Source organism: Salinicola halophilus (assembly GCF_003206155.1).
Taxonomy (GTDB): domain Bacteria; phylum Pseudomonadota; class Gammaproteobacteria; order Pseudomonadales; family Halomonadaceae; genus Salinicola; species Salinicola halophilus.
On record NZ_PZJV01000005.1, the window covers coordinates 57,672 to 110,569 of the forward strand.

At 62.2% G+C, this 52,898-nt stretch carries 55 protein-coding genes and 4 tRNA genes (1 of these 59 only partly in view); 4 read left to right on the forward strand and 55 right to left on the reverse strand.

The window, feature by feature from the left end; all coding sequences use genetic code 11:
- Positions 1-1,250, reverse strand: the 5' portion of a protein-coding gene (locus DOM33_RS11610; protein WP_110669171.1) for a putative bifunctional diguanylate cyclase/phosphodiesterase. The gene continues 586 nt to the left of window position 1, outside the view; only the first 1,250 of its 1,836 coding nucleotides appear in the window; it begins with the start codon at positions 1,248-1,250; the stop codon falls past the left edge of the window.
- Positions 1,251-1,503: 253 nt separating this feature from the next.
- Between DOM33_RS11610 and fabA the strand changes: the two genes are divergently transcribed.
- Positions 1,504-2,019 (forward strand): 3-hydroxyacyl-[acyl-carrier-protein] dehydratase FabA, encoded by a 516-nt coding sequence (gene fabA / locus DOM33_RS11615; RefSeq protein ID WP_110669173.1) that lies wholly within the window; start codon positions 1,504-1,506, stop codon positions 2,017-2,019.
- A gap of 13 nt (positions 2,020-2,032) precedes the next feature.
- Complete coding sequence (gene fabB / locus DOM33_RS11620; RefSeq protein ID WP_110669175.1) at positions 2,033-3,250, forward strand: beta-ketoacyl-ACP synthase I; 1,218 nt, start codon at positions 2,033-2,035, stop codon at positions 3,248-3,250.
- Positions 3,251-3,403: 153 nt separating this feature from the next.
- On the opposite strand, the gene DOM33_RS11625 is transcribed toward fabB, so the two are convergent.
- Positions 3,404-4,162 carry a lysophospholipid acyltransferase family protein gene (locus tag DOM33_RS11625; protein ID WP_110669177.1) on the reverse strand — a complete coding sequence of 253 codons (759 nt, stop codon included), beginning with the start codon at positions 4,160-4,162 and terminating at the stop codon, positions 3,404-3,406.
- Positions 4,159-5,073: a sugar nucleotide-binding protein gene (locus DOM33_RS11630; RefSeq protein ID WP_110669178.1), complete on the reverse strand. Its 915-nt coding sequence runs from the start codon at positions 5,071-5,073 to the stop codon at positions 4,159-4,161. Before DOM33_RS11630 ends, DOM33_RS11625 begins: the two co-directional genes overlap by 4 nt.
- A gap of 213 nt (positions 5,074-5,286) precedes the next feature.
- Here DOM33_RS11630 and DOM33_RS11635 point away from each other — a divergent pair, with 213 nt between their 5' ends.
- Positions 5,287-6,198 (forward strand): SMP-30/gluconolactonase/LRE family protein, encoded by a 912-nt coding sequence (locus tag DOM33_RS11635; RefSeq protein ID WP_239495350.1) that lies wholly within the window; start codon positions 5,287-5,289, stop codon positions 6,196-6,198.
- 34 nt (positions 6,199-6,232) lie between these two features.
- On the opposite strand, the gene DOM33_RS11640 is transcribed toward DOM33_RS11635, so the two are convergent.
- The 7 genes from DOM33_RS11640 to DOM33_RS11670 form a co-directional block, all read right to left on the reverse strand.
- Complete coding sequence (locus tag DOM33_RS11640; RefSeq protein ID WP_110669181.1) at positions 6,233-8,311, reverse strand: OPT family oligopeptide transporter; 2,079 nt, start codon at positions 8,309-8,311, stop codon at positions 6,233-6,235.
- Positions 8,312-8,551: 240 nt separating this feature from the next.
- The gene (pgaD, locus tag DOM33_RS11645) at positions 8,552-9,037 is read right to left on the reverse strand and encodes a poly-beta-1,6-N-acetyl-D-glucosamine biosynthesis protein PgaD (RefSeq protein WP_110669183.1); all 486 of its coding nucleotides are present in this window, start codon (positions 9,035-9,037) and stop codon (positions 8,552-8,554) included.
- A gap of 81 nt (positions 9,038-9,118) precedes the next feature.
- Positions 9,119-10,405, reverse strand: coding sequence for a poly-beta-1,6-N-acetyl-D-glucosamine synthase (gene pgaC, locus DOM33_RS11650; protein WP_110669185.1), 1,287 nt, complete (start codon positions 10,403-10,405; stop codon positions 9,119-9,121).
- Positions 10,402-12,576 carry a poly-beta-1,6-N-acetyl-D-glucosamine N-deacetylase PgaB gene (gene pgaB / locus DOM33_RS11655; protein WP_110669186.1) on the reverse strand — a complete coding sequence of 725 codons (2,175 nt, stop codon included), beginning with the start codon at positions 12,574-12,576 and terminating at the stop codon, positions 10,402-10,404. The genes pgaC and pgaB overlap by 4 nt, the downstream gene beginning before the upstream one ends.
- The gene (pgaA, locus tag DOM33_RS11660) at positions 12,576-14,825 is read right to left on the reverse strand and encodes a poly-beta-1,6 N-acetyl-D-glucosamine export porin PgaA (RefSeq protein WP_110669188.1); all 2,250 of its coding nucleotides are present in this window, start codon (positions 14,823-14,825) and stop codon (positions 12,576-12,578) included. The genes pgaB and pgaA overlap by 1 nt, the downstream gene beginning before the upstream one ends.
- A 246-nt stretch (positions 14,826-15,071) precedes the next feature.
- Positions 15,072-15,665 carry a single-stranded DNA-binding protein gene (locus DOM33_RS11665; RefSeq protein ID WP_110669190.1) on the reverse strand — a complete coding sequence of 198 codons (594 nt, stop codon included), beginning with the start codon at positions 15,663-15,665 and terminating at the stop codon, positions 15,072-15,074.
- Positions 15,666-15,699: 34 nt separating this feature from the next.
- Entirely contained in the window at positions 15,700-17,082 is a 1,383-nt protein-coding gene (locus DOM33_RS11670) for an MFS transporter (protein ID WP_204352675.1), read from the reverse strand.
- A 315-nt stretch (positions 17,083-17,397) separates the two neighbouring features.
- Between DOM33_RS11670 and uvrA the strand changes: the two genes are divergently transcribed.
- Positions 17,398-20,283, forward strand: a complete 2,886-nt coding sequence (uvrA, locus tag DOM33_RS11675) for an excinuclease ABC subunit UvrA (protein ID WP_110669191.1) — start codon at positions 17,398-17,400, stop codon at positions 20,281-20,283.
- Between the two features lie 154 nt (positions 20,284-20,437).
- Here uvrA and rplQ read toward each other — a convergent pair whose 3' ends face one another.
- The 45 genes from rplQ to DOM33_RS11900 form a co-directional block, all read right to left on the reverse strand.
- A complete protein-coding gene (gene rplQ, locus DOM33_RS11680) occupies positions 20,438-20,824 on the reverse strand; it encodes a 50S ribosomal protein L17 (RefSeq protein ID WP_110669193.1) in 387 nt (128 codons plus the stop codon).
- 70 nt (positions 20,825-20,894) lie between these two features.
- The gene (locus DOM33_RS11685; protein WP_110669195.1) at positions 20,895-21,893 is read right to left on the reverse strand and encodes a DNA-directed RNA polymerase subunit alpha; all 999 of its coding nucleotides are present in this window, start codon (positions 21,891-21,893) and stop codon (positions 20,895-20,897) included.
- 79 nt (positions 21,894-21,972) lie between these two features.
- Positions 21,973-22,593, reverse strand: coding sequence for a 30S ribosomal protein S4 (gene rpsD, locus DOM33_RS11690; RefSeq protein ID WP_110669197.1), 621 nt, complete (start codon positions 22,591-22,593; stop codon positions 21,973-21,975).
- A gap of 12 nt (positions 22,594-22,605) precedes the next feature.
- Positions 22,606-22,992, reverse strand: coding sequence for a 30S ribosomal protein S11 (rpsK, locus tag DOM33_RS11695; RefSeq protein ID WP_009723883.1), 387 nt, complete (start codon positions 22,990-22,992; stop codon positions 22,606-22,608).
- A 36-nt stretch (positions 22,993-23,028) separates the two neighbouring features.
- Positions 23,029-23,385: a 30S ribosomal protein S13 gene (gene rpsM / locus DOM33_RS11700; protein WP_110669199.1), complete on the reverse strand. Its 357-nt coding sequence runs from the start codon at positions 23,383-23,385 to the stop codon at positions 23,029-23,031.
- 143 nt (positions 23,386-23,528) lie between these two features.
- Positions 23,529-23,642 (reverse strand): 50S ribosomal protein L36, encoded by a 114-nt coding sequence (rpmJ, locus tag DOM33_RS11705; RefSeq protein ID WP_031384759.1) that lies wholly within the window; start codon positions 23,640-23,642, stop codon positions 23,529-23,531.
- 30 nt (positions 23,643-23,672) lie between these two features.
- The gene (gene secY / locus DOM33_RS11710) at positions 23,673-25,007 is read right to left on the reverse strand and encodes a preprotein translocase subunit SecY (protein ID WP_110669201.1); all 1,335 of its coding nucleotides are present in this window, start codon (positions 25,005-25,007) and stop codon (positions 23,673-23,675) included.
- A complete protein-coding gene (gene rplO, locus DOM33_RS11715) occupies positions 25,008-25,442 on the reverse strand; it encodes a 50S ribosomal protein L15 (protein WP_110669203.1) in 435 nt (144 codons plus the stop codon).
- Positions 25,443-25,445: 3 nt separating this feature from the next.
- Positions 25,446-25,628 (reverse strand): 50S ribosomal protein L30, encoded by a 183-nt coding sequence (gene rpmD, locus DOM33_RS11720; RefSeq protein WP_110669205.1) that lies wholly within the window; start codon positions 25,626-25,628, stop codon positions 25,446-25,448.
- A gap of 6 nt (positions 25,629-25,634) precedes the next feature.
- Positions 25,635-26,135, reverse strand: coding sequence for a 30S ribosomal protein S5 (gene rpsE / locus DOM33_RS11725; RefSeq protein ID WP_110669207.1), 501 nt, complete (start codon positions 26,133-26,135; stop codon positions 25,635-25,637).
- Between the two features lie 11 nt (positions 26,136-26,146).
- Positions 26,147-26,497, reverse strand: coding sequence for a 50S ribosomal protein L18 (gene rplR / locus DOM33_RS11730; RefSeq protein WP_110669209.1), 351 nt, complete (start codon positions 26,495-26,497; stop codon positions 26,147-26,149).
- Between the two features lie 9 nt (positions 26,498-26,506).
- Positions 26,507-27,037, reverse strand: coding sequence for a 50S ribosomal protein L6 (rplF, locus tag DOM33_RS11735; RefSeq protein ID WP_110669210.1), 531 nt, complete (start codon positions 27,035-27,037; stop codon positions 26,507-26,509).
- 9 nt (positions 27,038-27,046) lie between these two features.
- Entirely contained in the window at positions 27,047-27,439 is a 393-nt protein-coding gene (gene rpsH, locus DOM33_RS11740) for a 30S ribosomal protein S8 (RefSeq protein ID WP_110669212.1), read from the reverse strand.
- A gap of 31 nt (positions 27,440-27,470) precedes the next feature.
- A complete protein-coding gene (gene rpsN, locus DOM33_RS11745) occupies positions 27,471-27,776 on the reverse strand; it encodes a 30S ribosomal protein S14 (protein WP_110669214.1) in 306 nt (101 codons plus the stop codon).
- 10 nt (positions 27,777-27,786) lie between these two features.
- Entirely contained in the window at positions 27,787-28,326 is a 540-nt protein-coding gene (gene rplE, locus DOM33_RS11750; protein WP_110669216.1) for a 50S ribosomal protein L5, read from the reverse strand.
- 18 nt (positions 28,327-28,344) lie between these two features.
- Positions 28,345-28,662 carry a 50S ribosomal protein L24 gene (rplX, locus tag DOM33_RS11755; RefSeq protein WP_110669218.1) on the reverse strand — a complete coding sequence of 106 codons (318 nt, stop codon included), beginning with the start codon at positions 28,660-28,662 and terminating at the stop codon, positions 28,345-28,347.
- Positions 28,663-28,676: 14 nt separating this feature from the next.
- Positions 28,677-29,048, reverse strand: coding sequence for a 50S ribosomal protein L14 (rplN, locus tag DOM33_RS11760; RefSeq protein ID WP_035470387.1), 372 nt, complete (start codon positions 29,046-29,048; stop codon positions 28,677-28,679).
- 52 nt (positions 29,049-29,100) lie between these two features.
- Positions 29,101-29,361: a 30S ribosomal protein S17 gene (gene rpsQ / locus DOM33_RS11765; protein ID WP_110669220.1), complete on the reverse strand. Its 261-nt coding sequence runs from the start codon at positions 29,359-29,361 to the stop codon at positions 29,101-29,103.
- Positions 29,361-29,555 (reverse strand): 50S ribosomal protein L29, encoded by a 195-nt coding sequence (rpmC, locus tag DOM33_RS11770; protein ID WP_110669221.1) that lies wholly within the window; start codon positions 29,553-29,555, stop codon positions 29,361-29,363. Before rpmC ends, rpsQ begins: the two co-directional genes overlap by 1 nt.
- Entirely contained in the window at positions 29,555-29,968 is a 414-nt protein-coding gene (rplP, locus tag DOM33_RS11775) for a 50S ribosomal protein L16 (RefSeq protein ID WP_110669223.1), read from the reverse strand. The genes rpmC and rplP overlap by 1 nt, the downstream gene beginning before the upstream one ends.
- Before the next feature lie 14 nt (positions 29,969-29,982).
- Positions 29,983-30,684, reverse strand: coding sequence for a 30S ribosomal protein S3 (rpsC, locus tag DOM33_RS11780; RefSeq protein ID WP_110669225.1), 702 nt, complete (start codon positions 30,682-30,684; stop codon positions 29,983-29,985).
- 11 nt (positions 30,685-30,695) lie between these two features.
- A complete protein-coding gene (gene rplV, locus DOM33_RS11785) occupies positions 30,696-31,028 on the reverse strand; it encodes a 50S ribosomal protein L22 (protein WP_035470378.1) in 333 nt (110 codons plus the stop codon).
- Between the two features lie 17 nt (positions 31,029-31,045).
- Positions 31,046-31,321, reverse strand: coding sequence for a 30S ribosomal protein S19 (gene rpsS, locus DOM33_RS11790; RefSeq protein WP_035470375.1), 276 nt, complete (start codon positions 31,319-31,321; stop codon positions 31,046-31,048).
- 22 nt (positions 31,322-31,343) lie between these two features.
- Positions 31,344-32,171: a 50S ribosomal protein L2 gene (gene rplB / locus DOM33_RS11795; RefSeq protein WP_110669227.1), complete on the reverse strand. Its 828-nt coding sequence runs from the start codon at positions 32,169-32,171 to the stop codon at positions 31,344-31,346.
- A gap of 16 nt (positions 32,172-32,187) precedes the next feature.
- Complete coding sequence (gene rplW, locus DOM33_RS11800; protein WP_110669229.1) at positions 32,188-32,484, reverse strand: 50S ribosomal protein L23; 297 nt, start codon at positions 32,482-32,484, stop codon at positions 32,188-32,190.
- Positions 32,481-33,086, reverse strand: coding sequence for a 50S ribosomal protein L4 (gene rplD, locus DOM33_RS11805; protein WP_110669231.1), 606 nt, complete (start codon positions 33,084-33,086; stop codon positions 32,481-32,483). Before rplD ends, rplW begins: the two co-directional genes overlap by 4 nt.
- A 14-nt stretch (positions 33,087-33,100) precedes the next feature.
- Positions 33,101-33,739: a 50S ribosomal protein L3 gene (gene rplC / locus DOM33_RS11810; protein WP_110669233.1), complete on the reverse strand. Its 639-nt coding sequence runs from the start codon at positions 33,737-33,739 to the stop codon at positions 33,101-33,103.
- Between the two features lie 137 nt (positions 33,740-33,876).
- On the reverse strand, positions 33,877-34,188 hold the full coding sequence (rpsJ, locus tag DOM33_RS11815) for a 30S ribosomal protein S10 (protein ID WP_035470365.1): 312 nt from the start codon (positions 34,186-34,188) through the stop codon (positions 33,877-33,879).
- Positions 34,189-34,352: 164 nt separating this feature from the next.
- Positions 34,353-35,546: an elongation factor Tu gene (gene tuf, locus DOM33_RS11820; protein ID WP_110669235.1), complete on the reverse strand. Its 1,194-nt coding sequence runs from the start codon at positions 35,544-35,546 to the stop codon at positions 34,353-34,355.
- 29 nt (positions 35,547-35,575) lie between these two features.
- Positions 35,576-37,699, reverse strand: coding sequence for an elongation factor G (gene fusA, locus DOM33_RS11825; protein WP_110669237.1), 2,124 nt, complete (start codon positions 37,697-37,699; stop codon positions 35,576-35,578).
- An 18-nt stretch (positions 37,700-37,717) separates the two neighbouring features.
- Complete coding sequence (rpsG, locus tag DOM33_RS11830) at positions 37,718-38,188, reverse strand: 30S ribosomal protein S7 (protein WP_110669238.1); 471 nt, start codon at positions 38,186-38,188, stop codon at positions 37,718-37,720.
- A gap of 122 nt (positions 38,189-38,310) precedes the next feature.
- Positions 38,311-38,685, reverse strand: coding sequence for a 30S ribosomal protein S12 (gene rpsL, locus DOM33_RS11835; RefSeq protein WP_110669240.1), 375 nt, complete (start codon positions 38,683-38,685; stop codon positions 38,311-38,313).
- Between the two features lie 158 nt (positions 38,686-38,843).
- On the reverse strand, positions 38,844-43,070 hold the full coding sequence (gene rpoC, locus DOM33_RS11840) for a DNA-directed RNA polymerase subunit beta' (protein WP_110669241.1): 4,227 nt from the start codon (positions 43,068-43,070) through the stop codon (positions 38,844-38,846).
- A gap of 90 nt (positions 43,071-43,160) precedes the next feature.
- The gene (rpoB, locus tag DOM33_RS11845; RefSeq protein ID WP_110669243.1) at positions 43,161-47,237 is read right to left on the reverse strand and encodes a DNA-directed RNA polymerase subunit beta; all 4,077 of its coding nucleotides are present in this window, start codon (positions 47,235-47,237) and stop codon (positions 43,161-43,163) included.
- A 260-nt stretch (positions 47,238-47,497) separates the two neighbouring features.
- Positions 47,498-47,869: a 50S ribosomal protein L7/L12 gene (gene rplL, locus DOM33_RS11850; protein ID WP_110669244.1), complete on the reverse strand. Its 372-nt coding sequence runs from the start codon at positions 47,867-47,869 to the stop codon at positions 47,498-47,500.
- Between the two features lie 94 nt (positions 47,870-47,963).
- Positions 47,964-48,467 carry a 50S ribosomal protein L10 gene (gene rplJ / locus DOM33_RS11855; protein ID WP_110669246.1) on the reverse strand — a complete coding sequence of 168 codons (504 nt, stop codon included), beginning with the start codon at positions 48,465-48,467 and terminating at the stop codon, positions 47,964-47,966.
- Positions 48,468-48,738: 271 nt separating this feature from the next.
- Entirely contained in the window at positions 48,739-49,431 is a 693-nt protein-coding gene (gene rplA / locus DOM33_RS11860) for a 50S ribosomal protein L1 (RefSeq protein WP_110669248.1), read from the reverse strand.
- Between the two features lie 2 nt (positions 49,432-49,433).
- Positions 49,434-49,865: a 50S ribosomal protein L11 gene (rplK, locus tag DOM33_RS11865; RefSeq protein ID WP_110669249.1), complete on the reverse strand. Its 432-nt coding sequence runs from the start codon at positions 49,863-49,865 to the stop codon at positions 49,434-49,436.
- 113 nt (positions 49,866-49,978) lie between these two features.
- Positions 49,979-50,512 carry a transcription termination/antitermination protein NusG gene (gene nusG / locus DOM33_RS11870; protein ID WP_110669251.1) on the reverse strand — a complete coding sequence of 178 codons (534 nt, stop codon included), beginning with the start codon at positions 50,510-50,512 and terminating at the stop codon, positions 49,979-49,981.
- Positions 50,513-50,520: 8 nt separating this feature from the next.
- Positions 50,521-50,889, reverse strand: a complete 369-nt coding sequence (gene secE / locus DOM33_RS11875) for a preprotein translocase subunit SecE (RefSeq protein WP_110669253.1) — start codon at positions 50,887-50,889, stop codon at positions 50,521-50,523.
- A 72-nt stretch (positions 50,890-50,961) separates the two neighbouring features.
- Positions 50,962-51,037: transfer RNA gene (locus DOM33_RS11880), tRNA-Trp, on the reverse strand.
- A gap of 141 nt (positions 51,038-51,178) precedes the next feature.
- Positions 51,179-51,253 (reverse strand) — tRNA-Thr (locus tag DOM33_RS11885).
- Between the two features lie 24 nt (positions 51,254-51,277).
- Positions 51,278-51,351: transfer RNA gene (locus tag DOM33_RS11890), tRNA-Gly, on the reverse strand.
- Positions 51,352-51,406: 55 nt separating this feature from the next.
- Positions 51,407-51,490: transfer RNA gene (locus DOM33_RS11895), tRNA-Tyr, on the reverse strand.
- Positions 51,491-51,647: 157 nt separating this feature from the next.
- Positions 51,648-52,637 carry a biotin--[acetyl-CoA-carboxylase] ligase gene (locus DOM33_RS11900; protein WP_110669255.1) on the reverse strand — a complete coding sequence of 330 codons (990 nt, stop codon included), beginning with the start codon at positions 52,635-52,637 and terminating at the stop codon, positions 51,648-51,650.
- Positions 52,638-52,898 lie beyond the last annotated feature (261 nt).

The window sequence follows — 52,898 nt, forward strand, 5'->3', positions numbered from 1 at the left end:
AGCGCTGGCATCAGACCGTGACGCTCTGCCAGTGCGATGAACTCGTTCGGCGGGACCTGACCGTAATCCGGATGCTGCCATCGCAGCAGCGCCTCCATGCCCACCAGCTCGCCGTCGTCGAGACGGTGCTGGGTCTGATAGTGAACCTCGAGCTGGGTATCGTTGACGATGGCTTGATGCAGCTCGTTGGACATCGTCAGCTGGCGGTCGTCGTCGACTTCCAGTGACGGCCGAAAGCGCCGGTCGTGATTGCGCCCGTGGCGCTTGGCGCTGTAGAGCGCCGACTCCAGACGCTGAAAGAGCACGCCGGCATCACTGCCGTCTTCAGGGGCGCGGCAGCTACCGATGGTGAGCCCCAGACGCAGCGCATTGCCCTCGATCTCGAACGGCTCGCTCAGATGCTGACGAAGACTCGCCACCCACTGCTCATGGTCTTCGAAGGTGGTGGTTCGAATGACCATGAACTCGTCGCCACCGAGCCGACCGACGATACCGCCGGCGACCTGCGCGGCGAGACGCTGACCGAACCGCGCCAACAGGCGATCGCCGCAGTCCACGCCCAGACCGTCGTTGATCGACTTGAAACCGTCGATGTCGATCAGCGCGAGATCGAGCCCCTCCCCGGCACGCAGGTGACGCAGCCGTGAGGCCAGCAGATCGTGCAGGCGCCGACGGTTGGGCAGCCCCGTCAGCGGGTCTTCGAAGCCGATACGTCGCAGATCCTGCTCTCGTGCCTTGTGCCGACTGATGTCGCTGAAAAGACCGATGTAGTGTGTGGCCCGCCCTCTCCGGTCATAGCACGCCCTGACGCGCAGCCACTCGGGATACTGATCGCCGTGCTTGCGCTGATTCCAGACCTCGCCCTCCCAGCGGCCGGTGGCCCTCAGCGTCTGCCAGTAGCGATCGTAGAAACTGCGATCGTGACGCCCCGAAGAGAGCGAGGCGGGATTGAGTCCCGCGACATCATCGAGCGTATAGCCGGTGATCTGGGTAAAGGCAGGATTGACGACATCGATGCGGTTGGCGGCGTTGGTGATCATGAGCCCGTCCTGCGAGAGCTCGAGCGCCTGCTCTGCCAGCCGTCGTCGACCGTGCTCGGCGCGGATATGACGCCACAGGTCGATCCAGGCGACAGCCACCACGGCCAGGGCCGCAAATCTCAGCGCCAGCAATGGCAGAATCACCGCTGCGATGAGCGCGGCGAGACCGAGCCACGCAAGCGGGCGGTTCAGCGAAAACGAAGGCCACATAGGGTGTTGGTCACCGTCTCTTGTATCGTCTATCGTCTGTTGCGAGATCGCGTGAGGCGGATGCTCGAACGAATCGACATCTGTTCCCTTATTCAGCGCATCATGCCCCGGGCCCATCGAGCGGGGCAAGTTCGGCGCGGGTGTCGAGCGGGCATCTCGCCACGGGGTGGCGTGCATTCACTGCGCTCAGCCAGTAGACTGGCCGCGCCTTGCAGACCACGGGCACACTCTCTTCGATTCTCGGAACGATCTAGTGACCAGACAGCACTCTTTCAGCCACGACGATCTGCTGAAATGCAGCCGGGGCGAACTGTTCGGCCCCGGTAACGCCCAATTGCCGGCACCCAACATGCTGATGCTCGATCGCATCACGCGGATCAACGAGGACGGGGGCAAGTACCAGAAAGGCGAAATCGTCGCCGAACTGGATATCCATCCCGACCTCTGGTTCTTCCAATGCCATTTCCCCGGCGATCCGGTGATGCCGGGCTGCCTCGGCCTCGATGCCATGTGGCAGCTGGTGGGCTTTCACCTGGGCTGGCTCGGTAACCCCGGCCGCGGTCGAGCGCTCGGGTGCGGCGAGGTCAAGTTCTCCGGGCAGATCCTGCCGAACGCCGGCCAGGTTTCCTACCATATCGAGATCAAGCGCGTGATCACGCGTCGACTGGTTCTGGGTATCGCCGATGGTACGCTGTCGGTGGATGGCCAGGACATCTATCAGGCCAAAGACCTGCGGGTCGGCCTGTTCACCAATACAGAGAATTTCTGAGCGGGAGGCTTCCATGAAACGAGTGGTAGTCACCGGCCTGGGCGTCGTCTCCTGCCTAGGCAATGACGCCCAGCAGGTGCTCGACTCACTGCGTCAGGGGCGCTCCGGCATACGCTTCAAGCCGGAGTACGCCGAGCTCGGTTTTCGTAGCCACGTGGCGGGGAGCGTCGATATCGATATCGACGCACTGGTCGATCGCAAACAGCTGCGCTTCATGGGCGACGCGGCGGCCTACGCCTATATCGCCATGCAGCAGGCGATCGAGGACTCGGGGCTTTCAGCCGACGAGGTCTCCAACCCCCGCACCGGCCTGATTGCCGGCTCCGGCGGTGCGTCCAGCGCCAACCAGGTCGAAGCGGCCGACATCATGCGTGAGAAAGGGCTGCGACGCGTCGGGCCCTATCGTGTCACCCGAACCATGGGCAGCACGGTATCGGCCTGTCTGGCAACGCCGTTCAAGATACAGGGGGTCAACTACTCGATCTCCTCGGCCTGTGCCACCTCGGCGCACTGCATCGGCACCGCCGTCGAGCAGATTCAGCTCGGCAAGCAGGACGTTGTCTTCGCCGGCGGCGGCGAGGAGGAGCACTGGACGCTGTCGTGTCTGTTCGACGCCATGGGCGCGCTGAGCACGCACTACAACGACACGCCCGAGAAAGCTTCGCGTCCCTACGACGTCGATCGTGACGGCTTCATCATCGCCGGCGGCGGCGGCATGCTGGTGATCGAGGAGCTCGAGCACGCCAAGGCGCGCGGTGCCAAGATCTACGCCGAGATCACAGGCTACGGCGCGACCTCCGACGGCCACGACATGGTGGCACCGTCCGGCGAAGGGGCGGCACGCTGCATGCGTCAGGCGCTCGCCGGGCTCGAGGGCAAGGTCGATTACGTCAACACCCACGGCACCTCGACGCCAGTGGGCGACGTTGCCGAGCTCAAGGCGATCCGCGAGATATTCGGCGATACCACGCCGGCGATGAGCTCCACCAAATCACTCACCGGCCACTCGCTGGGCGCGACAGGGGTGCAGGAGGCGATCTACTCGCTGCTGATGATGGAGCACCGCTTCCTCTGCGCTTCTGCCAACATCGACAATCTCGACGAACAGGCGAACGGTTTCGACATCGTTCGCACCCGGCGAGACGATGTGGAGGTCAAGCGCGTGCTCTCCAACAGCTTCGGCTTCGGCGGCACCAACGCCTGTCTGGTGCTCGACCGCTACGACGGCTGACGCCTTCGGCGAAATCCGGTCAACCGACGTACACGAAAGGCGCCCCGCGGGGCGCCTTTTGCATGTAATGGGCTGGAAGCGTTGCGCCGGGTATCGTGTCGGCGGCGACTGGTTCGACCACTCGCCGGCCCGCCCCGGCGTCTCGACGTCCCTCTAGGAGGGCAGCCCTGCCGCCGGCGCCTTCTCCGGCTGCGGCGGCCGCGGCACTTCGGAGATCTCGGCGAGCGTCTGCTCGATCCAGCGCTCGACCTCTTCGAGAATCGCCTCCGGCTTGCGCCCCACCGTTTCGATCGGCTCACCGACGACGACGTTGAGCGTCCCCGGCTGCTTGATCCAGTGCCGTCCCCAGTGCTCGCCGGCGTTGTGCGCGACCGGCAGCACCGGCACGCCGGCGCGGCAGGCGATGACGATGCCGCTCTTGTTGTAGCGACGCCGCTCTCCGGGGGCCACCCGCGTGCCCTCCGGGAAGATCAGCACCGACAGCCCCTCCTCGAGACGCAGTTTGCCGTGCGTGAGCACCTGGCGCATGGCGTTGGACGGGCGCGAACGGTCCAGCGGAATCGGCTTGAGCAGGCGAACCCCCCAGCCGAACAGGGGAATGCTCAAGAGCTCTTTTTTGAGCACCGTGCAGATCGGTGTCTTGAGCAGCTGCAGAAAGACCGTTTCCCACTCGCTCTGATGATTGGAGAGCACCACGCAGGGGCCGCCGGGGACGTTACCGCGTCCCTGGATGCGATAACGAATGGCGCAGGTGATCGACAGCCACTTCATGATGAAGCGGTTGTGGCAGTTGAACAGCTTGAAGCGCGCACGCAGCGGCAGCATCAGCCCGAGCGGCAGCATCAGCAGGCCGGAGACGAAAATCGCCAGGAAGTAGCCGGCGTAGAACAAAAGAGTACGAATCGCTTTCATGCGTCGGCCGCTGCCTCGTTGCTGCCGGATGGATGGTCACTGGCGACGGCGAGATCGCGACGCGACCATTCGTCGAGCATCAGATCGAGCTCCGCTCGCCAGGATTTCTGGTGCACGCCGAAGACCTCGAGCAGGCGACGGCAGTCGAGCACGCGACGTAGTGGAATGTCGTGGTGCTGGTTGAGCGCGTGAAGTTCGCCCAGCCGACAGGCCCTGCCCGCGCCTTCGATACGCGTCGCGAGCTGAGTGCGCACCACCGATGCGAAGGTATAGACGCTCACCGGCTCGACGCCGGCGAGATGGTAGGTTCCCCAGCCGCCGGCGCCACTGTCGAGCTGCAGCAGCATGCCGATGAGTGCCCTGGCTACCGCCGCCACCGAAGTCGGACAGAGAATGACGTCCTGCGCCGCGCGCACACTGTCTCCCCTGACCAGCGTATCGATCAGCGGCCCCAGCCAGGCATCGCTTCCCGTCAGCGCGAACAGAGGGCCCACACGCAACACGATGTGCTGAGGGTGGCGACGGCACCGCTCGCCGGTCTGGACCAGTCGACGCAGCGTTTCGTCTCTTGGCGCAGGCATCGCGGTTTCATCGATCGCCCCTTCGGCACCGTCCTCGAACGGCGCATCCGACACGCACCAGACCAGCGGAATCTGGCGCTGTCGGCACTCGCTCGCCAGCGCTTCGACCTGGTCACAGTGGGCGTACACTTCAGCGGGCTCGCGCCGCTGCGGATCCTCCAGCGGCGGCACGATGACCGCTTTGGGCGCGCGAGAGAAAACGGCCTCGAGGTCCAGCGTGGTGGAGCCCGAGGGCGCCACGCACTCGAAGTTGATGTCGCTGCGCGTGGCGGCGAGTCGCGTCAACGCCAGGCTCAGGCAGTGATCGGATCGTGTCAGGACACAGTTCACATCGCCTCTCCGCTGCACTTCATCGTCAATCACTCTCCTTGCGTGATGGCCCTCGCCTCATCGAATTGACCATCCGTCGTTCGACGCCAACGCCTTGCGCCCTGCCGCGCTCGCCCATGAATCGGAACCGTCGACGAGGGTTACCCACGGGAACGGCGCAGCTATGATGAAAACGTCGATCTCATGTACCACGTATCGAAAAGGGAACGTTTCATGTCAAAGGATGCTCTGTCCACGAACGCCATGTCTGACGCGGCGAGCGTCGTCTGGGAAGTGGGGGCAACGCTCGGCGAGGGGCCGATCTGGTCGTCGGCACTCGCCGCACTGCTGTTCGTCGACATTCGCAAAGCCCAGCTCCACACCTGGCGCCCCCACGACGATCATCGTCAGAGCTGGACGCTCGACGAGGCCTGCTGCTGGGTACTGCCACGAGCCGGCGGCGGCTACGTCGCCGGGCTCACGACTGGCATCGTCGAACTGACGCTCGACGAGCACGGCCCGCGCCCCGGCAAACGCCTCACGCCGATCGAGTGGCTACCCGACGGCGATCGACTCAACGATGCCGGCAGCGACGATCGAGGCCGGCTCTGGTTCGGCTCCATGGACAACGACGAGGTCCATTCGAAGGGCTATCTCTATCGCCTCGATGGCCGCGGCGTGGTCGAAATGGACAGCGAGTATCACGTCACCAACGGTCCGGCCTTCTCCCCCGACGGGGGCACACTTTACCATAACGACAGTGCTCGCCAGGTCGTGCTCGCCTTCGATCTCGACGCCGACGGCAATCTGTCGAACCGGCGCGAACACATTCGCTTCGGCGCCGACGAGGGCTACCCCGACGGCATGACCTGCGACCGCGACGGCGGCCTCTGGGTCGCGCTATGGGACGGCGGCCGCGTGGCGCGCTTTCACCCCGATGGCCGGCTCGACCGGGAAGTGACGCTGCCGGTTTCGCGGCCGACCTCCTGCACTTTCGGCGGCGACGCCCTGGACCGGCTGTTCGTGACCTCGGCGGCGACCGGCTGCGACGACGAGCCGCTCGCCGGCGCGCTGTTCGAGATCGCCACGCCCGTCGGCGGTTTCGCCGCAAGCGAGGTCGAGCTGCCGACGGGCAATGCCACCTGACGCGAAAGACCGCCCCGCCCCGGCACCGGCTGCGTCACCCGCGATGCGGCTCGGCGAGTACGCGACGATAGAAGCCGGCACAGACGGCGACGAACACCGCCAGCCCGAGCCACTGGGCGATGCCAGCAAAGTCGTCACCGACGACGGCCAGCGGTGCCGGGGCACCGCTGAGCCCGATCACGCCCGCCAGCAGCACGCCCACCAGACTCTCGCCGACGATCAGGCCCGACGCGAGCAGCACCCCGCGGCGTCGGGGGCGGTCCGCCTCGGTCTCGACGTCACGGTGGCGCTGCCGCGCGCGACGGCGTAGGCGCCGATCCACGGCCCAGCCTAGGATCGCCCCGATCACCAGCGGCATGATGATGCTCGGCGGCAGATAGATACCGATACCCACCGCCAGCGTCGGCAGCCGCGCGCTGCCGCCGCGCCTGGCCAGTAGCGCGTCGATGGCGATCATGACCGCGCCCAGCGCCAGACCGATGGCGATCATCGTCCACTCGAGATCGTGGGAGAAGACCCCGCGCACGATCGCCGTCATCAAGGAGGCCTGCGGCGCGCCGAGCGCCTGGCTCGGGTCCATGCCCTCTCGCGGCATCGCCCCGGCGAAGCCATAGGCGTTATAGAGCAGCGAGAGTACCGGCGGAATCACCAGCGCGCCCACCAGGCAGCCGATGATCAGCGCCACCTGCTGGCGCCACGGCGTGGCGCCCACCAGATAGCCGGTCTTGAGATCCTGCAGATTGTCATTGGAGATCGCCGCCACGGCGAGTATCACCGAGGTGACGAACAGCGCCAGCGCCGTCGGCAGCTGCCGTGCCACGGCCGGGTCGAGCGCGTCCAGCGAGTCGCTGATCGCGGTGAAACCCAACAGCATCAGCGACACCAGAATGATACCGACAATGCCGATGCCGGAGATCGGGCTGCTCGAGGAGCCCACTAGTCCCGCCATGTAACCGCAGGCCGCAGCGATCAGAAAGCCGAATACGCCGGCGAAGAGCACGCTACCGAGGGTGAGTGTCCAGAAAGCCCCCGCGGCGAGCGACGGCGCCGCCCCGTGAAGAAAGACGCCGAAGACCACTGCCAGCAGGATCAGCAGCACCCCGGTCAGCGCAAGAATGACGCCGGCGGGGAGATCGCGCTCGGTGCGAGCCTGCTCCCGAAAGCGCCCCTGATCGCCACGCATTGCGCCGAAGGAGGTGCGGATGCCCACCACCATCGGCTTGAACAGCGTCGCCAGCGTCCATACCGCGGCGATACCGATGGTGCCGGCACCGATGAAGCGCACCTTGTCGGCCCACAGCGTCATGCCCGCGCCGCTGAGTGTCTGCCCGGCTTCCACGGGCGTGATGCTGGTCAGCCAGGGCACCGCGACACCCCAGGCGATCAGCGTCCCGATCAGCATCGCGACACCGCCGACGATACCTACCAGATAGCCCGCCCCGAGCAGGGCCAGCGAGAAACCGGTGGAGAACTGGAAGGCCGCGCGACCGGCAGAGACCCAGACGCTGACGCTCTCCCCGAGCAGGCGCAGGCCGCCGCCGGCGAACGAGAACAGCGCCGCCACGCCGGCGCCGAGGGCGATCTCTTTCGCCCCCGGCTCGGCCGCGTCATTCGAACGTGACGCGATAGCGTCGCTGTCTCCTCCCGAGTTGCCCGTAGCGCGACTGCCGACGTCGAGTATCTCGGCGGCAGCGATACCCTCCGGATAGGGCAGATCGCTCTGTACCACCATCACCCGGCGCAGCGGGATGGTGTAGAGCACCCCCAGAATGCCGCCGATGGCGCAGATGGCCGTCGTCTGCCAGAACGGAAAGCCCTGCCAGTAGCCGATCATCAAGAGCCCCGGCAGCACGAAAATGATCGCCGAGAGCGTTCCCGCGGCGGATGCCTGGGTCTGCACCATGTTGTTCTCGAGCTTGTTGGCGCCCTTCACGCGGCGCAGTACCGCCATCGAGATCACCGCAGCGGGAATCGCCGAGGCAAAGGTGAGCCCGACCTTGAGCCCGAGATAGACGTTGGAAGCGGTGAACAGCAGCGTGATGAGCGCACCGAGGACGACGCCGCGCAGCGTCAGCTCCGGCAGGCGCGCTTCATCGGGAATAGGTGTCGACATGCAGGTTTTCTCTTACATACCGCAGGCATGCTGCGGCAATACGGCTGGATCCGCGCGCGGGCGACAGACGCGGACGGTGGACGAACGCCTTCCACCCCCTCGATGACGATCAGTCAATGAGCAGGGGAATCGTTAGATGACTATCGGCGCGCCATTCTAGGCAGTGTGGCGCAAGGCGTCGAGTCGCCGACGGCGAGGCAGGTGCCGTTGAGCAGGCGCTATCGAGCGAGCACCGTGGAGTCAGGCGGGGGGCGAGGGAGAAGCGCGACGGGTGACGGCGACGATCTCCCCCCGTTCGTCGTGCTCGACCACGAGCGTTCGCTGACGCTGTAAACCCGCGATCTGTTCGACGTCGATGCCGAACGACTGGGCCAGACGCTCCGGCGTGACGGCATCCGCCGGACGGCGCCGGTCGACGTGCCGAAAGCGCCGGTAGTTGTAGAAGGCCCAGACCAGTAGCGCCACACCTGCCAATCCAATGGTGATGGCATAGATCGTCAGCGAGGCCCAGCTGCGCCCGGCGTTGTCGATCACGTAGGTCTGAAAGCGCTCGACGCCGAAGAACCATCCGCCAAGCGTGGCCAGCGGCATGAACAGGTAGAGCCAGATCATCCAGCCCAGCCCGGTGAACAGTGCCGTCACGCTACGCTGACGCCGCGTCTGTAGATCCGGGCGATGGATGATGTCGGGCAGCTTGTCGCGAAGTTTCGACGATGAATCCGACATGACGACGATCTCTCTCGATGAAGAACCGGCCTGCAGGGCAAGGCCGGAAAGGCGCGATGAACGAATCGCGCAAGCGAACTGTTAGGGCTGGATACCGCGATCCGGACTCTGCCACCGCGCTCGTCGCCGCTTGGCGTTGAAAAGCGTCTTGGGTAGCGCGACCACCGCCGTCAGCGTCGACAGCACCCAGTAGAGCAGCGGATACCAGATCACCCAGAAGTAGTGGCGCAGGAAACCGGCCCGCTCGTAGCGCTGGTCGATACTTAGACTCACCAGGAACTGGATCAGGCAGGTCACGCCCAGCAGCAGGCCGTTCCACTTGGGAAGCAGCGTCGCCACCTGCCACTGCGGCGGCAGCTCGACCACGAGACCGACGCAGAAAAGTACCGCAATGGCGAGCATGACGTAGGCCCATATCAGACTCGTCAGATACTCCAGCGCCACCCCCCAGAAGCGACGCTGACGCCAGCCGAAGAGCCGCTTGCCATAGCGCAGCATCACCTCGACGCCTCCCTGGGCCCAGCGCAGGCGCTGCTGCCAGAGCCCCTTGAGCGTTTCGGGCATGTAGATATAGCAGAGCGCCGCCGGCTCGAAGCGAATGTCCCAGTGCGCGATCTGCAGTCGCCAGGAGATGTCGATGTCTTCGGTCACCATGTCGGCGCGCCAGTAGCCGATGCTGTCCAGCGCGGCGCGATTGAAGCCGGTGATCACCCCCGAGACCGTGAAGATACGCCCATAGGTGCGCTGGGCACGCTTGATCAGCCCGACGATGGAGGAGAATTCGCCGACCTGCACCTTACCCAGCAGCGTCGAGCGATTGAGGATGCGCGGATTGCCCGTCACCGCCCCCACTCGCGGCCCATGGGTCAGGTGATACATCATCCAGAACACGGCATAGGGGTGGAGCAGCGCATCGCCATCGATGCACACCAGGTAGTCCGAGGGTGCCGCCAGCGCTCCGGCCCGCAGGGCGATGGCCTTGCCCTGATTGCTGGCGAAGTGGATGACCCGGAGTCGCGGATGGGTCTCGGCGAGACGATCGAGGATGGCGCCGGTTTCATCGTCGCTACCGTCGTTGATGGCGATGACGTCGAAGTTCGGGTAGCGGCTCGCCAGGGCGTAGCGCAGCGTCTGCTCGACCTGCGCGCCCTCGTTGAAACACGGCACGATGACGCTCACGTGAGACGGCTCGCTGCCCAGCAACTCCAGTCTCGGCGTCATGTCCTCACCGCGCTCTCGGCGCAGATAAAACCAGAGCCCGCCGATGATCCACATCCAGGCCATGAAGATGGGGTAGTAGAAGGCGAAACCGAACATCAGATCGCGCCAGTCGATGTCCGCCAGGGCACTTCGCAACGATTCGATCATGGTCGGCTTCCGTGGGGCGGCGTATAGGGAAATTCCTTGAGACTCATGCCTTCGAACGTCGGCTGGAATGCCGGGCGACCGCCAATGAAATCGTCCGGGTAGTAGGCGAGATTGAGCGCTCCGCGCCGGACGAGCCGGTGCATCCAATCGCGGAGTCGATCAGGGTCGATCCAGCGCTTTCGCGACCAGTCGTAGGTCTGAAGCTCGAAGACCGTCTTCTCGAGGCCACGCGGATGCGCCATCACCCGATCCACCAGGTCGTCCAGCCAGGCCTCGGGGGGCTGGCCCGTGCCATCGAGATAGGGCATGGCCATCAGCGCGACGTCGTCGTAATGCGCAAGGAAAGGGCCCAGCGCCTGGGCGAAGCGAGACTCCGCCGCCGGGTCGAGCACGACCCGCGCGTAGAGGTTGCGCGCAACGCGAAACCGGTTGCTGAGATTGGCATGCCCTCTCGCCCCCGCGACGACGGCATCACCGAAATCGATCAGCGCTTGTGTCTTCTGCCGTGACGTCAGACGGCAGTCGTCGATGACACGCGTCGACCCCGGCCAGCGCGCCTCGGGGGCACAGGCCTGGGCGTCCTCGTCATCGGCGAGGTAGGCGTCGTCGTGAATCAGCACGCCGTCGATCGCCGGCATGCTGCGGGCCAGATCGGCGTAGATACCCCGCACCAGGGCGACGGTCCGGGGTCGGAAAGGGCTCAGGCGACGGTAGTCGCGATCGGCGGCGCGACGACCGCCCTGCCCGTCCGCGATCTGCACCGACAGCCGGCGCTGTCGTTCGGCGTCCGGGAGATCGAAGGCAAGCAGCGGCAGCCAGGCGTAGACGTCGACCCCGGCGCGGGTCTTCAGCTGCCAGGCAACGCGGTTGAAGAGATCGGCGCGCATCGGCAGCGCCGCATTGGGAAAGTAGAGCGACGAGGCGGTCCCGTCCCCGTCCGGGTCGGCAAAGGCCTGCAGGTAGACGGTGCGCACCTGCATCGCCTTGATGCGATCCAGCAGGGCACTCAGGTTGGCATTCACCTGCGCCGGGTCGGGGTCGTAGACCATGTCGAGGTCGATCTGCACGGCACGCTGAATGCGTGGAGGCGGGTCGACGGTCTGGGCGATCTGCGCTTCGAGCGTGACCGGATCGGGATTGTCCATGACGAGCAGACGGCCGAACGCCGGGCCCGAGGACGGCGTTGCCAGCTGCGCATCACCCAGGTTGAACGTGACACGATAGCCCGCCTCCCGGGCCAGCGACTCGCTCACCTGACTGGTCGCTCCGTACGGCCAGACCAGCGCCCGGGGGCGAGTCCCGGTGTGGCGCTCGATGATCGCCGCGCTCTGTTCGAGGTCTTCGCGCACCCGCTGTCGATAGGCGGCATCGCGCTCGTAGTGGCCGGTCACGGGGTCATAGACGCGCGCCAGGGCAGCCGGCTCCACGTTACCCTGGGGGTTGGCCAGCGCGCCTCGGTGCAGATCGTGGGTATGGCTTGCGATCTCGACGAGGTTCGAGGCCTGCATCTCGCGCAGCTGCCCCCACTCGACGAACCCTGCCTTGCCGCGTCGGCCCCCGTTGTAGCGCACGGTGTCGGTCTCGTCGTCTTGTCCGAGCGAGGCGTCGTTGCCGAGCGCGCTCGCCGACAGTTCGGCGGCGTCGCCAAGCGCTATCGAGCGCCCCTCGTCCACCGTCTCCAGCCACCCCGTCTCGATGGCGAAGAGCGCCGGGTAGTCGAAGGCTTGAAGTAGCGGATAGACCCGCTGATAGAGGCTCGCCAGCCCGTCGTCGAAGCTCAGCAGCACCGCATTGGGCGGCAGCGCCTGCGCTTGGCGTCTTGCCGCCTCGATGTCGTCGAGCGATATGGGGTGCCAGTCGTTCGCCGCCATCCAGTCGAACCACGCCGCGAGGCGCTGGGTGCTGATGGCGTAGGGATCGGTGTCCACTGCGGGTTCGACGCCGTCCCGGACGTCGTGAAAGGCGAGCGTGACGAAATGTCCGCTGGGCAGATCGAGCGTTGCGGGGGGCGTGCTTGGCGGCGCTGTCGCCGAAAGGGCGCCATGTGCCGGCGTCGGCGTCGGCGTCGAAGACGCGACGGCGGGGACCGCGGCAAGCGCGCCCGCCAGCAGCCCGATACCGGCCCGGACCACGGTGTGAAGCCGCGTCGTTCGAAGGATGGGCGCTCGCATTACAATCTCCCCGAGAAGCCGAATCGGCCGAACAGACGCCTTTCGCGTTCGCCTTCGTAAACATGACTGCCCCAGCCGACCCCATAGTCGATCGACCAGGTCCGGGTGAGCTGCCAGGTGTGACCGTAAGCGGCGTCCAGACCGGTGTCGGCCCCGTAGCCGCGCTCCCACTCGCTGGCCGCGCCCAGCGTGACGTTCTGGGTCAGCGACTGGTCGTAGTGCCGCCAGGTCATCCAGTCGTGCTCCAGGGATATCCCGGCGCTGCGCGTGTCTTCGGGGCTGTAATAGGCAGCTTCGGCCTCTGAGTTGTGCTCGGCGGCGAGCGAGCCGATCAAACGCGTCTGGTGATGCGCACTCGCCTGGAGCCGCTGCGTGAGATCGGCGCCAACGTTGCGGCGCAGATTGCCGTCGCTGATATCCAGCGCGCCGAGGGTGAGCGTCGCCTGCCGCGACTCGTTCGCCCGCCAAGTGAGCTGTCCTTCATAGCGCTGTCCGTCGAGACCCGCTCGCTCGGCGCGCAGCGGTGTATCCACTGACTGGGTCTGGGTCAGCAGCCGGTACTGCCAGTGATCGCCGAGCCAATCGGACCAGCCGAGGTCGACCCCGATATCGTCGCTGAGCGCCTCACCGCTGAGCGCGGCCCACCAGTGGTGTCGCCGCCACTGCCGCTCGATGCCGAGCGCCTGACGTGTCCGATGCTCGTCGCCGGCCTCGAAGTCGCTCCATCGGTAGCGCTGTTCGGCAAACAGGCGATACCCGCCCTCGCGCCAGGGCGCATTGAGTCGCAGCCGATACTCGCGGTCACGGCTGCCGTTGACCGCACCGCCGCCATGAGAGCGGCCGAGCGTGGCTTCGCCCTCGAGGGAGAAGCGGTTTCTGTCCTGCCACTCCTGCCAGTTGCGCTCGACCGCACTGTCGCTTTGAAACTGCACCGCCAGCGGTTCGATCATCGCTTCCCAACGATCGAAGGCTTCTCGGTCCTGAGAGATCTCGGCCAGCGCGAGTCGGGTCGATTTGTCCTGCGGCGCATAGGCGGCGGCGAGTTCAGCGGTACCCTCGGCGGCGTCATACCAGCCTCGCGAGCGCTGCGCCGTGGCGAGCAGGTTGATGACATCGACATTGCGCGGCGCGTGACGGTAGAGAGCCCGTGCCTGGCTCAGCGCCCGGGCCTCGTGGCGGCGATAGGTGGCGTCGAGCACACTCAGGCGATCCACTTCGCTGCGCTCCCAGTTGGGTACCGGCGGCATTGTGGCGTCTTGACGATAGCGCCAGGTGGGCGTCTCGCGCTCGAGGCGCGCAAGGACATCCGCCGCTTGGTCATACCGCTCGCTTTCGATCAGCGCATAGTAATAGCCGGTCCGTGTCGCGAGCGTGGCGCTGGGGTTGGCGCTTATCGCCTCCCGGTAGCGCGTGGCGGCTTGCTGCGGTTGGCGACGCGCCAGATAGGCGTCCGCGACCGCGGGCTGGGCATAGATGGCAATCTCGCCGCCCTGCGCGGTCAGGGCCGCGGACTCGGCGATCACGGCATCGAAGCGACGCAGTTGGCGCAGCACGATGAGCCGGTCGACCCGGGCACGGCGGCGGGCATCGCTCTCGGGAGCGTACGTCGCCATGTCCGCTTCCAGCGCCCGCAGGGACGCCTTGAGATCCACGTCTCGCGTGGCATAGCGAGCGCGGCGTTCGCGGTAGGCTTGCTCGTGAATGGCGAGTCGAATGGCGCCGGCGGTGGCATCGGCGTGAAAGCGCGCCTGCGTCGCCTCCGGCCACGCCGGGGCGTGACGCTGGCGGAGCGCTTCGGCATGGGCGAAAGCCCCCAGATTCGACAGGCTCGAAATCTGCGTTCGCCGCGCCTGGGAGTGATCCGGCGCGAACGCCAGCACGCGCTGGGCGAGCTGAAGTGCCAGTGCCGGATGCCCCTGCTGGCGCTGACGCTCGGCGATGCCGGCCAGATCGTCCGCATTGGGACGTCCCTGCGGTCCCGGACGTACGTCGCTGCCGTAAGCCGACGCCGGCGCATCGATGGGCGGCAACCGATCATCGGGGAAACGCGGCGAAGCCAAGACCGTGGCGCTCGACAGCAGCGTCAGCACGCCGATCAGCAGTACCGCACACTCGAAGGTCGCGACTCGGCCGACAGCCGGTCGTCGAAGATGCGCCAGGTGGGGAGCTCGCGGAGGGAACGATGCGCGGTTCGGCCCGGCGACGGATTCGACCGGGCCATCCCGATACGAAGCGTCAGGTCGTTGCATGCAGAAGAGTCGCCACTGTCAGTCCGTGATTGTGGAGTCGTCATGGCTCGAGTCCGGTGAGCCAGCCTAAGAAGGTAAGCCAAGTTAGTGGAGAAAGCGGTTTTTTACAAACCGGTAACACTCATCGTTTCGTCGTAGCCCCACTCGGTTGCACACGTGGCCCGTCGTCGATCCGCTGCCGCCACCGCGCCCATGAAAAAGCCCCGCCGAGGCGGGGCCAACCGTTCGACATCGACCACGTTCGGTTCAGAACGGGATTTCGTCGTCGAAATCGTCGAAGCTGCCCGGGTTGGGCGCGCCGTAGTTCGGGTTCTGCTGATTGGGCTGCTGTGCCGGCGGGTGCTGGGGCGGGCGCTGAGCGTTACCGTTGCCACCTCCCTGCGGGGGCTGCTGCGGCTGACCGCCGTAGTTGCCCTGCGGCGCCCCGCCGTATTGACCCTGGCTCTGGGACTGGGACTGGGACTGGGACTGGGACTGCTGATAATCGCCGCCACCCTGGCCGCTGCGAGAATCGAGCATCTGCATATCGTTGCCCACGATCTCCGTGGAGTAGCGATCCTGACCGTCCTGGCCCTGCCATTTGCGGGTCTGCAGACGCCCCTCGATGTAGAGACGCGAGCCTTTCTTGACGTACTGCTGAGCGATCTCGGCGAGCTTGTTGAACAGCACGACGCTGTGCCATTCGGTACGCTCCTGGCGCTGTCCGCTCTGGCGGTCGGTCCAGGTATCGGTGGTCGCGATGCGCAGGTTGCACACCGGATTGCCCGACGGCAGGAAGCGGACTTCCGGATCCTGTCCCAGATTGCCGATCAGGATGACTTTGTTCACACCTCGGGCCATCGTTTTCTCCTCGCTTTCCTGCGTTGCGACGCGCTCACGCGTCGTTTCGTTGCCATTGACTGCCTGCGATTCGTGTCAGCGCCTCGGCGTCCAGACGCTGACGGTCGACCTTGAGATAGGCGACGCGTTCGTCGGGGACGACCATGACATCCTCGACCCCCGCTACCGCGGCGAAACGTTCGAGTAGTGTATCGAGCCTGTCCATCGATTGCTCGTCGAGCGCGATGATCTCGCTGGAGAGATGGCGCGGCGCCGGCATGCGCCAGATCACCGCCAGCCACAGCGCACCGACCAGCGCGGCGCCGAAAAACACGCTCTCGATCCCGTAACCCTGCGACAGGGCCCCACCGAGCGTCCCGCCGAGAAACGCGCCGAAGAATTGGCTGGTGGAGTAAATGCCCATCGCCGTGCCCTTGGCGCCGGCCGGGGCGAGCTTGCTGATCATCGAGGGCAGCGTCGCCTCGAGCAGATTGAAGACGACGAAGAAGCCCCAGAGCAGGGCTATCAGCGAGACGCGATCGTCGCCCCACTCGCCGAAGCCGAGCAGAATCAGCGTCATCGCGGCGACGGCGCCGAAGAAGACTGGCTTCATCTTGCGGTACTTCTCGGCCACGATCACCAGCGGGATCATGCCGATGAAGGCGAGTGCCATCACCGGCAGGTAGACCCAGCCGTGATGGGCCGGTGCGAAGCCCAGCGCCTCGAGCTTGAACGGCAGCGCCGTGAAGCAGGCGGTGAGGATCAGGTGCAGCGCGAAGATGGAGAAGTCGAGCCGCAGCAGATTGCCCTGCGTCAGCGTGGCGCGCAGCTGCGCCCGGTCGAGGCCGACGTCGCGGTGACGCAGCCTGCGCGGCGCGCTCGGCACCAGCTTCCACAGCACCAAGAGCGCGCCGGCGGAGAGCGCGGCGGTGAACCAGAACACACCGGCAAGCCCGCCGACATCCGCGACCAGCGGGCCGACGACCATGGCGATGGCGAAGGCGACACCGATCGACAGGCCGATGGTCGCCATCGCTGCGGTCCGGATCTCTTCGCGGGTCTGATCCGCCAGTAGTGCCATGATGGCACCGGCGACGGCACCGCTACCCTGCAGGCAGCGACCGATGATGATGCCGGTGATGGTCGTGGCGTTGGCGGCGATGATGCTGCCGAGGATGAACAGTAAAAGCCCGCCGGCGATCACCGCCTTGCGGCCGAGTCGGTCGGAGAGCAGACCGAAGGGGATCTGCAGGATGGCCTGGGTCAGGCCATAGATGCCGAGGGCCAGACCGACGAGAAAGGGGGTGGCGCCGTCGAGATGGTCGGCGTAGAGCGCAAGGACGGGGAGGACCATGAACAGTCCGAGCATGCGAGAGGCATACAGACTGGCCAGGCCCACGATGGCGCGCCGTTCGGTAACGAGAAAGCGAGACGTCATGGTGGAGATCACGGCTGTTGGGGGAGAACTCGGCGAACACCGAGGATGAATGGGGAACCGGGCATTTTACGCCCCGCCCCGATGGAGTGAAAGCGAGTCGGGCCGTGACTTCCGGCCCCCTGCAGTACCTCCCCTGTCGCTGCGCCCGACGGCGCAAGCGTCGACTGCATTCGACGAACGTCACGGTGCAGCGGGGCCCGCGGCGGCTCGAGACGCAGGAAGACGCAAGACGAACGACGAAAAGTGCCAGCTTTTTGCGGCAAATTTGACCAGCCACCTATAATGGTCGATTCCCCGTCGCATCACGAGGTAGTTATGGACAGCATTCTGGTACGGGGCGCACGTACCCACAACCTGAAGAACATCGATGTCGAACTGCCACGTGACAAGCTGATTGTGGTGACCGGCCTGTCCGGTTCCGGCAAGTCGTCGCTGGCATTCGATACGCTCTACGCCGAAGGACAGCGCCGCTACGTCGAGTCGCTCTCCACTTACGCCCGACAGTTCCTGTCGATGATGGAAAAGCCCGACGTCGATCATATCGAAGGGCTGTCGCCGGCGATCTCCATCGAGCAGAAATCGACGTCGCACAATCCGCGCTCCACCGTCGGCACGATCACCGAGATCTACGACTATCTGCGCCTGCTCTTCGCCCGCGCGGGCACCCCGTGCTGCCCGGACCACGACGAGGAGCTCGAAGCGCAGACGGTCTCGCAGATGGTCGATCAGGTGCTCGAGTTGCCGGAAGGTAGCCGACTAATGCTGCTCGCGCCGGTCGTCAACGGTCGCAAGGGCGAACACCTGCAGCTGCTCAGCGAACTGCGCGCGCAAGGGTTCGTGCGCGCCGTCATCGACGGTGAAACCGTCGAGCTCGATGACGTGCCGACGCTGGACAAGAAGCGCAAGCACGACATCAGCGTGGTGGTCGACCGCATCAAGGTCCGCTCTGACCTGCAGCAGCGCCTCGCCGAATCCTTCGAAACCGCGCTGAATCTGGCCGACGGCACAGCGATCATCCACTTCATGGACGGCGAGCAGGAGAACCTGGCGTTCTCCTCACGCTTTGCCTGCCCCATCTGCGGCTACTCGCTGCCCGAGCTCGAGCCGCGGCTGTTCTCGTTCAACAATCCGGCCGGCGCCTGCCCCACCTGCGACGGCCTCGGCGTACGCCAGTACTTCGATCCGGATAAGCTGATCAGCCACCCGGAACTCTCCATCGCCGAGGGGGCGATCAAGGGCTGGGACCGGCGCAGTATCTACTACTTCAGCCAGCTCCAGGCGGTCGCCGAGCACTACCGCTTCACACTCGATACGCCCTGGAACGAACTGGCGCGCCACGAGCGCGATGTCCTGCTCAACGGCAGCGGCAAGGATGAGGTGGCGTTCAGCTACGTCAATGACCGCGGTCGCAAAGTGACGCGCGAGCATTCGTTCGAAGGGGTGCTGCCCAACCTGGAGCGGCGCTATCGTGAAACCGAGTCGTCAATGGTTCGCGACGATCTGGCGAAGTATCTGGCGGTCCGTCCCTGCCCCACCTGCAACGGCAGTCGCCTCAAGCGCGAAGCGCGCCACGTCTTCGTTGACGGCAACAACATGCCGGCACTGACGCAGATGCCGGTGGGCGAAGCGTGGAACTACTTTGCCGAGCTCACTCTCGCCGGGCGCAAGGGCGAGATCGCGGCCAAGATCGTTCACGAGATCCATGCCCGCCTGGAATTCCTGGTCAACGTCGGGCTCGACTATCTGACCCTCGAGCGTAGCGCAGACACGCTCTCCGGCGGCGAAGCCCAGCGCATCCGTCTGGCGAGCCAGATCGGCGCCGGGCTGGTCGGCGTGATGTACATCCTCGACGAGCCCTCCATCGGACTGCACCAGCGGGACAACGACCGCCTGCTGGCCACGCTCACCCGACTGCGCGATCTGGGCAACACGGTGATCGTAGTCGAGCACGACGAGGACGCGATTCGCGCGGCGGACCACGTACTCGACATCGGCCCCGGTGCGGGCGTGCACGGCGGCCAGGTGATCGCTCAGGGCACGCCCGAGGAGATCGAGGCGACGCCCGACTCCCTGACGGGACAGTATCTCGCGGGCACACGTCGCATCGAGGTGCCGCCGCACCGCATACCGGTCAACCCGGACAAGCAGCTCCGTCTGAAGGGCGCCAGCGGCAACAATCTCCACAGCGTGGATCTCACGCTGCCGCTAGGACTCTTCGTCTGCGTGACCGGCGTCTCCGGTTCGGGCAAGTCGACGCTGATCAACTCGACGCTGATGCCGATCGCCGCGCGCGAGCTCAACCGAGCGACCACGCTGACGGCGGCGCCCTACCGCTCGATCGAGGGGCTGGATCAGCTCGACAAGATCATCGACATCGATCAGAGCCCCATCGGGCGCACACCGCGCTCGAATCCGGCAACCTATACCGGCATCTTCACGCCGATCCGCGAACTCTTCTCCGGCACCCAGGAGGCTCGTGCTCGCGGCTACAAGCCGGGGCGCTTCAGCTTCAACGTCAAGGGCGGGCGTTGCGAAGCGTGCCAGGGCGAGGGGATGATCAAGGTGGAGATGCACTTTTTGCCGGACATCTACGTGCCGTGTGACGTCTGTAAGGGCAAGCGCTACAACCGCGAAACGCTGGAGATTCACTACAAGGGCAAGAGCATCCACGACGTGCTCGAGATGACCATCGAAGAAGCTCTCGAGTTCTTCAGTCCGGTGCCAGCGATCGCGCGTCGTCTTCAGACGCTCATGGATGTGGGACTGTCATACGTCCGCCTGGGGCAGAGCGCGACCACCCTCTCCGGCGGCGAGGCGCAGCGCGTCAAGCTCGCCCGGGAGCTGGCCAAGCGCGATACCGGACAGACGCTCTACATTCTGGACGAGCCGACGACCGGCCTGCACTTCGAGGATATCCGGCAACTGCTCGGCGTGCTGCATCGCCTGCGCGATCACGGCAATACGGTCGTCGTGATCGAGCACAATCTGGATGTGATCAAGACGGCGGACTGGCTGATCGACCTTGGCCCCGAAGGCGGGTCCGGCGGCGGCCGCATCATTGCCGAAGGCACGCCCGAGCAGGTGGCGGACATCGAGCAGTCTCATACCGGACAATTCCTGGCCCCCATGTTGCCGAAACCGACAAAGTCGACGTCTCGCAAGCGTCAGAAAGCACCGGAAAAGAAGGCCAAGCGCGCCTGACGGCAGCATCGGGCTCGCGGCACGTCGTAAAACGGCGTGCTGCGCTGCTGCAAGCGCCAGCAGCCCGCGGTCGCGTAGCGGCCGTCCAGACACAAGAAAGCCGGCTGCCCGAGAATTCGGACAGCCGGCTTTTTCGTTAAAGCGCGGTTGGGACTTATTCGTCGCCGACGGCTTCTTCAACGACAGGACGATCGACCAGCTCGACGTAGGCCATCGGTGCGTTGTCGCCAGTACGGTAGCCGCACTTGAGCACGCGGACGTAGCCGCCCGGGCGATTAACGTAACGCGGACCAAGCTCGTTGAAGAGCTTGCCGACGGCTTCCTTGGAGCGGGTGCGGCTGAACGCCAGACGGCGATTCGCCACGCTATCCTGCTTGGCCAGAGTGATCAGCGGCTCGATATGACGACGCAGCTCTTTGGCCTTGGGCAGGGTAGTCTTGATCACTTCATGCTCGACCAGCGAAGTGCACATGTTCTTGAACATGGCATGCCGGTGCGAGCTGGTCCGATTCAGATGACGACCACTCTTACGATGACGCATGATTGCTATTCCTTACCAAACTGGTGATTCGAGTCGGCGCACCGTGTGAGGCGACTCGGGGCTCTCGCCCTCAGGCGGAAGCCTTATCGTCTTTGAGACTCGCCGGCGGCCAGTTCTCGAGACGCATGCCGAGTGAAAGACCGCGCGAAGCCAATACGTCCTTGATCTCGTTCAAGGACTTCTTGCCTAGGTTCGGCGTCTTGAGCAGCTCGACTTCAGTGCGCTGAATCAAATCGCCAATGTAGTAAATGTTTTCGGCCTTCAAGCAGTTGGCACTACGTACCGTGAGTTCGAGATCGTCCACGGGACGCAGCAGAGTCGGATCGACGTGATCTTCTTCCTCTTCGACTTCCTGCTCTCTATCGGCCTCGAGATCGACGAAGGCGGCCAGCTGCTCCTGAAGAATGGTCGCACTGCGGCGAATCGCTTCTTCGGGGTCCAGGGTGCCATCGGTTTCGAGATCGATGACCAGCTTGTCCAGGTCGGTGCGCTGTTCGACGCGTGCCGCTTCCACCGCGTAGGAAACGCGGCGTACGGGGCTGAACGTCGCATCCAGCTGCAGGCGACCGATGGCGCGAGATTCGTCTTCGTCCGAAAGACGAGCATCGGCGGGCTCGTAGCCACGACCGCGAGCGACCTTGAGCTGCATCTTGAGGTCACTGCCGTCGTTGAGGTGCGCGATGACGTGATCCGGATTGACGATCTCGATGTCGTGATCGACGGCGATATCGCCCGCGGTCATGACACCGGGGCCCTGCTTGTTCAGGGTAAGCGTCGCCTCGTCGCGGCCGTGCATCTTGATGGCCACGTCCTTGAGATTCAGAAGGATCTCGATGACGTCTTCCTGAACACCTTCGATGGCGCTGTATTCATGCAGCACGCCGTCGATTTCGGCTTCGACGACGGCACAGCCGGGCATCGAAGAGAGCAGGATGCGACGCAGCGCATTCCCCAGGGTATGGCCGAAGCCACGCTCGAAGGGCTCCAGCACGATCTTGGCGTGATGTGCGTTGACCTCTTCGACCTTGATGTCGCGGGGACGAAGAAATTCTGTCACTGAACGCTGCATATGAACACCTTCTCAGGCTGCCAAACGAATATCGGTACTCCCGGCCGAGTCGGGCCGCTTGCGCGGCCCGATTCAAGGCTTACTTGGAGTACAGCTCGACGATCAGGTTTTCGTTGATGTCGGCAGACAGGTCACCGCGTTCGGGGACAGCCTTGAAAGTGCCTTCCATCTTCTTCGAATCGACGTCGATCCAGGTCACGTCGCCACGGTTGGCAGCGATGGACATTGCCAGCTGGATGCGGGCCTGGTTCTTCGCCTTTTCGCGAACGGTAACGACATCGCCGGGACGCACCTGATAGGACGCCACATTGACGGTACGGCCGTTGACCGCGATCGCCTTGTGGCTGACCAGCTGGCGCGATTCGTTACGCGTAGAGCCGAAGCCCATGCGATAGACGACGTTGTCCAGCCGGGATTCCAGCAGCTGCAACAGGACTTCACCAGTCGCCCCTTTCAGGCGAGCGGCTTCCTTGTAGTAGTTGCGGAACTGGTTTTCGAGCACGCCGTAGATACGACGTACTTTCTGCTTCTCGCGAAGCTGCAAGCCGTAGTCGGAAAGACGCTGACGGCGCTGGCCGTGCACACCCGGGATCTGCTCGGATTTGCACTTCTTCTCGAAGGGAGTTACACCGCTCTTGAGAAAGAGATCGGTGCCCTCGCGACGAGACAACTTACATTTGGGACCAAGATAGCGTGCCATGAGTCTGTCTCCTTAGACGCGGCGTTTCTTCGGCGGACGGCATCCGTTGTGCGGGATCGGCGTCGCGTCAGTAATGCTCTGTACACGGAAGCCGGCGGCGTTCAGTGCGCGCACGGCAGACTCACGGCCGGGACCGGGGCCCTTGACCAGTACGTCGACGTTTTTCACACCATACTCGGCTGCAGCGGTCGCTGCACGTTCACTCGCTACTTGAGCTGCGAACGGGGTGCTCTTGCGAGAACCACGAAAACCCGAACCACCGGCAGTCGCCCAAGAGAGAGCGTTGCCCTGGCGGTCTGTGATCGTCACGATCGTATTGTTAAAAGAGGCATGGATATGCGCAACCGCATCCACAACCTGCTTTTTAACCTTTTTTCGGTTACTGCGCGGGTTAGCCATGTTGATGTTTCCTAATATTTAACGCCGGAACGTTAATTACTTACGAATCGGTTTACGCGGGCCCTTACGGGTACGCGCATTGGTCTTGGTACGCTGACCACGCAGCGGTAGACCACGACGATGGCGCAGACCACGGTAGCAACCCAGATCCATGAGACGCTTGATGTTAAGCGTCGTATCACGGCGAAGGTCGCCTTCTACGGTGTACTTGCCCACTTCGGTACGCAGCGTGTCGAGCTCTTCGCCAGACAGTTCCTGTACCTTGGTGGTCGGTGCGATGCCAGCCGCGACGCAGATATTCTGCGCACGCGTATGGCCAATCCCGTAGATGTAGGTCAGCGAGATCGCCGCATGCTTATTGTCCGGGATATTGACGCCTGCAATACGGGCCATCAGCTTACTCCGAATGTTGAGCGGCTTGCTCGTTTAGTCGTCCACAAAGGGCGCAATAGCATACCCCTTGACCTCTCTCGAGGCAAGGGGGATGCCACGGCCCGCTTTCAATACAGCTCAGGGTGCTTCCCGAAAAAGGGGAATCAGCCCTGGCGCTGCTTGTGACGCGGTTCCGTGCAGATGACACGGACCGCGCCGTTGCGCCGAATGATCTTGCAGTTACGGCACATTTTCTTAACAGAAGCTCGAACTTTCATCGTTCTCTCCAAATGCTCAATGGCGACGGCTCAGCGCGTCATGCCGCCGCTACCGTAGCCTTTCAGGTTCGCCTTCTTCATCACCGACTCATATTGATGAGACATGAGATGCGACTGCACCTGGGCCATGAAGTCCATGATTACCACGACCACGATCAATAGCGACGTGCCGCCGAAGTAGAACGGTACCTGCCAGGCCACCATCAAGAACTGCGGCATCAACGATACCAGGGTGATGTAGAGCGCACCGAACAGTGTCAGACGCGTCATCACCTTGTCGATGTAACGTGACGTCTGCTCACCCGGACGAATTCCCGGCAGGAACGCACCGGACTTCTTGAGGTTGTCTGCCACATCTCGCGGGTTGAAGACCAACGCCGTGTAGAAAAAGCAGAAGAACAGAACCGCCGCGGCGAACAGGATGATGTAGAGCGGGGCTCCGGGCGCTAGCTGCTGTGAGGCAACCTGCAGCCACTCGAGGCCTTCGCCTTGACCGACCCACTGTCCGATCGAACCGGGGAACAAGAGGATACTGGAAGCGAAGATAGGCGGGATCACGCCGGCCATGTTCACTTTCAACGGCAGATAGCTGCTCTGCCCGGCATACATCTTGTTGCCCACCTGACGTCGTGGATAGTTCACGGTGATCCGTCGCTGACCGCGTTCGATGAACACCACGAAAGCGATGGTCGCGATCCCCAGGATCGCCAGCGCCAGAAGCGGCAGCACGTTCCAGGCGCCATCGTTACGCGCAAGCTCGAAAGCCTGGCCGATCGCGCTCGGAAGCCCGGCCACGATACCCGCGAAGATGATCAGCGAAATACCGTTGCCGATCCCCTTTTCGGTAATTTGCTCGCCCAGCCACATCAGGAACACGGCACCGGCAACGAAGGTAGCCACCGCCGTGAAGTAGAAGGTGAAGTCGCCGGTATAGGCAACGCCCTGACTGACCAGACCAACTGACATGCCGCTTGCCTGAATCAGCGCCAGCAGCACCGTACCGTAGCGGGTGTACTGGTTGATCTTGCGGCGTCCTGCCTCGCCCTCTTTCTTCAATGCTTCGAGCTGAGGCGACACCGCGGTCAGAAGCTGCATGATGATCGATGCGGAGATGTACGGCATGATCCCCAGCGCAAAGATACTCATGCGCTCCAGGGCACCGCCCGAGAACATGTTGAACATGCTCAGGATGGTGCCCTGGTTCTCCCGAAACAGGGCAGCCAGCTGATCAGGATTGATGCCGGGTACGGGGATGTGCGCGCCGATCCGGTACACCACGATAGCGATGAAGACGAAGCGCAGGCGAGCCCAGAGTTCTCCGAGCCCCCCTCCCGCGTTCGCCGGCATGTTTCCTGACTTAGCCATTTATTCCTCGACTTTGCCGCCGGCCGCTTCGATCGCAGCGCGAGCACCTTTGGTGACCTTGAGGCCACGCACGGTCACCGCTTTGCTCAGCTCACCGGAGAGAATGACCTTGGCGTACTCGGTTGCATTCTTGAGCACGTTGGCCTTTTTCAGGCTTTCGAGATCGGCGACGTCGCCGTCGACCTTGGCAAGCTCTGCCAGCCGAACTTCTTCGGAGACCATTGCCTTGTGCGACGTAAAACCGAACTTCGGCAAACGACGCTGCAGCGGCATCTGGCCGCCCTCGAAGCCGGGCTTGACCGAGCCGCCGGAGCGCGACTTCAGACCTTTGTGGCCTCGACCGCCGGTCTTACCCAGACCGGAGCCGATACCACGGCCGACGCGCTTCTCGGCGTGCTTGGAACCCGGAGCCGGGCTTAGGCTATTGAGTTTCATGGATTACTCTCCCTCGATTCGAACAAGGTAACGAACCTTGTTGATCATGCCGCGAACGGCGGGGGTGTCTTCCAGCTCGATCGAATGCCCGATACGACGCAGACCAAGGCCTTTCATCGTCGCCTTGTGCTTCTGCAGGACACCGATGGTGCTGCGGGTCTGGGTGATCTTGATCGTCTCTGCCATGGTCGCTTACCCCGCCAGTTCTTCGACAGACAGACCGCGCTTCGCGGCCACGTCTTCCGGAGACTGCATGGATGCGAGCCCCTTGATGGTGGCACGCACGACATTCACCGGGTTGGTGGAGCCGTAGCACTTAGCCAGAACGTCATGGACGCCAGCGAGTTCGAGCACCGAGCGCATCGCGCCACCGGCAATGATACCGGTACCTTCGGATGCCGGCTGCATGAAGACCTTGGATGCGCCGTGACGGGCGCGAACCGGGTACTGCAGCGTGCTGCCGCTGAGGCTGACCTTGACCATGTTACGACGCGCCTGGTCCATGGCTTTCTGGATCGCGACCGGCACTTCACGCGCCTTGCCACGACCGAAACCGACCCGGCCGTTGCCATCGCCAACGACGGTCAGCGCGGTGAAACCGAAAATTCGGCCACCTTTGACCACCTTGGCGACGCGGTTGACCTGCACCAACTTCTCTTGCAGATCTCCGCCCTTCTGTTCGTTATTCGCCATCGTAAAACCCTTTAGAATTGCAGACCGCCTTCACGTGCGGCATCCGCCAACGCTTTCACACGGCCGTGGTACTGAAAACCGGCGCGATCGAAAGCGACCTGAGAGATGCCGGCACCCTTGGCGCGCTCGGCGATCAGAGTGCCCACTTTGGCGGCCGCGTCGGCATTGCCGGTCGCGCCTTCACGCAGGCTGCTGTCCAGCGTGGAAGCGCTGGCTAGGACTTTGCCGCCGTCCGGCGAAATGATCTGCGCATAGATGTGACGCGGGGTGCGGTTGACGCACAGACGGTACACACCCAGATCGCGGATCTTGGCGCGTGCGCGGCGGGCACGACGGAGACGGGATTCTTTCTTCGCGTTCATAACCCTGCCTTACTTCTTCTTGGCTTCTTTGCGGCGGACCTGTTCGTCGCCGTACCGAACCCCTTTGCCCTTATAGGGCTCCGGCGGACGGAAGCCACGAATTTCCGCTGCCACCTGGCCGAGCTTCTGCTTGTCCGCGCTTTTCAGCACGATCACGGTGTTCTTCGGCGTTTCCGCCGTGACACCTTCAGGCAGTTTGTAGTCGATCGGGTGTGAGAAACCGAGTGTAAGATTCAGCGTCTGACCATTTGCCTGGGCACGATAGCCGACACCATTGATTTCCAGCGAACGGGTGAACCCTTCGGATGCACCGGTGACCATGTTCTGAACCAGGGCACGTGTCGTGCCAACCATGGCCCAGCTCTTGGCCTTTTCGCTGGGAGCGAAGCTCAGCTGACCGTCTTCCTGAGTGATCTTCACGTCGGGATGTACGGTCAGTTCTAACGTGCCCTGGCTACCTTTGACGGAGAGCCGGTCGTCGTCGAAAGTCGTTTCGACGCCGCTGGGCAATTTAACCGGATACTTGGCTACGCGAGACATTACTCACTCCTAGAATACGGTGCAGATGACTTCACCACCGACACCCGCTTGGCGTGCCGCACGATCGGTCATGACACCTTGCGAGGTGGTCACGATCGCCACGCCCAGACCGTCTGCGACCTTGGGCAGATTGCTCTTGCCCTTGTAGATACGCAGCGACGGCTTGGAAACGCGCTGGAGGTGCTCGATGACCGGCTTGCCCTCGAAATACTTGAGGGTCACGGTCAGCTCGGGCTTGACGCCTTCGGAGACCGAGAGTTCGGTGATGTAGCCTTCCTGCTTGAGTACGCGGGCCACTTCAACCTTGAGCTTGGAAGACGGCATGGTAACCGTCTCCTTGGTGGCCATCTGCGCATTGCGGATACGGGTACACATATCCGCCAGAGTATCTTGCATGCTCATTACATTGCGCTCCTGAATTCCTCGACGTGGCTTACCAGCTGGACTTCTTCAGCCCAGGGACATCGCCACGCATGGCCGCTTCGCGCAGCTTGTTACGGGCCAGTCCGAACTTGTTGTAGTAACCGTGCGGACGGCCGGTAATGCGGCAGCGGTTGCGAGCGCGCACCGGGCTGGCGTCACGCGGCAGCTGCTGCAGCTTCAGCTGAGCGTCGAAGCGCTCTTCGTCAGAAGCGTTGACGTCATAGATGACGTCCTTGAGCGCGGCGCGCTTGGCAGCGTACTTGTTGACCAGCTTTGCGCGCTTGAGCTCACGCTCAATCATGCTTTTCTTTGCCATGAATCCACCCTTATTGCTTGAACGGGAAGTTCAGCGCACGAAGTAGCGCGCGACCTTCGTCGTCGGTGATGGCGCTGGTCGTGATGGTGACATCCAGACCACGAATCCGATCGATCTTATCATATTCGATCTCCGGAAAGATGATCTGCTCACGTACGCCCATTGAGTAGTTGCCGCGGCCATCGAAGGACTTCGGATTCAGCCCGCGAAAATCACGTACGCGGGGAATCGCGATATTGACCAGACGGTCCAGGAAATCCCACATGCGCTCACGACGCAGTGTCACTTTGACACCGATCGGCCATCCTTCGCGGACCTTGAAGCCAGCGATGGACTTGCGCGCCTTGGTGATCACCGGTTTCTGACCGGAAAGCTTCTCCAGGTCGCCGACGGCATTGTCGATCAGCTTTTTATCGCTGGTCGCTTCGCCGATGCCCATGTTCAGGGTCACTTTGGTGATCCGGGGCACCTGCATTACGTTGGCGTAGCTGAACTGCTCTCGCAGCTGAGCCACGACCTCGTTCTGATAACGTTCTTTCAAGTTCGCCATTTTGCTACCCGACTCGCGTTAGGCGTCGATCTGCTTTTGCGTCGACTTGTAGATACGTACCTTGGTACCGTCTTCCTTCAGCTGGAAGCCGACGCGATCCGCTTTGCCGGTCTCCGCATTGAAGATGGCCACGTTGGACGCATGGATCGGAGCCTCACGCTCAACGATACCCCCCGGGTTGCCCGCCATAGGATTGGGCTTGGTGTGGCGTTTGATCATGTTCACGCCCGAGACGACATAACGATCGTTCTCGAGGACGCGCTTGATCGTGCCACGCTTGCCCTTGTCCTTGCCGGCGATGACGATGACTTCGTCGTCACGTTTGATCTTGTGCATATCCGCCTCGCTCCTTACAGCACTTCGGGCGCCAAGGAAATGATCTTCATGAACTTCTCGTTGCGAAGCTCACGAGTAACCGGCCCGAAGATACGGGTACCGATCGGCTGTTCGTTGGTGTTGTTCAACAGAACCGCCGCATTCCCATCGAAGCGAATCAGCGAACCGTCGTTACGACGAACACCGCTGCGCGTACGCACGACAACGGCCTTGAGGACCTGGCCTTTTTTGACCTTGCCCCGCGGAATCGCTTCCTTGACCGTTACTTTGATGACATCACCTACGCGAGCGTAGCGGCGGTGTGAACCGCCCAGCACCTTGATGCACTGCACCCGGCGCGCGCCGCTGTTGTCGGCGACATCCAGCATTGTCTGAGTCTGAATCATTGGTTTTCTCCAAACCTAATCTGACTGCACTGGTTCAGAAGGCACGTCGGGCTCAGCCCTTGGCCTGCTCGACCACCTCGACCAACGTCCAGGCTTTCTTCTTGGACAGCGGACGGGACTCCGTGATGGAGACCAGATCGCCAGACCGTGCCTGATTCGCCTCGTCATGGGCGTGCAGCTTGGTGGAGCGCTTCATGTATTTGCCGTAGATCGGATGACGCTCGCGGCGCTCGATCAATACGACAATCGATTTTTCCATCTTGTCGCTCACGACCCTGCCGGTGAGCGTACGAGTAGTCTTCGCTTCAGCCATTATTGGTCACCTGCCTTCTGGTTGAGCACAGTCTTGACGCGAGCGATGTCGCGACGCACCTGCTTGAGCAGATGCGTCTGGCTCAGCTGGCCGGTGGCCTTCTGCATGCGCAGGTTGAACTGCTCGCGGAGCAGTTCGAACAGCTGCTCCTGCAGCGCATCGACTGACTTGTCACGCATTTCGTTGGCTTGCATCACATCACCGTCCGTTTCACAAAGGTGGTGGAGATGGGCATCTTCTGGGCGGCCAGGGAGAACGCTTCACGTGCGAGCTCCTCGGAGACGCCTTCGATTTCGTAGAGCACCTTGCCCGGCTGGATCTGGGCGACCCAGTATTCGACGGAACCCTTACCTTTACCCATACGAACCTCGAGAGGCTTGTTGGTGATCGGCTTGTCCGGGAATACACGGATCCAGATCTTGCCACCACGTTTGACGTGACGGGTGATAGCACGACGACCCGCTTCGATCTGACGTGCGGTGATACGACCGCGATCGGTGGCCTTGAGACCGAAGTCCCCGAAGCTCACCTGGCTGCCGCGATGCGCCAGGCCGCGGTTACGGCCTTTCTGCACCTTGCGGAACTTTGTACGCTTGGGTTGCAACATCGATCAGTCTCCCCTTACCTGGAACCTTTCTTCTTGGAAGCGGGCGCCTGAGCTTGCTGCTTTTGCTTGGCACGCACCTCTTCGATGCCCCCGAGGATTTCGCCCTTGAAGACCCACACTTTGACGCCGATGACGCCGTAAGTGGTGTGAGCTTCGTAGGTGGCGTAGTCGATGTCGGCACGCAGTGTATGAAGCGGCACGCGACCTTCGCGATACCACTCGGTACGAGCGATCTCGGCACCACCCAGACGACCGGAAAGCGACACCTTGATACCGCCGGCGCCCAGACGCATAGCGTTCTGAACGGAGCGTTTCATGGCGCGGCGGAACATCACGCGACGCTCGAGCTGGCCGGCGATGTTCTGCGCGACGAGTGCAGCGTCGAGTTCCGGCTTGCGGACTTCTTCGATGTTGACGTGCACCGGGACACCCATCATGCGGGCGACGTCCTGGCGCAAACGATCGACGTCCTCGCCCTTCTTACCGATCACGATGCCCGGACGGGCAGTGTGAATGGTGATACGAGCGTTGTTGGCCGGACGTTCGATGGTGATGCGGCTCACGGAAGCATTTTTCAAACGCTCCTCGAGATGGCGACGCACCGCCAGATCGTTGTTCAGCTTATCGGCATAGGCACCGCGCTCTGCGTACCAGACCGACGAATGATCTTTCACGATGCCGAGACGAATCCCGACTGGATTGACTTTCTGACCCATCTGGTCGACTCCTACTTCTCGGCTACCTTGACGGTAATGTGGCAGGTACGCTTCAGAATGCGATCCGCACGGCCCTTGGCACGCGGCTGAATGCGCTTGAGCGTCATGCCCTCGTCGACACAGATGGTCGAGACACGCAGTTCGTCGATGTCCATGCCGTTATTTTCTTCCGCATTGGCAATCGCGGACTGCAGCACTTTCTTGACCAGCTTGGCAGCCTTCTTGGGGGAGAAGGTCAGCACGTCGAGCGCTTCGGCGACCGGCTTACCGCGCACCTGGTCAGCCACCAAACGGGCCTTCTGGGCGGATAGGCTCGCGCCACGCAACTTAGCAGCGACTTCCATCTCTTATTCCTCTTGGCTCAGCGTTTGGCTTTCTTGTCCGCCGCATGGCCGCGATAGGTGCGGGTAGCAGCGAACTCGCCCAACTTGTGGCCGACCATTTCCTCGGAGACGTGCACCGGGACATGCTGGCGACCGTTATGTACCGCGATGGTGAGCCCGACCATGTTCGGCAGGATCATCGAACGACGCGACCAGGTCTTGATCGGTTTGCGATCGTTCTTTTCCGCGGCGACTTCGACCTTCTTCAACAGATGAAGGTCGATAAAGGGACCTTTCTTCAGTGAACGTGGCACAGCCGTTACCTCTTAATGTCTGTTACTTGGACTTGCGGCGACGAACGATGAGCTTGTCGGTACGCTTGTTCTTACGGGTCTTGTGGCCCTTGGTGGGGATACCCCACGGGCTGACCGGGTGACGCCCCCCACTGGTACGGCCTTCACCGCCACCGTGCGGGTGATCCACCGGGTTCATCGCGACACCGCGAACGGTCGGGCGCACCCCTCTCCAACGTTTCGCACCCGCCTTGCCGAGTTGACGCAGGCTGTGCTCAGAGTTCCCGACTTCGCCAAGCGTTGCACGACACTCTGCCAGGATGCGACGCATCTCGCCGGAGCGCAGACGCAGCGTGGCGTAGTTGCCCTCGCGAGCGACCAGCTGAGCGCTGGCACCGGCACTACGCGCGATCTGCGCACCCTTACCGGGCTTCAGCTCGATGCAGTGCACCGTGGAACCCAGCGGGATGTTGCGCAGCGGCAACGTGTTGCCGCGCTTGATGGAAGCGTTGACACCGGACTCCAACACGTCCCCGACCTTGAGGCCTTTGGGCGCGATGATGTAGCGGCGCTCGCCATCCAGGTACTTCAGCAGCGCGATATTGGCGCTACGGTTCGGATCGTATTCGATGCGTTCCACGGCGGCATTGACGCCATCCTTGGTACGCTTGAAATCGATCAGACGATAATGCTGACGATGGCCACCGCCCACGTGACGCGTGGTGATGCGGCCATGGTTGTTACGACCACCCGACTTTGACTGCTTTTCGGTCAGTCCGGCGTACGGACGTCCCTTGTACAGCTCATCGTTGACGACTTTGACGACGTGACGACGGCCGGCGGAAGTGGGTTTTGTCTTGACTACTGCCATGATCCGTACTCCTGCCTTACTCGGCGCCAGAGAAGTCTTCGAGCGTCTCGCCCGCAGCCAGGGTCACGTACGCCTTGCGGTAACCCTTGCGCAGGCCGGTGCCGAAGCGAGTGCGTTTGGTCTTGCCCTTGACGTTGAGGACCTGAACGCCGGCAACTTTCTTGCCAAACAGCGTTTCGACGGCCTTCTTGATCTCGGGCTTGGTCGCGTCGTGGGCCACCTTGAACACGTACTGATTGTTCTCGGCGGCACGCGCGGCCTTCTCGGTCATGTGAGGTCCGAGCAGAACCTTGTATACGCGTTCCTGGTTCATCCCAGCTTCTCCTCGAATTTGCGCAGAGCGGAGACGGTCATCAGCACCTTGTCGAAGGCGATCAGGCTGACCGGGTCGGCGGCGGCGGCATCGACGACATCCACGTTGGGGATGTTGCGAGCGGCCAGGAAGAGCTTCTCGTCGACTTCTTCGGTCACGATCAGCGCTCTCTCGAGGTCGAGCTCCTTGAGCTTGCCGACCAGCTGCTTGGTCTTGAGCGTATCAACGGCGAACTCGTTGACCAGAACCAGACGCTCCTGACGCACCAGCTCCGACAGGATCGAACGCATCGCCGCGCGGTACATCTTGCGGTTGACCTTCTGCGAGTAGTCCTGCGGACGTGCAGCAAAGGTCACACCGCCGGTACGCCACAGCGGCGAACGGATGGTGCCGGCACGGGCACGACCGGTGCCCTTCTGACGCCACGGCTTCTTGCCACCGCCACGAACGTCGGAACGGTTCTTCTGCGCGTGCGTCCCTTGGCGGCCAGCCGCCTGATAGGCAGTCACGACCTGGTGCACGAGCGCTTCGTTGAAATCTTTGCCAAAGGTCTCTTCGGACACTTCGACGGTGCCTTGGGCACCTGCGAGATTCAGATTCATCGGTCTCAGTCCCCTCAGCGAGCTTTCACGGCACTGCGCACAACGACATCGCAGCCGGGTGCACCGGGCACGGCGCCCTTGATCAACAGCAGATTACGCTCGGCATCGATACGCACCACTTCCAAGCTCTGGACGGTGACACGTTCGTTACCCAGCTGACCGGCCATTTTCTTGCCTTTGAAAACGCGACCCGGGGTCTGACACTGGCCGATGGAACCCGGCGCGCGATGCGACAGCGAGTTACCGTGGCTGTTGTCTTGGGTACGGAAATTCCAGCGCTTGACAGCACCCTGGAAGCCCTTGCCCTTGGAGGTACCAGTCACGTCTACTTTCTGACCGGCTTCAAAGAGGGATACGGTGAAGGAACCGCCCATTTCCGGAGTTTCATCGTCGTCTGCGAGACGGAACTCCATCAGGGAACGGCCAGCCTCGATACCTGCCTTGGCGTATTGACCAGCAATCGCCTTGGTGAGGTGTTTGGCCTTGCGGGAACCGGTGGTGACCTGAACCGCGCGGTAGCCATCAGACTCAACGGTCTTGACAGCGGAAATGCGGTTAGGCTCAACCTCGATTACGGTTACGGGCACGGATGCGCCATCTTCGGTGAAAACACGAGTCATGCCCGCCTTTTTACCGACTAAACCGATAGTCATGTTCAGTCTCCTATAGTGTACGGGGCTATCACCCGCTATGGCTGCCCTTTCCAGAGCATTCCACTAGCACATTGTATGGCGTCTCACGACGCGGCGGTGACTGTGAACTCAGCGACCGCTTGTGTCTAGTGTTGGTTTCAGTCGAGTTTGATTTGCACGTCAACGCCGGCGGCGAGATCGAGCTTCATCAGGGCGTCGACCGTCTTTTCGGTCGGCTCGACGATGTCGAGAACGCGCTTGTGCGTGCGAATTTCATACTGATCACGCGCATCTTTGTTGACGTGCGGCGAAATCAGGATGGTGTAACGCTCGCGGTTCGTCGGCAGCGGGATCGGTCCACGCACCTGAGCACCGGTACGCTTGGCCGTATCCACGATCTCCTGGGCCGACTGATCGATCAGGCGGTGGTCGAACGCTTTCAGCCGGATGCGAATCTTCTGGTTCTGCATTTACCTTTTGCTCCACTGGATACTGACGGCGCGAGCCGTCGACCCACGCGTTCAAAGGACGCGCATTATAGGGGAGCCCCATTTGAGTGTCAAACAGGGCCCGTAGAACACCGACAGAAAAAGGGGCGCCGTAGCGCCCCTTCTTTGGCAGACCGGCGAGTAACTTACTCGACGATCTTGGCGACGACGCCGGCGCCGACGGTACGACCGCCTTCGCGGATGGCGAAGCGCAGGCCGTCTTCCATGGCGATCGGCGCGATCAGCGTCACGACCATCTGGACGTTGTCGCCCGGCATGACCATCTCGACGCCTTCCGGCAGTTCGCAGGTACCGGTCACGTCAGTCGTACGGAAGTAGAACTGCGGACGGTAGCCCTTGAAGAACGGCGTATGGCGACCGCCTTCTTCTTTGGACAGCACGTAGACTTCGGCTTCGAACTTGGTGTGCGGCGTGATGGAACCCGGCTTGGCCAGAACCTGGCCACGCTCGACGTCATCGCGCTTGGTGCCACGAAGCAGTGCACCGATGTTCTCGCCGGCACGACCTTCGTCGAGCAGCTTACGGAACATCTCGACGCCGGTAACGGTCGTCTTGGTGGTGTCGTGCATACCGACGATTTCGACTTCTTCGCCGGACTTGACCAGACCACGCTCGACACGACCGGTAACAACGGTACCGCGACCGGAGATGGAGAAGACGTCTTCGATCGGCATCAGGAACGGCTGATCGATCGCGCGCTCCGGCTCCGGGATGTACTCGTCAAGCGCCTTGATCAGGCTGGAGACGGCAGTCGTACCCATGCCGTTGTCGTCCTTGCCTTCCAGCGCCATCAGCGCGGAACCGATGACGATCGGCGTGTCGTCGCCCGGGAAGTCGTACTCGTTGAGGAGTTCACGGACTTCCATTTCGACCAGCTCGAGGAGCTCTTCGTCGTCGACCATGTCGGCCTTGTTCAGGAACACGACGATGTACGGAACGCCGACCTGACGCGACAGCAGGATGTGCTCGCGAGTCTGCGGCATCGGGCCGTCAGCGGCAGAACAGACCAGGATGGCGCCATCCATCTGCGCCGCACCGGTGATCATGTTCTTGACGTAGTCGGCGTGACCCGGGCAGTCGACGTGGGCGTAGTGACGCACGTCGGACTGGTACTCGACGTGAGCGGTGGCGATGGTGATACCACGCTCACGCTCTTCCGGAGCGTTGTCGATGGACGCGAATTCGCGCCAGTCGCCGCCGAAAACTTCGGCGGAGACGCGAGTCAGTGCAGCTGTCAGCGTCGTCTTACCATGGTCGACGTGACCGATGGTGCCGACGTTGACGTGCATTTTGGAGCGTTCAAATTTTTCCTTAGCCACTGCTATAACCTCTTTACGTTAGCTAACGGTTAACCGTTCTGATTGATGACGGCATCAACGACGCTGTTGGGCGCCTCTTCGTAGTCCGCAAACTCCATGGTGTAGCTTGCGCGGCCCTGAGTCTGAGAGCGCAGATCGGTTGCATAACCGAACATCTCAGCCAACGGCACCGTGGCACGGATGATCTTACCGGTCGGCGAGTCGTCCATACCCTGAACGAGGCCACGACGACGGTTAAGGTCGCCCATGACGTCACCCATGAAGTCTTCCGGGGTCACGACTTCGACCTTCATCACCGGCTCGAGCAGCACGGCCTTGGCTTTGCGAGCACCCTCTTTGATCGCCATCGAAGAGGCGACCTTGAACGCAGTCTCGTTAGAGTCCACGTCGTGGTAGGAGCCGTCGAACAGCGTGACCTTGACGTCGATCATCGGGTAGCCCGCGATGACACCGTTTTTCAACTGCTCGAAAGCTCCCTTCTCGACGGCGGGCACGTAGTCTTTCGGTACGACACCACCGACGATCTCGGACGCGAACTTGAAGTGAACGTCTTCTTCGTCCTCGCCCTTGTCCGCTGCGGTCAGCGGCTCGATGCGTAGCCAGACGTGACCGTACTGGCCGCGACCGCCCGACTGACGCACGAACTTACCTTCCTGCTCGACCGACTGACGAATGGTCTCGCGGTAGGCGACCTGCGGCTTACCGATGTTCGCCTCGACCTTGAACTCGCGACGCATGCGGTCGACGAGGATATCGAGGTGAAGCTCGCCCATCCCGGAGATGATGGTCTGGCCGGTCTCTTCGTCAGTCTGCACGCGGAAGGACGGATCCTCCTGCGCCAGCTTGCCGAGCGCGACGCCCATTTTCTCTTGGTCGGCCTTGGACTTGGGCTCGACGGCGACCGAGATGACCGGCTCCGGGAACTCCATACGCTCCAGGATGATCTTGTCGTTCAGATCGCAGAGCGTGTCACCGGTGGTGACGTCCTTGAGGCCGATACAGGCGGCGATATCACCGGCGTAGACCTCTTTGATCTCCTCGCGGGAGTTGGAGTGCATCTGGACGATACGTCCGACGCGCTCTTTCTTGCCCTTGACGGAGTTGAAGATGCTGTCGCCGGACTTCAGGACGCCCGAATAGACGCGCATGAAGGTCAGCGTACCCACGAACGGGTCGGTCGCGATCTTGAACGCGAGCGCAGAGAACGGCGCACTGTCGTCGGCTTCACGGGTCGCGATCGTTCCGTCCTTGTCGTCGAGCTCACCCTCGATCGCCTTGACCTCGGTCGGCGACGGCAGGTATTCGATGACGCAGTCGAGAACGGCCTGAACGCCCTTGTTCTTGAATGCCGAACCACAGGTGACGAGCACGATTTCATTGGCAAGCGTGCGGGTACGCAGACCCTGCTTGATCTCTTCGATGGAGAGATCACCCTCTTCGAGGTACTTGTCCATGAGCTCTTCGTTGGCTTCGGCGGCTGCCTCGACCATCTGCTCGCGGTACTTGTGGGCCGTTTCCTGCAGATCTTCCGGGATATCGACGAGATCGTAGTTCATCCCGAAGTTGGCTTCGTCCCAGAGAATCGCCTTCATCTGAATCAGGTCGATGACGCCCTTGAAGCCGTCTTCCGCACCCCAGTTGATCTGGATCGGAACGACGTTGGCACCAAGGCGCTGCTTGAGCTGATCGATGACCATGAAGTAGTCGGCGCCGGCACGGTCCATCTTGTTGACGAACACCATGCGCGGAACTTCGTACTTGTTGGCCTGACGCCATACGGTCTCGGTCTGCGGCTGAACGCCGGAAGAGCCGCACAGCACGACGACCGCACCGTCGAGAACACGCAGGGAACGTTCGACTTCGATCGTGAAGTCGACGTGTCCTGGCGTATCGATGATGTTGATACGGTGCTCGTCGAACTGCTTGCTCATGCCCTGCCAGAAGCAGGTGGTCGCCGCAGAGGTGATCGTGATGCCACGCTCCTGCTCCTGCTCCATCCAGTCCATGACGGCTGCGCCTTCATGGACTTCGCCGACCTTGTGGGACAGCCCGGTATAGAACAGGACACGCTCGGTGGTCGTCGTCTTGCCAGCATCGACGTGGGCGACGATACCGATATTGCGATAACGCTTGAGTGGTGTCTTGCGTGCCACGATGGAAGTCCCCGTTGTTTAGAAGCGGTAGTGGGAAAAGGCCTTGTTGGCGTCTGCCATGCGATGCACGTCTTCACGCTTCTTCACGGCAGAACCCTTGCCTTCGGCGGCATCGAGCATTTCGCCGGCAAGACGTTGCGCCATGGTCTTTTCACCACGATTACGAGCCGCGTCGGCGAGCCAGCGCATGGCCAGCGCCTGACGGCGAGAGGGACGAACTTCCACCGGCACCTGATAGGTGGCGCCGCCCACACGGCGAGATTTGACCTCGACCATCGGCTGGATGGCTTCCAGCGCTTTGTCAAAGATGTCCAGCGGCGCCTCGTTATTACGCTCGGCAACCCTGTCCAACGCACCGTAAACGATGCGCTCAGCTACGGACTTCTTGCCGCTGATCATCAGATGGTTCATGAACTTGGCCAGGCGCTCACTTCCGAACTTGGGATCCGGAAGGATCTCGCGCTTAGCGACAACTCTTCTTCTTGGCATGATAAGCCCTCGAATATAAGGGTCGTTCAGGTAAACCCGGCACCAAGCGCGTGGGAGACGCGCTGAAGACCGACCTTACTCTTATCGGACCGATAGTGAATGGTGTGGACGACGCCCGGGCATTACGCCTTCGGACGTTTGGTACCGTATTTGGAACGGCCCTGACGACGGTTCTGGACACCGGAAGTGTCGAGCGCGCCGCGAACGGTGTGATAGCGCACACCCGGCAAATCCTTGACGCGGCCGCCACGAATCAGAACAACGGAGTGTTCCTGCAGATTGTGGCCTTCACCGCCGATGTAGGAAGCGACTTCGTAGCCGTTGGTGAGGCGCACGCGGCAGACCTTACGCAGGGCCGAGTTCGGCTTCTTCGGGGTAGTGGTATAGACGCGGGTGCAAACCCCACGACGTTGCGGGCAAGCCTGAAGCGCCGGCACGTCGCTTGTTTCGACGGGGCGCTTGCGCGGCTTACGCACGAGCTGGTTAATCGTTGCCATAGTCTTTAGCTGACTCCAATGGGTTGCCTTGCCTCATGTCGGGCCGCTTCATACGCACGGGCTGAAGCACCCCAAACATAAAGGCTGCGCATTCTAATCAGTTGTCGCGAGACCCGTCAAGGCTGCCCGCGCCGTCAGGCGCGAGCAGCCGGGGTCGCTTACAGGTCGTCGTCGTCGGCATCGAGCGCGGTGAGCTGCGCACCCAGCTCCTGCTCGACGTCGAACGCGGACGGGGCGAGCGTACGCTCGGACTCTTCACGCTTGCGACGACGTTCGTCGTGATGGGCAAGGCCCGTACCGGCCGGGATCAGACGGCCGACCACGACGTTCTCCTTCAGTCCGCGCAGGTAGTCGCGCTTGCCGGTTACCGCGGCTTCCGTCAGTACGCGGGTCGTCTCCTGGAACGAGGCCGCGGAGATGAACGACTCGGTGGCCAGCGACGCCTTGGTGATACCCAGCAGCAGGCGCTCGTACTTGGCCGGGAACTTCTCGTCCTGCTCGAGACGTGCATTCTCTTCGAGCACACGAACCAATTCGACCTGATCGCCCGGAATGAAGGTGGAATCGCCAGAGTCGGTGATCTCCACCTTGCGTAGCATCTGACGCACGATGACTTCGATGTGCTTGTCGTTGATGCTAACGCCCTGCAGACGATAGACGTCCTGAATCTCGACGGTGATGTACTTGGCCAGTTCCGCCACGCCCAGCAGCCGCAGGATGTCGTGCGGGTTGCTCGGTCCATCGGAGATGACCTCGCCCTTCTCGACCGTCTCGCCCTCGAACACGCCGATCTGACGCCATTTCGGGATCAGCATCTCCAGCGGATCGCCCTCTTCCGGGGTGATCGTCAGACGACGCTTGCCCTTGGTCTCCTTGCCGAAGCTGATCGTACCGCTGATCTCGGCGAGGATGGACGGCTCTTTCGGTTTACGCGCTTCGAACAGATCGGCGACGCGCGGCAGACCACCGGTGATGTCCTTGTTGCCGGACGCCTCGAGCGGAATACGCGCGATGACTTCACCGACGCCGATCTCGGCCCCGTTCTCGACGGAGATGATGGCACGACCCGGCAGCAGGTACTGCACCGGCGTATTGGAGCCCGGCAGTGTGACGTGCTCGCCGTTCTCACCGACCAGCATGATCATCGGACGCTTGTCGCGGCCCGAGGCCGGACGGGCGGCGGACTCGATCACCTCGATGTTCGAGAGCCCCGTCATCTCGTCGACCGTACGCGTCATGGTGACGCCTTCGGTCATATCGGTGAACTGGGCGTTACCTTTCACCTCGGCCACGACCGGGTGGGTGTGCGGATCCCACTTGGCGACCACCTGGCCACCCTCGACGTGGTCACCCTCTTTGACCGAGAGCTCGGCGCCGTAGGGCAGCTTGTAGTACTCGCGCTCACGACCGTGATCGTCGGCGACGGCCAGGGCACTGGAACGCGAAACCACGATCAGCTTGCCATCGGCACGCTCGACCGACTTGATGTTGTGCAGACGCACGCTGCCGCCATGCTTGACCTGGACGCTGTCCACGGCGGAGGCACGCGACGCGGCACCACCGATGTGGAACGTACGCATGGTCAGCTGGGTACCCGGCTCACCGATCGACTGCGCGGCGATGACACCGACCGCTTCGCCGACGTTGACCTGGTGACCGCGGGCGAGATCGCGACCGTAGCAGGATGAACAGACGCCGTGAGACGTCTCGCAGCTGATCGGGCTGCGCACGATGATCTCGTCGACGCCCATGGTGTCGAGCTCTTCGCACCAGACTTCGTCGAGCAGCGTGCCCCTGGCGATCAACACCTCTTCGGTCTGCGGATCGATGACGTCCTGCGCGACCACGCGGCCCAGCACACGCTGTGCCAGCGAGACGATGACATCGCCGCCTTCGATCACCGGGTGCAGCGTCAGACCACGTTCGGTGCCGCAATCGGTCTCGGTGATGACCAGATCCTGCGCCACGTCGACGAGACGACGCGTCAGGTAACCGGAGTTGGCCGTCTTGAGTGCCGTATCCGCGAGACCTTTACGCGCGCCGTGGGTCGAGATGAAGTACTGGAGTACGTTCAGACCTTCACGGAAGTTCGCGGTGATCGGCGTCTCGATGATCGAGCCGTCCGGCTTGGCCATCAGGCCACGCATCCCCGCGAGCTGACGAATCTGGGCCGCGCTACCACGGGCACCGGAGTCGGCCATGATGAAGACGCTGTTGAACGAGTCCTGCTCGACCTCGTTGCCTTCGCTATCGGTGACGACTTCTTTCGAGATCACCGACATCATCGCCTTGGCGACCTTGTCGTTGGCCTTGGACCAGATGTCGATGACCTTGTTGTACTTCTCGCCCGCGGTCACGAGACCGGAGGAGAACTGGTCTTCGATCTCTTTGACCTCTTCCTCGGCTGCGTCGACGATCTCCGCCTTGGCATCCGGGATGACGAAGTCGTTGACGCCGATGGACGCACCGGACCACGTCGCCAGACGGAAGCCGGTGTACATCAGCTGGTCGGCAAAGATGACCGCGTCCTTGAGACCGGTACGCCGGTAGACCTCGTTGATCAGCCCGGAGATCGCCTTCTTCTTCATCGGACGATCGACCAGCTCGAACGGCATGCCTTTCGGCAGAATCCGGAACAGCAGGGCACGACCGACGGTCGTCTCCTTGATCGAGGTCGTCTCGGTCAGCTCGGTGATCTCGCCGTCTTTCTCATCGGAGAGCCACTCGGTCAGACGCACCTTGACCCGCGCATGCAGCGACACGTTCTGGGTCGAGAAGGCTCGGTCCAGCTCGTTCAGGTTAGAGAACGCCTTGCCTTCGCCCTGGGCACCGATGCGTTCGCGGGTCATGTAGTAGAGACCCAGCACCACGTCCTGTGACGGCACGATGATTGGCTCGCCGTTGGCCGGTGACAGTACGTTGTTCGTGGACATCATGAGCGTGCGCGCTTCGAGCTGGGATTCCAGCGTCAGCGGCACGTGGACGGCCATCTGGTCACCGTCGAAGTCGGCGTTGTAGGCGGCGCAGACCAGCGGGTGCAGCTGGATCGCCTTACCTTCGATCAGCAGCGGCTCGAACGCCTGGATACCCAGACGGTGGAGCGTCGGCGCGCGGTTGAGCAGCACAGGGTGCTCGCGAATGACGTCAGCGAGGATGTCCCACACTTCCGGCAGCTCGCGCTCGACCATCTTCTTGGCGGCCTTGATCGTGGACGCCTGCCCGCTGCCTTGCAGCTTGGAATAGATGAACGGCTTGAACAGCTCCAGCGCCATCTTCTTCGGCAGACCACACTGATGCAGACGCAGTGTCGGGCCGACGGTAATGACGGAACGACCGGAGTAGTCGACGCGCTTACCCAGCAGGTTCTGACGGAAACGTCCCTGCTTGCCCTTGATCATGTCGGCGAGCGACTTGAGCGGGCGCTTGTTGGAGCCGGTGATGGCACGACCGCGACGACCGTTGTCGAGCAGCGCGTCCACTGATTCCTGCAGCATGCGCTTCTCGTTGCGCACGATGATGTCCGGCGCATTGAGATCGAGCAGCCGCTTGAGGCGGTTGTTGCGGTTGATCACGCGACGGTACAAATCGTTGAGATCCGACGTCGCGAAACGGCCGCCGTCCAGCGGCACCAGCGGGCGCAGGTCAGGCGGCAGCACCGGCAGCACTTCCATGACCATCCACGCCGGCGCATTGCCGGACTTGTAGAAGGCTTCCAGCAGCTTCAGCCGCTTGGACAGCTTCTTGATCTTGGTCTCGGAGTTAGTCTGCGGAATCTCTTCGCGCAGCCGCTCGATCTCTTCTTCGAGATCGATGTCCTTGAGCAGCGCCTGAACGGCTTCGGCACCCATGCGGGCATCGAAGTCGTCACCGAACTCTTCGAGCGCTTCGAAATACTGCTCGTCGTTGAGCAGCTGACCGCGTTCGAGCGTGGTCATGCCCGGATCAACGACCACGAAGGATTCAAAGTAGAGCACGCGCTCGATGTCACGCAGGGTCATGTCGAGGAACATGCCGATGCGAGACGGCAACGATTTCAGAAACCAGATGTGGGCGACCGGCGAGGCCAGCTCAATGTGGCCCATGCGCTCACGACGCACCGCCGCCTTGGTGACTTCGACGCCGCACTTTTCACAGATAATGCCACGGTGCTTCATGCGCTTGTACTTGCCGCAGAGGCACTCGTAATCCTTGACCGGCCCGAAGATCTTGGCGCAGAACAGACCGTCACGCTCAGGCTTGAACGTACGGTAGTTGATGGTCTCCGGCTTTTTGACTTCACCGTATGACCAGGAGCGAATCATTTCCGGCGACGCGAGAGTGATCTTGATCGCGTCGAACTCGTCAGATTGCGCCTGTGACTTTAGGACTTTCACCAAATCTTTCATGGGATCGCTCCGTTGCGGAGTTGTCATGAGCGGGGCCGCGATTCACTCGCCGACCCCGCAACCCGTCGCTTGCTATCGACTGTGCCGGTCTTAGCTTTCCAATTCGATGTCGATACCCAGCGAACGGACCTCCTTCACCAGCACATTGAAGGATTCCGGCATGCCGGCCTGCATGGTGTGGTCGCCGTCGACGATGCTCTTGTACATCTTGGTACGTCCTTCAACGTCATCGGACTTCACGGTCAGCATTTCCTGCAGCGTATAGGCGGCACCGTAGGCTTCGAGGGCCCACACCTCCATCTCACCGAAGCGCTGACCGCCGAACTGCGCCTTGCCGCCCAGCGGCTGCTGGGTGACCAGCGAGTAGGAGCCGGTGGAGCGTGCGTGCATCTTGTCGTCGACCAAGTGGTTGAGCTTGAGCATGTACATGTAGCCCACGGTCACCGGCCGGTCGAACGACTCGCCTGTACGTCCGTCGAACAGCGTCATCTGACCCGACTCGGGGATGTCCGCAAGCTCGAGCAGGTGCTTGATCTCGTGCTCCTTGGCACCGTCGAAGACCGGCGTCGCCATCGGCACACCACCCTTAAGGTTCTTCGCCAGTGCAATGACTTCGTCATCGCTCAGCGAGTCGATATCCTCGAGGCGAGTCCCCGGGGTGTTGTACACCTGACCCAGGAAGTCACGGATCTCCTTGAGCTGCTGGCCACGAGCGTCACGCAGCATCGCGTCGATCTTCACACCCAGGCCACGTGCCGCCATGCCCAGGTGGGTCTCGAGGATCTGACCCACGTTCATGCGCGACGGGACACCCAGCGGGTTGAGGACGACGTCGACCGGCTCGCCCTTCTCGTCGAACGGCATGTCCTCGATCGGCATGATCGCGGAGATGACACCCTTGTTACCGTGACGGCCGGCCATCTTGTCGCCCGGCTGGATGCGACGCTTAACGGCCAGGTAGACCTTGACGATCTTGAGCACGCCCGGCGCGAGGTCGTCGCCCTGGGTGAGCTTGCGCTTTTTGTCCTCGAAGCGCTCGTCCATCTCCTTGCGGCGATTTTCCAGCTGCTCGTCGGCCTGGGCGAGAAGCTCGTTGAGGCTCTCGTCCTGCATGCGCAGCTTGAACCACTGCTGACGCGGCAGTTCGTCGAGGTATTCCTCGCTCAGCAAGTCGCCTTTCTTGAGCTTGGGACCGCCGTTGACCGGCTGCCCGTCGAGCATCCGCTTGATACGCTCGAAGGTCGCCTCTTCCGCAATACGGAAGGTCTCCTGTAGATCGCGGCGCACCTCGTCGAGCTGCTGCTCTTCGATGGAGAGCGCACGGGAATCCTTCTCGACGCCATCGCGGGTAAAGACCTGCACGTCGATGACAGTCCCGCGCATGCCGGTCGGCGCGCGCAGCGACGTGTCTTTCACATCGCTGGCTTTCTCGCCGAAGATCGCTCTCAGGAGCTTCTCTTCCGGCGTGAGCTGGGTTTCGCCCTTCGGCGTCACCTTGCCGACCAGAATGTCACCGGCGCCGACTTCCGCCCCGATGTAGACCACGCCCGCTTCATCCAGCTTGGAGAGTGCGGACTCGCCGACGTTGGGGATGTCCGACGTGATCTCCTCGGCACCCAGCTTGGTGTCGCGAGAGACGCAGGTCAGTTCCTGGATGTGGATCGTGGTGAAGCGGTCGTCCTCGACCACGCGCTCGGAGACGAGGATGGAATCCTCGAAGTTGTAGCCGTTCCACGGCATGAACGCGAGGCGCATGTTCTGCCCCAGCGCCAGATCCCCCATGTCGACGGACGGGCCGTCGGCGAGGATGTCACCGCGTGCGACCTGGTCGCCCGGGCGCACGATCGGACGCTGGTTCTGGCAGGTGTTCTGGTTGGAACGCACGTACTTGGTCAGGTTGTAGATGTCGACCCCGGCTTCACCACCGATGATCTCGTCTTCGCTGATCCGGACCACGATGCGCTTGGCATCGACGGAGTCGATCACGCCACCGCGACGCGCCACGGCGCAGACGCCGGAGTCACGAGCGACGAAGCGCTCCATGCCGGTACCGACCAGCGGCTTGTCGGCACGCAGGGTCGGCACGGCATGACGCTGCATGTTCGCGCCCATCAGTGCGCGGTTGGCGTCATCGTGCTCGAGGAACGGGATCAGGGCCGCGGCAACGGAGACCACCTGGCGCGGCGAGACGTCCATCAGGGTCACCTTGTCCGGTGCCATGAAGGTGGTCTCACCCTTGTGACGGACCTGAACCAGATCGTCGGCCAGCTTGCCGGACTCATCCACCGTGGCGGAGGCCTGAGCGATGATGAAGTCGCCCTCCTCGATCGCGGAGAGGTGGACGACATCGTCGGTGAGCTGGCTGTCCACGACCTTGCGGTACGGCGTCTCGAGGAAGCCGTAGCTGTTGGTCTTGGAGTAGGTCGCCAGCGAGTTGATGAGGCCGATGTTCGGGCCTTCCGGTGTCTCGATCGGGCAGAGACGACCGTAGTGCGTGGCGTGAACGTCACGCACTTCGAAGCCGGCACGCTCACGCGTCAGACCACCCGGGCCGAGAGCGGACACACGACGCTTGTGCGTGACCTCGGAAAGCGGGTTGTTCTGGTCCATGAACTGGGAGAGCTGCGAGGAGCCGAAGAACTCCTTCACGGCAGCCGCTACCGGCTTGGCATTGATCAGGTCCTGCGGCATCAAGCCTTCGCTCTCCGCCATGGAGAGACGCTCCTTGACCGCACGCTCGACGCGCACGAGACCGACACGGAACTGGTTCTCGGCCATTTCGCCGACGCAGCGAATACGACGGTTGCCCAGGTGGTCGATGTCGTCGACTTCGCCGAAGCCGTTACGAATGTTGATCAGCTCTCTGAGGACATCGAGGATGTCCTGGTTGTCGAGCACGCCGGAGCCGGTGTCGCCTTCGCGACGCAGACGACGGTTGAACTTCATCCGGCCGACGCCCGACAGGTCGTAGCGATCTTCGGTGAAGAACAGGTTGTGGAACAGCGTCTCGGCCGCTTCCTTGGTGGGCGGCTCACCGGGACGCATCATGCGATAGATCTCGACCAGCGCTTCCAGCCCCGAACGCGTGGTATCGACCTTCAGCGTGTCGGAGATGAACGAGCCCGCGTCCAGATCGTTGGTGTAAAGCGTTTCGAGCTTGGTGACGCCGCCCTGGCCCAGCTTCTCGACCAGCTCGGCGGTGAGCTCGGTATTGCACTCGCAGATCAGCTCGCCGGTATTGGCATCGATCTGATCCTTCGCCAGCGTCTTGCCGAAGAGGTAGTCGAGCGGCACCTGCAGGCGCTCGAGACCGGCACTCTCCATCTGACGGATGTGCTTTTGCGTGACGCGCCGGCCTTCTTCGACGATGACGTTGCCGTCATTGTCCTGAATGTCGAAGGTGGCGGTTTCGCCGCGCAGGCGCGACGGCACCAGCTCCACGTAGACGCCTTTCGGCTCGATGTGGAAGGTGCTGGTCTCGAAGAAGGTATCGAGAATCTCTTCGGCGCTCATGCCGAGGGCGCGCAGCAGGACAGTCGCCGGCAGCTTGCGGCGGCGGTCGATACGTACGAAGACGTTGTCCTTCGGGTCGAACTCGAAATCCAGCCAGGAGCCGCGGTAAGGAATGATACGCGCGGAATAAAGCAGCTTCCCGGAGGAGTGGCTCTTACCCTTGTCGTGATCGAAGAACACACCCGGCGAGCGGTGGAGCTGGGAGACGATGACGCGCTCGGTACCGTTGACCACGAACGTGCCATTCTCGGTCATCAGGGGGATCTCCCCCATGTAGACTTCCTGCTCCTTGATGTCCTTGATGGCCTTGTTCGACGACTCTTTGTCGTAGATGATCAGGCGGACTTTGACGCGCAGCGGTGCCGAATAGGTCACGCCGCGCAGCTGGCACTCCTTGACGTCGAACGACGGCGTGCCGAAGCGATAGCTCACGTACTCGAGCGCCGCATTGCCCGAAAAGCTCTCGATCGGGAACACGGACTTGAAGGCCGCGTTGAGGCCGGTGTCGAGACGCTCTTCCGGCGCCCGGTCCTGCTGGAGGAAGTCGTAGTAGGAATCAAGCTGGATGGCCAGCAGGTAGGGCACATCCATTACTTGAGGCAGTTTGCCGAAATCCTTGCGGATGCGTTTTTTCTCAGTGTATGAGTAAGCCATCTGTATTCCCCAGCTTGTTCACCATGGGTGACCGGTGCGTGGTCGGCGCTCCCCAACGGGAGTGACCCCGTTAGGCGCTGACGGCAAGCTCCCAAAGAGAGCTCGCCGTCGGAATTCGTCTAGTGGCTACAACCCCGTCTTGGGGGAACCCAATCCAGGTGGTCTGACGCCAGGCTAGCAAAAACAGAAAAAGGCCGGCAGCGGGAAGGCCCGCCACCAGCCGTGGCGCTTACGCAGCGCGTGGAACCGTTGGCACGGAGTTACTTGAGCTCCACGCTGGCGCCAGCTTCTTCCAGTTTCTTCTTGGCTTCTTCGGCGTCGTCCTTGGACAGGCCTTCCTTCAGCGTGGCCGGCGCGCCGTCGACGGCACCCTTGGCTTCTTTCAGGCCAAGACCGGTGATCTCGCGAACGACCTTGATGACGTTGACCTTCTTGTCGCCGGCAGAAGTCAGCACGAGAGAGAACTCGGTCTGCTCTTCTTCAACAGCGGCTTCACCGCCACCGGGGCCTGCGACGACAGCAGCAGCTGCAGAAACACCGAACTTCTCTTCCATTGCAGAAACCAGTTCCGCAACTTCCATCACGGACATTTCAGCAACGGCGTTGATGATATCTTCTTGAGAAAGTGCCATTTTCAATTTCCTAAACTTTGCGGCGCCCTGACCGATCTTGGTCACGCGCTCATTGATTCAAACATCGACTCGGTTCGAACGAAAAAACCGACGATCAGGCAGCTTCTTCCTGCTTCTGATCGCGAACGGCTGCAATCGTACGAACCAGCTTGCCGGCAGAAGCTTCCTTCATGACGGACATCAGCTTGGCGATCGCTTCATCGTAAGTCGGCAGCGTTGCCAGACGATCGAGCTCAGAAGCCGGGATCATCTCGCCTTCGTAGGCCAGCGCTTTGACTTCGAATTCCTTCTGCGACTTGCCGAATTCCTTGAACAGCCGGGCAGCAGCGCCGGGATGATCGTAGGAAAAGGCGAGCAGCGTCGGGCCTGCGAAGCTCTCGTTCAGGCACTCCCAAGAAGTGCCTGACAGCGCGCGGCGTGCCAGCGTGTTGCGGACAACACGAATCTGGACGCCATTCTCGCGAGCCTGTTTGCGCAGATCGGTCATTGCGCTAACAGTCACACCACGAGAATCGGCAACTACGACGGAAAGAGCGTCCTTAGCGGCTTCACTGACCTCGGCAACGATTGCTTTCTTGCCTTCGAGTGCTAGTGGCACAGGGGTTACTCCTTCGTGCCGGGGGCGAAAAATCGCGACCCGGTGGTTACCATCTCTTCCACCCAACTACGGTGAAAGTCTTGGATGATGGCTGCACACCGTGAACGGCGAGCCACACCATCTGCGCAGGCACCTTGCGGCGATTAAGAGGCGCTCTGTCCGACCCTTCGGCCGTCGAGCGCATCACCTGCGGTCTTTGACGGCGCCCCGCCCCACAGCGCCTCTTTCGAGGCGGCGCACGGGGACCGCAAAGTTACTGCTCGTTGGTCGATCACACGTAACTGCTGTGATCGACGGTCAGGCCCGGACCCATGGTGCTGGAGAGTGTCATCTTCTTGAGATAGACACCCTTCGAGGTGCTGGGCTTGAGACGCTTCAGATCGTTGACCAGGGCTTCGAGGTTGCCTTTGATGGCATCCGCGGCGAAGTCGACCTGACCAATGGAAGCGTGAATGATGCCATTCTTGTCGGTACGGAAACGCACCTGACCCGCTTTGGCATTCTTGACCGCGGTGGCGACGTCCGGCGTGACGGTGCCGACCTTGGGGTTCGGCATCAGGCCACGCGGGCCGAGGATCTGGCCCAGCTGGCCGACGACGCGCATGGCGTCCGGCGCGGCGACGACGACGTCGAAGTCCAGATTGCCCTTCTTCACGTCTTCTGCCAGATCTTCCATACCGACGATGTCGGCGCCGGCTTCTTTGGCGGCATCGGCGGCAGCGCCCTGGGCAAAGACGGCGACTCGGACGTCACGACCGGTGCCGTTCGGCAGCACGGTAGCGCCACGCACGACCTGATCGGATTTACGCGGATCGACACCCAGGTTGATGGCGACCTCGACGGATTCCTTGAACTTGACCGTAGAAACGTCGGAGAGCACGGAAACCGCGTCCTCAACGGAGTAGACCTTACCCAGCTCGACCTTCTCGCGGATCATTTGCGCGCGCTTAGAGAGCTTAGCCATGATCAGAGACCCTCCACGTTGAGGCCCATACTACGGGCGCTGCCTGCGATGGTACGAACGGCGGCGTCGAGATCGGCAGCCGTCAGATCCGGCTCCTTGGTCTTGGCGATCTCTTCGAGCTGATCACGGGTCACGGTGCCGACTTTCGTCTTGTTCGGCACGCCGGAACCGGATTTGATACCGGCTGCTTTCTTGAGCAGAACGGCGGCCGGGGGCGTCTTGGTCACGAACGTGAAGCTACGGTCGCTGTAGACGGTGATCACGACCGGAGTGGGCAAGCCCACTTCCATCTCCTGCGTGGCGGCATTGAACGCCTTGCAGAACTCCATGATGTTGACACCGTGCTGGCCCAGTGCGGGACCGACGGGGGGACTCGGATTGGCCTTGCCAGCTGCGACCTGCAGCTTGATGTAGGCCTGGACTTTCTTAGCCATAAAAGACTCCAGTTGGGTAGTAGCGCCTTGCGGCTCCCCGGTTCAGTCGGCACCTGCCGACGACAACAGCGCAACGCCATGGGCGCTGCGCTCTCGTAACAATTCAGTAAAACTCAGTCTTTGACGACTTGAGCGAACTCGAGCTCGACCGGCGTGGATCGACCGAAGATCAACACGCTGACCTGCAGGCGGCTCTTCTCGTAATTGACCTCTTCGACGACACCGTTGAAGTCGGCGAAAGGTCCGTCCACGACACGCACCGTTTCGCCCGGCTCGAACAGCGTCTTCGGCCGCGGCTTATCGGTACCGTCTTGAACGCGGCGCAGAATAGCGTCGGCTTCTTTCTGTGTGATCGGTGCCGGCTTTTCCGGCGTTCCGCCGATGAAGCCCATGACGCGCGGCGTTTCGTTCACCATGTGCCAAGTGCGCTCGCTCATCTCCATCTCGACGAGAACGTAGCCCGGATAGAACTTTCGCTCGCTCTTGCGCTTCTTGCCATCGCGCATTTCGACGACTTCTTCGGTCGGAACCAGGATCTCGCCGAACTGATCCTGAAGCTCATAGAGCTTGACGCGCTCATTGAGTGAGCGCATGACCTGCTTTTCAAACCCGGAATAGGCGTGAACGACGTACCAACGCTTGGACATGAAGACTCCTAGCCAATAATTCCGGACATCGCCCAACCGAGGACGGTATCGATGAGCCACAGCAGCAAGCCCACGACCAGCACGGCTGCAAGAACGATCAGTGTCGTTTGAATGGTTTCCTGACGCGTGGGCCAGACCACTCGCTGAATTTCGCGCTTCGACCCTCTTGCAAGCTCCATCAGAGCCTGGCCTTTAGCGGTCGTCAGCGCGATGGCGGCAGCTGCCACGCAGAGGATTACGACGCCCAGCACGCGATACAGCAAAGGCTGATCGGCAAACCACGCATTACCGGCGACCGCGACCGCAAGTAGCGCCACCACGACGACCCACTTGGGAATATCGTGACGAGACTCTTGCACCTCGACGTTGTGCTTCATGAAAACTCCTCAACTCAAGGCGCGGCAAGCAAACATGACAAGCTATCAAACACTAGCCAGTCTGGGGAAGACTGGCAGGCCAGGAGGGAATCGAACCCCCAACCTGCGGTTTTGGAGACCGCTGCTCTGCCAATTGAGCTACTGGCCTGCAACTTTTGCCCGGGAAGCACCCGGAAATTTGGAGGGCGCTATGATAGCGGGTTTCAGGCACGCAATGCAATCCCGAAACACTTTCTTCCACTAAAAAAGCGAGCTTTTGCTCGCCTTTTTATCACGCGACACGAAACAGTGGAGCTCATGGACGGATTTGAACCGTCGACCTCACCCTTACCAAGGGTGTGCTCTACCCCTGAGCTACATGAGCCTATCTTGCACTGACGCATCAAACTGGAGCGGGTAGTGGGAATCGAACCCACACCATCAGCTTGGAAGGCTGAGGTTCTACCATTGAACTATACCCGCCTACCCGCCCTGATTTCGGCTTGCCGAAATAGACCGGCAACTTTCCTCTTAAATCTGGTGGAGGGGGAAGGATTCGAACCTTCGAAGCTTGCGCGGCAGATTTACAGTCTGCTCCCTTTGGCCACTCGGGAACCCCTCCTCACCGGCAGCAAATTCTACCTTGCCGCCTCGCCATGTCAAGCCATTGTTTTTACTGCTTTAACAAGTCGCTTAACAGGCTGCCTTGCGTTCAAGGCGGGGCGCATTATGCCAAAGAGGTATGCAGCACGCAACAGCGGGCGAGCATTTATTGGCAATCATACCGAACTCCGTTCAGGGCGGACGCTAACCTCCCCCCCCGTCAATGCTCGGCGCTCATCCTTGACGAGCACGACGAGGTTGCCTTTTTCATCGACTTCCAACGCCTTTGCTTCGTAGTCGCCACTATTGTCGTGAATACGGACGTCCTGCCCGGCGTAGGCATGACGCCGATTCCAGGCCGCCTGCCAGGCCCCAAATCCCTGACGCTCGAATTCGGGCAACAGATCGACGAGTGCGGTGATCAGGTCGGCGACAAGCCGATTGCGCGACGGCGGCGTTAGCACGTCAGATAGAGCGCCAGCCGGCTGGCCGGCAGCATGCCGTCCCGCATCGCTTAGCCCGACGTTCAGGCCGATCCCAATGACGACTTCACAGGGTCCTTCGACATCTCCGGTTACCTCGAGCAGGATACCGGCAAGCTTACGCTGCTCGTCATCGACGAGAAGCAGCAAGTCGTTTGGCCATTTGAGGGCCACCTCGGCCCCTAGCGCCTCTACCAGTTCTGCCAGCTTCACGCCGACGGCAAGGCTCAGCCCTTCCAATGAGGCAACACCGCCCTCGAAACGCCACCCTAGAGAAAAGATGAGGCTCTGACCCCAACGAGTACTCCACGACTTACCTCGGCGGCCCCGCCCTGCCGTCTGGCTCTCGGCGAGACAGACCTCTCCATGCCCCGCGCCCTGACGAAATCTTTCGCGTAGAAAAGTGTTCGTGGAGTCCACGACGTCTTCTACGAACAGTCGCTTCAGATGCTGACGAGGCTCGGCGGCCAGGTTTGCGACGATCTCTGCCCCGTTCAACGAGTCGAGTGTATTGACCAGCCGGTATCCTCTCCCCTTCACGGCCTCGAGAGGTAGGTCCATCGCTTCCAACTTTTGTAGCTGCTTCCAAATTGCCGTTCGCGATACGCCAAAATGCTCACCCAGCTGCTGCCCCGAGTGGTAGTGACCGTCGCCGAGCAGGCGAATGAGATCTCCGATACTCATGCAGCGTCATCCAATGATCAAAAGCGTATTCTAGCGAAGTTCGCTGGCCCTCGATAACACTCCCCTTTAGACACCCTCTAGGGCGATCTACAGGATCATCGTCAGGAATCCGCGTATTCACGAGCTCTAAAAGCTCGAGTGAGGGCAAGGAGGCAAATAGGAGCTTCGATGGGCTGTTTTAGGAAGGCGTATCAGCGTAAGACGCCCCCGTCATCCCACACGGGGTGGCATGGCCGCAAGCGCGTTCGGCATGCGCGGGCA

Excerpts from the sequence above, each read along its gene's own strand:
- fabB (WP_110669175.1), top strand. The coding sequence starts at position 2,033 with ATGAAACGAGTGGTAGTCACCGGCCTGGGCGTCGTCTCCTGCCTAGGC.
- DOM33_RS11625 (WP_110669177.1), bottom strand. The coding sequence starts at position 4,162 with ATGAAAGCGATTCGTACTCTTTTGTTCTACGCCGGCTACTTCCTGGCG.
- DOM33_RS11635 (WP_239495350.1), top strand. The coding sequence starts at position 5,287 with ATGTCAAAGGATGCTCTGTCCACGAACGCCATGTCTGACGCGGCGAGC.
- DOM33_RS11640 (WP_110669181.1), bottom strand. The coding sequence starts at position 8,311 with ATGTCGACACCTATTCCCGATGAAGCGCGCCTGCCGGAGCTGACGCTG.
- pgaD (WP_110669183.1), bottom strand. The coding sequence starts at position 9,037 with ATGTCGGATTCATCGTCGAAACTTCGCGACAAGCTGCCCGACATCATC.
- pgaC (WP_110669185.1), bottom strand. The coding sequence starts at position 10,405 with ATGATCGAATCGTTGCGAAGTGCCCTGGCGGACATCGACTGGCGCGAT.
- pgaB (WP_110669186.1), bottom strand. The coding sequence starts at position 12,576 with ATGCGAGCGCCCATCCTTCGAACGACGCGGCTTCACACCGTGGTCCGG.
- pgaA (WP_110669188.1), bottom strand. The coding sequence starts at position 14,825 with ATGCAACGACCTGACGCTTCGTATCGGGATGGCCCGGTCGAATCCGTC.
- DOM33_RS11665 (WP_110669190.1), bottom strand. The coding sequence starts at position 15,665 with ATGGCCCGAGGTGTGAACAAAGTCATCCTGATCGGCAATCTGGGACAG.
- DOM33_RS11670 (WP_204352675.1), bottom strand. The coding sequence starts at position 17,082 with ATGACGTCTCGCTTTCTCGTTACCGAACGGCGCGCCATCGTGGGCCTG.
- uvrA (WP_110669191.1), top strand. The coding sequence starts at position 17,398 with ATGGACAGCATTCTGGTACGGGGCGCACGTACCCACAACCTGAAGAAC.
- rplQ (WP_110669193.1), bottom strand. The coding sequence starts at position 20,824 with ATGCGTCATCGTAAGAGTGGTCGTCATCTGAATCGGACCAGCTCGCAC.
- DOM33_RS11685 (WP_110669195.1), bottom strand. The coding sequence starts at position 21,893 with ATGCAGCGTTCAGTGACAGAATTTCTTCGTCCCCGCGACATCAAGGTC.
- rpsD (WP_110669197.1), bottom strand. The coding sequence starts at position 22,593 with ATGGCACGCTATCTTGGTCCCAAATGTAAGTTGTCTCGTCGCGAGGGC.
- rpsK (WP_009723883.1), bottom strand. The coding sequence starts at position 22,992 with ATGGCTAACCCGCGCAGTAACCGAAAAAAGGTTAAAAAGCAGGTTGTG.
- rpsM (WP_110669199.1), bottom strand. The coding sequence starts at position 23,385 with ATGGCCCGTATTGCAGGCGTCAATATCCCGGACAATAAGCATGCGGCG.
- rpmJ (WP_031384759.1), bottom strand. The coding sequence starts at position 23,642 with ATGAAAGTTCGAGCTTCTGTTAAGAAAATGTGCCGTAACTGCAAGATC.
- secY (WP_110669201.1), bottom strand. The coding sequence starts at position 25,007 with ATGGCTAAGTCAGGAAACATGCCGGCGAACGCGGGAGGGGGGCTCGGA.
- rplO (WP_110669203.1), bottom strand. The coding sequence starts at position 25,442 with ATGAAACTCAATAGCCTAAGCCCGGCTCCGGGTTCCAAGCACGCCGAG.
- rpmD (WP_110669205.1), bottom strand. The coding sequence starts at position 25,628 with ATGGCAGAGACGATCAAGATCACCCAGACCCGCAGCACCATCGGTGTC.
- rpsE (WP_110669207.1), bottom strand. The coding sequence starts at position 26,135 with ATGGCGAATAACGAACAGAAGGGCGGAGATCTGCAAGAGAAGTTGGTG.
- rplR (WP_110669209.1), bottom strand. The coding sequence starts at position 26,497 with ATGAACGCGAAGAAAGAATCCCGTCTCCGTCGTGCCCGCCGCGCACGC.
- rplF (WP_110669210.1), bottom strand. The coding sequence starts at position 27,037 with ATGTCTCGCGTAGCCAAGTATCCGGTTAAATTGCCCAGCGGCGTCGAA.
- rpsH (WP_110669212.1), bottom strand. The coding sequence starts at position 27,439 with ATGAGCATGCAAGATACTCTGGCGGATATGTGTACCCGTATCCGCAAT.
- rpsN (WP_110669214.1), bottom strand. The coding sequence starts at position 27,776 with ATGGCAAAGAAAAGCATGATTGAGCGTGAGCTCAAGCGCGCAAAGCTG.
- rplE (WP_110669216.1), bottom strand. The coding sequence starts at position 28,326 with ATGGCGAACTTGAAAGAACGTTATCAGAACGAGGTCGTGGCTCAGCTG.
- rplX (WP_110669218.1), bottom strand. The coding sequence starts at position 28,662 with ATGCACAAGATCAAACGTGACGACGAAGTCATCGTCATCGCCGGCAAG.
- rplN (WP_035470387.1), bottom strand. The coding sequence starts at position 29,048 with ATGATTCAGACTCAGACAATGCTGGATGTCGCCGACAACAGCGGCGCG.
- rpsQ (WP_110669220.1), bottom strand. The coding sequence starts at position 29,361 with ATGGCTGAAGCGAAGACTACTCGTACGCTCACCGGCAGGGTCGTGAGC.
- rpmC (WP_110669221.1), bottom strand. The coding sequence starts at position 29,555 with ATGCAAGCCAACGAAATGCGTGACAAGTCAGTCGATGCGCTGCAGGAG.
- rplP (WP_110669223.1), bottom strand. The coding sequence starts at position 29,968 with ATGTTGCAACCCAAGCGTACAAAGTTCCGCAAGGTGCAGAAAGGCCGT.
- rpsC (WP_110669225.1), bottom strand. The coding sequence starts at position 30,684 with ATGGGTCAGAAAGTCAATCCAGTCGGGATTCGTCTCGGCATCGTGAAA.
- rplV (WP_035470378.1), bottom strand. The coding sequence starts at position 31,028 with ATGGAAGTCGCTGCTAAGTTGCGTGGCGCGAGCCTATCCGCCCAGAAG.
- rplB (WP_110669227.1), bottom strand. The coding sequence starts at position 32,171 with ATGGCAGTAGTCAAGACAAAACCCACTTCCGCCGGCCGTCGTCACGTC.
- rplW (WP_110669229.1), bottom strand. The coding sequence starts at position 32,484 with ATGAACCAGGAACGCGTATACAAGGTTCTGCTCGGACCTCACATGACC.
- rplD (WP_110669231.1), bottom strand. The coding sequence starts at position 33,086 with ATGAATCTGAATCTCGCAGGTGCCCAAGGCACCGTCGAAGTGTCCGAA.
- rplC (WP_110669233.1), bottom strand. The coding sequence starts at position 33,739 with ATGACTATCGGTTTAGTCGGTAAAAAGGCGGGCATGACTCGTGTTTTC.
- rpsJ (WP_035470365.1), bottom strand. The coding sequence starts at position 34,188 with ATGCAGAACCAGAAGATTCGCATCCGGCTGAAAGCGTTCGACCACCGC.
- rpsG (WP_110669238.1), bottom strand. The coding sequence starts at position 38,188 with ATGCCAAGAAGAAGAGTTGTCGCTAAGCGCGAGATCCTTCCGGATCCC.
- rpsL (WP_110669240.1), bottom strand. The coding sequence starts at position 38,685 with ATGGCAACGATTAACCAGCTCGTGCGTAAGCCGCGCAAGCGCCCCGTC.
- rpoC (WP_110669241.1), bottom strand. The coding sequence starts at position 43,070 with ATGAAAGATTTGGTGAAAGTCCTAAAGTCACAGGCGCAATCTGACGAG.
- rpoB (WP_110669243.1), bottom strand. The coding sequence starts at position 47,237 with ATGGCTTACTCATACACTGAGAAAAAACGCATCCGCAAGGATTTCGGC.
- rplL (WP_110669244.1), bottom strand. The coding sequence starts at position 47,869 with ATGGCACTTTCTCAAGAAGATATCATCAACGCCGTTGCTGAAATGTCC.
- rplA (WP_110669248.1), bottom strand. The coding sequence starts at position 49,431 with ATGGCTAAGCTCTCTAAGCGCGCGCAAATGATCCGCGAGAAGGTCGAG.
- rplK (WP_110669249.1), bottom strand. The coding sequence starts at position 49,865 with ATGGCTAAGAAAGTCCAGGCCTACATCAAGCTGCAGGTCGCAGCTGGC.
- nusG (WP_110669251.1), bottom strand. The coding sequence starts at position 50,512 with ATGTCCAAGCGTTGGTACGTCGTTCACGCCTATTCCGGGTTTGAAAAG.
- secE (WP_110669253.1), bottom strand. The coding sequence starts at position 50,889 with ATGAAGCACAACGTCGAGGTGCAAGAGTCTCGTCACGATATTCCCAAG.
- DOM33_RS11900 (WP_110669255.1), bottom strand. The coding sequence starts at position 52,637 with ATGAGTATCGGAGATCTCATTCGCCTGCTCGGCGACGGTCACTACCAC.